Genomic DNA, 57,671 nt, shown 5'->3' with positions numbered 1-57,671 from the left:
CGATGGTACCATTTCGGCGCTTCTCGGGGCATCACCGGGTGCGTCCACGTCGGTATCGATCATGGTCGACTTGCTCGCCCGGTGTTTCCCGGAGCGGGCCAAGACTGCACAATACTTGAGCAAACTGCGTGAGATGATTCCTTCTTTCAGCCGCTCCATTGCCAAAGATGAGCAACTGTGCAGGGAAACCCGTGAGCGCTCCGCTGCGGTATTGAAGCTGGAACGAACACTCGAATCGGTTTAGGTGTGACCGTCTTGGTAAATTGGCTGAGCGAATTGGCTGACCAGGTCTTGCATACGCCTGCCCTTCATTGGGTGGGTGTGATTTGCGGGGTGGTCCAGGTGCTCCTTGCCAAGGCCAACAAGGTATTGCTCTATCCGTTCGGGGTTGCCAGCATATTGATTACGATCTTCGTATTGTACGAGGCTGGTCTTTACGCCGAAATCTTGCTAAATCTGTATTACCTCGTGATGAGTGTCTTTGGATGGGTGTATTGGGCAACGCGGAAAGGCGAAACACCGGTTAAGGCGGCCTATTCGACTGGGCGGGATTGGCGCATCGCAGCGTTGATTGTAGCGATCGGTTTTCCACTTTTGTATTATGCGCTAATCCACCTCACGGATTCCACGGTGCCGGCATGGGATGCTTGGGTAAGCGCTACGGCGTGGGCGGGAATGTGGTTGCTGGCCAAACGGAAAATCGAAAACTGGATATTGCTCAATATCAGCAATGCTTTTGCTATTCCCCTGTTGGCTTACAAGGATCTCTATTTATATGCGCTGCTAACGTTGTTTTTGTTTATCGTAGCTATTTTCGGTTACGTTGAATGGCGGCGTATCATTCGCCGCGAAGACTATAGCAAAGTATATCGGCAAACATGAAAGAGGAAAAGAACTTTCCGGAATCGACAATACCGGTTGCGGTATCCGAACGGCTGCGGGGCCTATCGGCCGACGCCGAAGCAGCGGGCGAGCTGACTGCAGGAATATCGGATGTTATTCAGGATTATCGATGGTTTAAGCTGTTTGTCCCCCGTTCTCTTGGTGGTTTGGAATTATCGCTGTCCGATGGTGTACGGTTGGAAGAGGAGTTGGCCCGGATTGACGGTAGCCTGGGGTGGACGGTAACGCTTTGTGGTGGCGCTAATCTGTTTGTGGGCTATATGGACCGGTCGATCGCCACGGCAATTTTCGCCGATCGTGCGGTTTGCCTGGGCGGTAGTGGACAGGCCTCGGGCAAGGCCATCATGGAAAACGGTGGCTACCGGGTTTCCGGTAAATGGCGCTACGCCACTGGTGCACCCCACCTTACGCACTTCACGGCCAATTGTGTTATCGAGGATACCGACCTGATTAAATCGTTTTTCTTTCCCAAGGCTGATGTGCGGATTGTCAAAGACTGGAACGCTTTCGGACTAAAGGCTACTGCCAGTCATTCGTTTGAAGTGGATAATCTGTGGGTGGACGAAGCGCATACGTTTTCAATTGTACCCCAAGCGGCTACCTGGGATCATCCGATTTATCAATATCCCTTTTTACCGTTTGCCGAAGCGACCTTGGCAGTGAATACATTGGGTATGGCGCGGCATTTTTTGGAATGTGCGGCAGCAATCGATACGCCGCAATTGCTGGCGCAGGTGGATGCTGCTGAAAAGGAAATATGGAAAACAAGGGTGTTGTTCTACGAAGCGCTTGATGCCAGTTGGGATGAATTGACCCGTACCGGCACGTTATCATCGGAGCGGTCTACCGCCGTAGGAGAACGGAGCCGGACGTTGGTTGATATGTCTCGTAAACAGGTAATCGCCACCTATCCGAGCGTCGGACTGATTGCTGCCGACGAGTCGTCCACAATAAACCGGGTTTGGCGGGATTTATTCACGGCGAGTCAACATCGTCTCCTTCGCTGGTAGGCGCGCAATCTACTGGCTCGTAGGTTTCGGAAAAGCGACTGGAATCCACGGTGACCTGCCTTCCGGTGAGGGTATCGACTGTAAGCTGTTTTTGCAGTAATTTCCCGTCCTGTTGTTTGAACACCACACGAAGGGTATCCTGCATCCCCTCTTGGCTAAACGTCCATACTAAATCAAATACATCATCCGTCAATTTACCGAGTACTGTTCCCCTTCTGGCATCTTTTTCATGTGGAATCACATTGTAGATACCGCTTACCGTTTCATTCCGGACCATCAATTGGATGAAAGACGTATCCTGCTGCTGCATCCCTTCGGTACGGAGGAAGCAATACTTTTGCTCTTGGCTTTCATTGCGATCATTATCAGCTTGTTCGTGGCGTTCGGTGCCGGACTGGCAAGCCATCAGGGAGGCTAGGCAAACAAGGCTTGAAAGTGTCTGTATGTTCATCATGTTGGTCTAAGATAACAACAATTTATAGGGTAGCAACAATTTCCGTAGCTAATTGTTCACATCGAAGTGCTTGCTGAACGTGGAATGTGCCTGCATTTTAGCTAAGTTTGTAGCCGAACAAACTGGGCTATGGATCGAAAGGAGTAAAATGGTTAGTTTCGCTAATGCCAAAATCAATATCGGACTTCAGGTGCTTCGTCGCAGGGAAGACGGGTACCACGATCTGGAGACGGTTTTCTATCCGTTGAGGGTGTACGACGTGCTTGAAGTGGTAGCGGCCAGTGAAACCCGGTTCATCCCATCTGGGCTGCCCATCCCTGGGGAGGGTAACGATAATCTGTGTTTAAAGGCGTATGAACTGCTCCGGCAAGCCCATAACTTGCCGCCCGTACATATCTACTTGCATAAATCGATTCCGATCGGTGCAGGGCTTGGTGGAGGTTCTGCCGATGCCGCTTTTTTATTAAAGCTGATCAATCAACAGTTTGCACTGGGACTCAGTGAACCGGAATTGATTGCCTACGCCCGTCGACTGGGCGCCGACTGCGCATTTTTTATCCGTAACCGGCCGGTGTTTGCCACGGGGATTGGCGATGTATTCCAAGACGTCGCATTGGACCTGTCGTCCTACCATTTGGTGTTGGTAAAACCTGATATCCACGTTGCTACGGCGGAAGCCTATGCTACCGTGATGCCAAATCCCGTAGGGGGGCAACTCCAAGCGGCTATTGCACGACCGGTATCCGCATGGCGGGATGCGGTCGTCAACGATTTCGAGGTTGGTATTTTTGAGAAATACCCCGAAATAGCGCGTGTTAAGGCGCTTTTGTATGAGCAGGGAGCGTTGTTTGCCGCGATGAGCGGTAGTGGATCATCCGTTTACGGGGTGTTTAATGAGCAGGTGGAACTTGCTGGGTTAGACCCGGGGTATAAGGTATTCTACATCGATAATGAGCAGAATTTGAGATGGTAACTTTTCAAGCCGAAATATGGAGGGCTGAGACGCAGGGAACGGCCATGTTGGGATGGTCCTACGTTGAAGTGCCGCAGGTAATTGCTTTTCGGTTAAAGCCAAACTATAAGCAGGTTTATCGGGTGCGTGGGGAAATCGACGGACACGCATTCTCCGGACTGGCACTTATGCCCAAAGGCGAGGGCGACTACATTTTGGCGATCAATGGTACCATGCGCAAGATACTCAAGAAGGGCGTCGGCGATGTGTTGTCCTTTATTTTGGAAGAAGACAAGGACTTTACGATTGAAATGCCGGAAGACCTGGAAGGCTGTTTGCTGGATGACGAAGCTGATCTGATGGACCGTTTCATGGCGCTGGCAAAATCGCATCGCAATTATTTTATCAAATACATCAACGAGGCGAAAACCGAACAGACACGTACCAAACGGATCATCATGACGGTGGAGGCCATGACGCTTGGGCTCGATTTTGGCGCAATGATACGACTTGATAAAGCGAGGAGGCAACGGGGTGAATAAACTGCTGAAAGCCGCTCTGATGATCATGGTGTCATTCGGCGTAGTAATGGCCTGTGCGCAGGAAAGCAACAAAAAAAGCAATTCGATGGAAACGTTTGACATCGGGGATGAAGTGCCCCACTTTACGTTGAAAGACCAAGATGGTCGTGATATTGATATCGCGGAATATATCGGTAAAAAGAAATTGGTGATTTATTTTTATCCGAAGGATGAAAGCCCGGGCTGCACCAAAGAAGCCTGTGCGTTCCGCGATAGTTTTGCCGACTACACCGATGCGGGCGCAATGGTCATTGGTGTCAATTCAGGTACTGTGGAAAGCCATAAGGCATTTGCTGAAAAGCACAGATTGCCTTTTACCTTGCTCAGCGATCCCGGTAACCGGGTATTGAAGCAATTCGGTGTTAAAAATGTACTTTTCCTTACTGGACGGGAGACGTTTGTCGTGGGTTTGGACGGAAAGCTTGTGTTTAAATACCGGGCGCTGATGAATGCCACGGAACACAACGACAAGGTATTGGCGTTCTTAAAAAAAGACGATGCCGAATAACCTTTGTCAGGATTCGGCATCGTCCTTGGATCGTGAGTCAATTAATGATCGTCGCCGTCGTGATCGCCATCAACTACGTGGACTTCAACCTTAAGGTCAAGGTCGTTTGCTCCACTGAATTGGAGGTAGTTGGGGTTGTTCCAATCGTCGGCTGTGATGTTGGCTTTTACCCCTTTATTTAAGTGACGCAGGATGACGTTAAACACAAACGAGTCTGATGGCTTCAGCACATGCAAGTAGCCCGTTACACCTACTTGCTTGTTGTCAGGGTCGGCATATTGATAGTCAAATACACCCGCCGGCGCGCCAAGAAAGAACAGCTGGTGGATGTCGGATTCGTCCAGGAATTCCTGTTCGGCGCCTTCACGGCCTGCGAAATCCGTGGTGCTCAGTGTCAGGCGATACGTTTTTCCCGCATCTAGGTGTAGGTGTGTGCCTACCGGGGGCAACCCGCTCTCGTCAAACGTAACGTTAATGATTTCCGGATTTTCCAGGTCGTGGGCGCCATCATCATGCCATTCAACTTCTGTAAATGTCAATGTTGCCGACTTGATTTCTTCTTGGGGGATTTCGGGTTCCGGGTCATCTTTGCTGCAAGACGTGGCAAATGCCAAAAATCCCAGTGATAGAAGCGCGATAGATAGGGTTCTGAGGGAGTGTTTCATTACGGATGCGATTAAATTATGGTTAAAATGAGTAAGACAATCGGATACTGACCTCCCGGCCCAGGCCATGACTATAATAGCGGAACCGGTTCATGTATTCCTTGTAAAGCGTGTTGAACAAATTGTTGATGGATACGCCTGCTTCCAACGGGTGATTACCTAAAGCAAGTTGACTACCTGCATACAGTGCGAAGACATGATAGGCAGGAGGTGGTGGCGCATAGTCCGTGCCGGATTCATATCGATTTTGCTCCAGCACCCATTGGTGTGCAAATGTTAAATACGTGTTGCTGACCACCTCGCTGTTTATCGGCAGTTGCCAACGCAAGCGATGGTCAAACCGGTCGGATGGAATATAGGGCAGATAGCCATTGTTGGTTACATCACGGGCACGGACGACTGATGCATTCAGCTGATAATCCAGTCTTTTGAATACGCGGTAGTGCAGCGAGAGATCTGCGCCGAAAAAAGTAGCATCGGCCTGCTTATATCGGAATACGGGAAACGTGCCCCGGATAGTCTGTAAGAATTCGCCGGGCGAGGGCTGTGCGTAGATATAGTCATTGATGAATTGTGCATAGAGGTCGAGGTCGACAGTCACTGCACCGTTTGCATAGGATGGACTGACGACCCATTTGTATCCCTGTTCGCTGCTCAGCTTCGCGTCTCCGATCTCGTAGAGCGCGGCGCCATGGTGCAGTCCGTTGCTATACAGTTCATTGGCATTTGGAGCACGCCATGCAAGGCCGATGTTGCTGCGCAGTTGCCATTCCGTTGCTGGGTGCCAAACACCACCGAAGGAACCGCTTATGTTGTGAAAATCACGTTGACCACCATATAAGTTCTGGTATTTATCAAAACCGGCGGCATCAAAGGTCTTGAAATCATAGCGGATGCCCAATTCCCACTCGTGTGTTTCCTTGATGAGCCGTTGGATGGCGAAAAGCCCACCGACGAAACTGTCATAATTGGGGATAAGCGGCGTATTCAGCGTGCCGGGGACATTGTTGTTGACTTGCAGCGTAAGGTTTGTGCCCACTTGGGTGCGCCAGTTTTTGTAAAGCGGTGTTTGGTAATTTGCATCCAGCGTTTGGGTGGTAAGCACCATGTCCAGCATCGGCAAAGCATCCCTGCCCCCGCGGCGGATGTCATATTCCTGGCGGTGGTTGCGCTGCACACCGTATTGGATGTCCGAACTGCCGCCGTCCGTATAATCCCGGTGCCACTTTAATTTGCCAAGATCATGGGTGACACGCTGGCGGGGAACATCGATGTGATAGGTAAAGGGATAGGTCTCGAAAGGCCTACCTGCCTCCACGCGGGCTTGGATATCATCGAGGGTGCCAACATGCGCCCCCGTGAAAATACCGACTGACGTATAGAAACGACTGTAATAGGCATCGAAGACAGATTGGGGCAGGCTATAGCGCAGCGCAGCGGAGCCGTTATACTCGGCCAGTCCGGTGTTACCCAGGTAATAGTCGGCCGTACGTACGTTACCGCTCCGCTTGGCAGTGCCCTGTATCCGCCAAGATAGCCCGGGTAGCGCATTGACTCCTGATTGCAGCATGCCCGACAGCACTGCGCCCCGGCCATTGGTCTGATAGCTGGTGTTTAGCTCGCCGGACAAATGGGGGTCGATGGGTAGGGGTGAGGGTGAGGTAATGATAACACCACCGATGGCATCCGCACCATAGCGGACTCCCTCCGCACCTTTGATCAGTTTGAAATCCTTAGCAACAAATGGGTCGATCTCCGGTGCATGCTCGCTGCCCCACTGCTGTCCCTCCTGGCGGATGCCGTTATTGAGAATGAGAATGCGATTGCTGTGCATGCCATTGATGACCGGTTTCGCAATCGTTGTGCCGGTTTGCAGCATGCTGACCCCCGGTAGGGTATTGAAAATGTCGGCCAACGTTTTTCCCTGCACCTGTGAGACCTGCTCACGGGAGACCGTCCGTACCGGGTTGGCCGTAACCACGGCCTGCTGATGACCAACGACATCCACGTCGTGCAGAAGGATGTGTCCGTGATGAAGTTGCAGGGTGATCATGTTGTCATCCGTAGGGGTAACATCCGTGATGAGGCTATCAAAACCTACACTGGTAGCGGTAATCGCATATTGGATACCGCTGCAGAGCTGTGAAAAGCGGAAATAACCATGTCCATCGGAAAGAAGCTGCTGTGTGCCCGGAGTGATTTTCAACGTTACACCCGATAAGGGAAGCTGCGTATCGCTGTCTACTACCCGGCCCCGGATCGTCTGTGTGCATTTTTCCGTCTGGGAATATCCCAAAGTAATCGCTAAGAAAAGTGGTATTGTTGCTAGTATTTTTTTTATTCGTATCAAAGCCGCATTATTGATGCTCCAAAAATACAACATTGTTGCTTTAATAAACAAATTAAATGCAACAATGTTTATTTAATTGTTACGTGAATGGTAAATTACCAATGATAAACGGACACTGAGCTAGGAGCGGGGGTGGTATTGCGTAATAACCGATTGGAGGTAATCGCGGTCTACATGGGTATAAATCTCGGTGGTGGTGATGCTTTCATGGCCCAACATTTCCTGTACGGCGCGTAAGTCGGCTCCGCCTTCCACAAGATGGGTGGCAAACGAGTGGCGAAAGGTGTGCGGACTAATTTTCTTTTTAAGTCCGATTTTATTTGCCAGATCCCGAATGATAATAAATACCATAACACGAGTGAGGGACGCGCCCCGACGGTTGAGGAATACAAAATCTTCGTATCCGGATTTGATTTTCTGATGCACGCGCACTTCATTTAGATAGATACAGAGGTGTTTGATTGCCTGGGTACCGATCGGTACCAGCCGCTCTTTGCTTCCTTTGCCCTCTACTTTGATGAATTCCACATCCAAGAAGAGATTGGATACCTTGAGGCCAACCAACTCGCTCACCCGCAGCCCGCAGCCATACAGTACTTCCAACATTGTTTTGTTACGCATGCCTTCCGGCATTGAAAGATCGATAGCATCAATAAGACGATCTATTTCCTTGATATTGAGTACATCGGGCATCTTCCTTCCCAAGCGTGGGGCCTCGATAAGCGCGGTAGGATTTTCAAGTAAGCCATGCTCAAGGCTCATAAACAGGTAAAATGTTTTGATACCCGAAAGAATACGTGCCTGGCTGTATGCCGATAGGCCAAATCCGTTTATCCATGCTAGGAATTCCTGCAAATCCTTGGAAGTGATTTCGGCGGGTGAAAGGCTTCTTGGATCCGCAAACTGCTGCAATTTGGTGAGGTCGTTGAGGTAGGCATCCACGGTATTGATCGACATGGCCCGCTCCAATTGGAGGTAGTTTTTGAAATCGTTGATCGCGGTCTTCCAGTCCATTCCATTGGCTCGATACAAAAAAATCGAGCAGCCATACGTACAAAAGTAACAATATTCACTAATTTTCCGCTGCAAAAGTTTTCGCTCAGCGGAAGCGGAGAGACCGCTAAAGTTGTTTTTTTAAGCGTAATTTTGTTTGTAATTCGAAACAACTTTAGCTAAGTTTACGGCATATGGAAAAGCTGGAACTCGCATTGGATCGCATTGTCGAAGCAACATTACTGAAGATACCCAGCATTTTACTCGCTATCTTCCTGCTCGTTGCGGGCACTTGGCTGATTCGGCTGATCCTGCGGATTATTCGCAAACGGTTTGAGCGACGTAACGTCGACCTTTCACTGCGTGATTTTGTATCCAGCATCGTCAAATTCACCCTATACACCATGCTGATCATCACTGTAGCTTCGATGGTTGGTATCCAAACGACATCGTTTATAGCGGTATTGGGCGCGGCGAGTCTTTCCATTGGGTTGGCGCTGCAGGGCAGTTTGTCCAATTTCGCCGGTGGGGTATTGATTCTGTTGTTTCGCCCGTTCCGCGTAGGCGACTATGTGAGCAGTGCGTCCGGTGCGTCGGGCACCGTCGAAAAGATCGACATTCTTTATACGACCATGCGCACTGCGGAGGGGATTGCTGTATTTGCACCTAATGGTCCGTTGGCCAACTCGGTGATTACCAATTATTCAAGCATCACGAAAAGGAGGATCGAATACCAGATCGGCATTTCGTATGAGTCGAACATTACACAGGCGCGAGAAGTTGCCTTACAGTTGCTGACGAGTGATGAACGGATACTCGATTCACCCAAACCGGAAGTCTTGGTGGCAGATTTGGCTGCCAGCTCGGTCAACCTGGTCATTAGGGCATGGGCGCCGAAAGAAAAATACTGGGAAGTGTACCACGATAATTTTGAACGCATTAAATTAGCTTTCGATGCCAATGACATTGCAATTCCGTTTCCTCAACAGGAGATGCGGATTATCAGTCTACCTGGTAATGAGAAATGATATTTGGTCGATTACCTCAGTTCCATCATCCGCGCCACGTACTTGCCGATGATATCGAATTCGAGGTTAACGGTATCTCCCGGATTGACCCATTTGAGGTTGGTGTTTTCATATGTGTAGGGGATGATGGCAACGGAAAAGCGGCTGCGCTGTGCATCCACTACCGTGAGACTGATCCCGTTGATTGTGATAGATCCTTTTTCCACCGTGATATTGCCCAACGCGTCATCGTATTGGAAGGTATACAACCAACTGCCTCGCTGATCGGCTACTGAGACGCACTGTGCTACCTGGTCTACGTGCCCCTGTACGATGTGGCCATCCAGTCGGTCGCCCACTTTCGTGCAGCGTTCGAGATTGATGCGGCTCCCCACCTGTAGATTTCCGAGATTACTTTTTTGAAGGGTTTCGGCGATGGCTGTTACCGTATGTTCGCCGGGCGATAATGCCACCACCGTGAGACAAACACCATTGTGTGAGACACTTTGGTCGATTTTCAATTCGTCTGATAGGGAAGAAGTGACCGTGATATGAAAGTTGTCTTCTTCTTGGCGAAGATGGGTTACGTCGCCGATCGTTTCGATGATGCCGGTAAACATACTTGCAAAATTAGCCAATATTTTTACGTTTTACGAATCCAACGATGATGAGTATACCGAAAACCAAACTTCCTGCACATCCTAGATAAGCGAAATAGTCACCCGCTGTGACGTAAAAGGTAATTTCTTCGTTGAGGTTGATATCCTGCTTGATGGCAGTGGGTACCCACCATTCGGTCTTCTGCACAACATCACCACGCTGATTGATAAAGGCCGAGATGCCTGTATTTGCCGAGCGGGCTACCCAACGACGCGTTTCAATGGCCCGCAACTTGGCATAGGCCAAATGTTGGTCTTTGCCTGCCGTATTGCCCCACCAACCATCGTTGGTGACTATTGCGATAAATTGCGCACCCTCTTCAATGTACCGGGCTACGTAGTCGCCCCAGATCGATTCATAGCAGATTACGGGAGCCGCCCCGATACCACTTTGGGCGTAAAACACCGACGGCTTATCCTGGCGTCCGTAGCTGCCTGTCGTACCACCGAACCCGGCAAATAATGGCTTCATGAAAGCCAGCGCGCCGGCAAAGGGAAACTGCTCGGCTCCGGCTACTAACTTGGACTTGTGATAGAACTGAAGCTTGGCTGAGTTTTCGATAAGGACAGCGGAATTAAACGCGTCGTAATAGCCCCCATTGTACGCACGTGTCGTGGGTGTCTGTGGTGTGTTGTAAATCCGATAGCCTTCGATCCCGGAAATCACATTTCCATTTTTATACTGTTGAAGAAACTGTTGAATGCGTAAAAATACCGGATGTTCATAAAACTGATCTTCGTCAAATCCTCCTTGGCGGGCAATAGCTGTCTCCGGCCAGATAAAAAATTCGGTATTGGTCTGGGCAGCGGATTCCGACAGCTGAATAAGATTGTCGATTTGCGATTCGGGTGTCAGGAATGTGAATTTGCCATATGGGTCGACATTCGGCTGAACGACAACCACGTTCGCAGGATTTTCGTGCTCTGTGTAGGCTGAATAGCGGTAAAGCGACCAGCCGGAAGGGACGGTAATCAGCAGGATAAGGCCCGCCAGTAATTTATAGCGATGGAAAGGCCGGAAACCGTCCTTTGCAGAAAGGATAGTCAGGAATAGCAAGCTATTGCTCAACCAAATCCATACGGTACCACCGTACACACCGGTATACTCATACCACTGCACGAGCTGGTGCGTTCCTGCAAATCCATTGCCGAGTGTCATCCAAGGGAATGCCAGGTCCCAGGTTTGGTGTAAGTACTCATAAGCTAGCCAAAAACATACCAGTCCGGCGAGCGACCATCCAACCGGATAGCGTTTGCGTAACTGGTAATACAACCGGAAGGCAAGTGCCATTAATACCGCCGCTAGACCGAATGGAATCAGCGACACGAATGCGGCTGCATATACTGGCATTACGGCATTCATCGCATTAAACACCCAGTAGATGGAAGCTGTATTCCACAGAAGTCCGGTAAATCCACCCAAGAGGAATACTTTTGCACCTTTTCTCCGGTAATCGCCCCGCATTACGGCCTCCAATGCGAGTAAAAGTGGTACAAAAGCCACCCAAAGCAATGGCGACGAATAGGGAATTGGTGGCCAGGCCAACCATAAAAGGAAGGCGCTAAATAGGGCTAATAAATAACTTTTCTTCACGGTCACAGTTGGGATAAGAGTTCGCTTTTCTTGTTTTCGTATTCTTCCTGCGTGATGAGCTGCTGCTCAAACAGCAATTTAAGCTTTTTGAGTTTGCCGGAGAGGGGATCATCGGGCTCGGCCACTGATGCTATTTTCAGGTGGGGTCCTTCCATTCCTCCGGTTTCCGATACCTGCCGCTTTTCAAGCGCTTCATTACCCCATTGGTAGAGTTTGCGCGCCTGGCTCTTTGGAATGTGTTTCATTTCTAGCGAGTCCCCTTCCTTCGATGTCAAGAACCATTTAGCCCCTAAAATTCCTTCCTTAAACGAAATGTCCAACACATCGCTCCAGGAGAACATACTAAAATCGGTGGCAAACCCCAGTTTAGTTGATCGGCAGAAGAAAACACGCTTGTCGGTCATTGCGATACTGTCGGGAAACAATGTCATTGCGGGCATCTTCTGTACAGCCACGTAAAGTACCTGTTCTCCCGTAGCCAGCATGTCCTGTAGCTTCAACAATAATTTCTCTACCACCTTGGGGTCCTGTCCGTCGTTGATGTATCGATCAATGTTCATCATGTCGCCCAATGGCTGCATTTTTTGCTCGCTAAGTTAGCAAAGATTTATTGACGGTGTGATCTTAACCGTCACAATTTTCGGGTAATCTTGAAATCCAAGGAGACCGGAGAGGTAACCCGTAAAAGCCTGTAGTCAAAAAAGACCCTGCACACAAATCACAAACTCCCCTTTTAGGGTATGTGTTTCAAAATGAGTCTTCAGCTCAGCCAATGTGCCGCGGACGGTTTCTTCAAAGACTTTGCTGATCTCGCGCGATACCGCAGCCTGTCTGTCTGCTCCGAATGTATCCATAAATTCCTGCAATGTTTTCAGCAGGCGGTGCGGCGACTCATAGCATATGAGCGTACGGGGTTCATCGGCGAGTGCTTTCAGCCGGGTCTGCCGACCTTTTTTTACGGGCAGAAATCCCTCGAAACAAAAACGGTCGCAAGGTAGGCCAGAAGCAACCAGCGCAGGTACGAAGGCCGTGGCGCCCGGTAGACACTGCACATCAAGTCCGTTTTTAATGGCCTCGCGGGCCAGAAGAAAACCCGGATCGGATATCGCCGGTGTGCCGGCATCGGAAATCAAGGCAACGGTTTGGCCTTCCTTAAGAAAGCGTATGATTTCTGCCACGGCTTTATGTTCGTTGTGTTGGTGATGGGCATACGCTTTCTTGTCGATACCAAAATGCTTAAGCAAGGGAGCGCTTGTGCGCGTATCTTCCGCAAGGATAATATCCGCCTCTTTCAGGATGCGGATAGCTCGCAGCGTGATGTCTTCCAAATTACCGATAGGGGTAGGGACGAGGTATAGCATTTTTTTTATCTTTGTCGGCACAAAATAAGCGAAACCGTCATGATTTTCAAAAATAACATCATAAGAATGATTACATCATGACAGCATCATCGTTGATAGCGAACAGATTAAACAGAAGAAAATATGTTGCAAGTTAATTATATCCGTGAAAACCGGGATCGGGTAGTCGAACGGTTGGCAGTGCGGAATTTCGATGCGGTGGAATTGGTTGATGAATTGATTGCGCTCGACGAACGGCGTAGACAACTCCAGATCGAGTCGGAAACACTTGCAGCGGAAGCCAATGCTGCTGCGCGGCAAATCGGCGAATTGATGCGCGCCGGTAAAAAGGCTGAAGCAGAAGCTGTTAAATTGCGATCGGGCGGATATAAGGAGCAACAGAAGCAATTGGCGGACGATTTGGTTGCCATCGAAAAGGAATTGCATGATAAGTTAGTGCGCGTGCCCAACCTTCCCCATGTTTCGGTACCCAAAGGTTTTGGGGCCGATGACAATGAAGTGGTATTGGAATACGGACATCGGCCGGCATTGCCGGCGGAAGCGCTGCCGCATTGGGAACTCGCTGCAAAGTATGACATCATCGATTTTGAACTGGGTACCAAGGTCGCTGGTTCAGGTTTTCCCGTTTATAAAGGGAAAGGCGCTCGCTTACAGCGCGCCATGATCAATTTTTTTCTAGACCAAGCAGAAAAGGCAGGATACAAGGAAGTCCAGCCGCCCATATTGATCAATGAGGCGTCGGGGTTTGGTACGGGGCAACTGCCCGACAAGGAAGGACAGATGTACCATGTGGGCATTGACGACCTTTACCTCATCCCCACGGCAGAAGTTCCCGTAACCAACCTGTATCGCGATACCATCGTCAAGGAAACGGATTTCCCAATCAAGCTTACCGCTTATACCCCTTGCTTTCGCAGGGAGGCCGGATCTTACGGTGCCCATGTGCGCGGATTGAACCGCTTACATCAGTTTGACAAAGTAGAGGTCGTGCAAATCGTACATCCCGATAAGTCCTACGATGTGCTCGAAACCATGAGCACCTATGTGCAGTCGTTGCTCCAGGCGTTAAATTTGCCTTACCGGGTGTTGCGTCTCTGCGGCGGTGATATGGGGTTCACATCTGCACTTACGTATGATATGGAGGTGTGGAGCGCGGCCCAAGTGCGGTGGTTGGAAGTTTCCTCCGTATCCAATTTCGAAACGTATCAAACCAACCGGCTGAAGGTCCGTTATAAAAATGAGGGAGGCAAGACGCAATTAGCACATACGCTCAATGGCAGTGCATTGGCCTTGCCGCGTATATTGGCAGCTATCCTGGAAAACAACCAATCCGACAGGGGAATCAAAGTTCCTGAAGTATTGGTGCCCTATACGGGGTTCGAATGGGTGGATTAGGTCAATTCAAATCCGAAGCGCTTGCCCGCCTCTTCGACCTCGTCGATGAAAGCGGCTAGGTTTTCCAGCTTTTCTTTATTCTTCGTGGTAACTGTGATGTTAATCGTTATTCCTTGTGTCAAAGCAGGAGGATGGGTGTGTTGGGCGTCAATGGCACTGGTACTGTCGGTAATTTTTTCGTAAGCGATAGCAGTAAAATCCAATCCCGAAGCTTCCTTCAGGCGCTGCAAGAAATCCAGGTCGAACTTCTTGCGTAATCCGATTTGGCTGATCGCTTGCCTCGATAAATTCATTTTTCGAGCGACCACGGAACTATTTATCCCTTTTTCCTTCATGGTTGCCTTGATGATCTCCCCCAACGTCTTTGTTTTCATAATTACTTTACACGCGAAACGCTGATTATAGGACGTTGTGGGACCGGGAAATGTTGCATATTAAATTTATTTTAACATAATTTGCTTTTTGTAAATTTAAATTTTACATTTGACTATCTGTTATTGTCAAATCCATTTGATATGCAGATCAGAACTAGCAATTATTCGTGCACGCACACATTTGAATAGCTTAATTTGAGCACATTTATTTGACGAAAGCAAACACATTTTTAACAAACACACATTAGTCACACTTACTAATTAGACAAACTATTCCATGATCATGATTTCGGATAACCAACCGAACTCATAAGATTTTTACGAAGCGATTGATTTGGATGTCTATAAGCATTCACATGGAGGTATGTTGCGTATTGGGCTCATCTCTTGAAGATGTACATGGCCGGTACAGTGGATAGGTGCGCGTCAAGAAAATAAAGAAATCCGGTGTAACCGGTAGATAGTCAATTAATTAACTAACAAAATTCAAAACACATGAAACAAAAATTACTTGGTTTTTTCATGCTGGGGATGCTACTGATCGGATCAGTATATGCCCAAGACAGGAGAATCAGCGGTAAAGTTACGGCGGGCGATGGAAGTCCTATCGCCGGGGTGTCAGTGATTGTTGTAGGGACCGGCGTTGCCACCCAAACAGACGAAAACGGCAACTACACGTTTGTTGTACCTGACAATGTGCGTCAATTGGAATTCCGCTCTGTAGGTTATGAATTGCAAACTGTTGACATCAACGGTAGGACATTAATCTCCGCAACGTTGTTGGAGGCTACTTCCGTTTTGGACGAGGTAGTCGTGTCGGCTGGCGGTATCGCGGTGCAAAAAAAGACGGTAGGTTATGCTTCTACAGAATTGAGGTCGGAAAATATCGTTGCTGCGCGGCCTACCAATATTGCAAGTGGCTTGCAGGGGAAGGTCCCTGGCTTGCGCATCAATGCGGTAGGTGGAGGTGTTAATCCGAATTATCGATTGGTTCTTCGTGGAATGCGTTCGCTCACTGGCAATAATGAGGCATTGATCGTGTTAGATAACGTGATCGTACCCAATGAGGTTTTATCTAACCTGAATCCGCAAGATATCGAAAATATCAACGTGCTGAACGGTGCCAGTGCTGCTGCATTATACGGTTCTGATGCCTCTAACGGGGCACTGATTGTTACGACGAAAAAAGGAAAGAAAGATCAAACGAGTGTAACGGTCTCGCACACAACGATGATGGAGCGGGTTGCCTTTTATCCTGAGCTTCAATACGAGTTTGGCAGTGGAGCCGACAATGACGTTCAGATTTATACGCCCTATGAAAACCAGCAATACGGACCCCGGTTCGACGGGGTGTTACGCGAGATAGGACAAGTACTCCCGAATCCGGAAATAACAGAGCTGCAGAAAGTACCTTATTCGGCAACGGAGGAGAAAAAGAAGTTTTGGGAGAATGGGATTACCAATCAAACGGATTTCTCGTTATCGACTGGATCCGACAAAACAACGATGTACCTTTCAGGCCAATATGCTGATGTAACGGGAACTACGCCTGGCGATTTATTTAACAGAGCGACTGCAAGGGTGAACCTTACTCGCGAGATGGCAAAAAAACTTTCCGCGAACTTAAACGTAAGTTATACCCAGAATAATTACGACGTTACCACGTCTACGGCCGCACTGTACGACCAATTGCTACAAACGCCAGCGCAGATTCCGGTAACTCGCTATAAGGATTGGAAAAATGATCCTTGGGCTAATCCCAATGCGTACTACAATGCGTACTACAACAATCCTTATTTTACCGCGGAAAATAACCGTCGAGATGCCAAGAATCAGTATGTCGTCGGGAACTTAGAACTGAAGTATGAGCCACTTGATTGGCTGGATTTTACCTACCGCGCTGGGCTATCGACGAGAAATCTATTTCAGAAAGATTTCCAGAATATCTTCAGATACTCCCCTTATACCAAGGCACAATCCTCTTCAACAACCTATAAGCATAGCGATATTGCTGGTTCCGTAACCGATTACAACTTGGGGACAATACGGATTAATAGCGATTTTTTGGTTGGGCTGAATAGGCAACTTCACCCTGACTTAGGTCTGCGGGCAACCGTGGCTACGAGTCTCAGGCATGATGAACGCCATTATGATGAAGGTAGTGTGTTGGGACTGGTAGTTCCAGGGGTGTTTAACTTGGGTAATAGTACGAATACACCAGAGACCGAAGGAAAGCGGTATGGAGCGCGGCAGGTTGCCGTTTGGGGTGATGTGAATTTTGACTACAAAAATTACCTATTTCTGCAGGTAACTGGACGAAATGACTGGGTGTCAACTTTATCTCCGGAGAACCGCTCATTTTTCTACCCTTCGGTAAATCTATCCTTTATTCCGTCTGAAGCCATTACGGCATTGCAAGGAAGTCCGGTATTGGATTTTTTGAAACTACGCGCTGCTTGGTCCCGGGTCGGGCTAGTCAATTTAGGTTCACGGGCTAATTTTGGAGCATATGCGTTGGACCCTATTTTCGAACAGGGGGGTGGTTATCCTTATAGTGGGAACGGCGGTCATACCCTAGGTGATCAAACGATATCAGCAAGTCTAAAGCCTGAAATCACCACAGGATATGAAGTCGGGTTCGAAGCTAATTGGTTGAAAAATAGGATTCAAACGACACTTACTTGGTACAATTCGCGTACACAGGATCAAACGGTTTCTTCCGGAGTTTCGCGCGCAACAGGTTTCCTCACCTATTTGGTTAATGCTGCTAAGACGAGCAGCAAGGGAATTGAAACCAGCTTACGTTTAGTGCCATACCGAGACGATAATTGGAACGTATCTATCGGAGGAAACTATACATTCGCAGAGAACAAGGTGTTGGAAGTTTCCGGAGATACTGATGAATTGGCTTTGGGTACATATGGGGGAACCCGGGGATCGTATGCCGTTAAAGGTGAATCATTCCCTGTGATTAAAGGAACGACCCATCAACGGGATCCACAGGGGCGTATAATTGTAGATCGCTATACCGGCTATCCTAGTCCAACGCAGAATACATTCATATTGGGTAATGCCTCGCCAAAGCACATTCTGGGTGTCGATCTTTCAGTCCGTTGGAAGAATTTATGGCTCAGTGGCGTAGCGGAATACCGCGGCGGATATGATTATTATTTTGCGGGTACGACAATCGATTTTTCAGGATCTTCAATTGCTACCACGTGGTATGATCGCGATAGGTTTGTAATTCCAAATTCGTCGTATTTGGATCCGGTTACGGAAGAGTACGTGGCAAATACGAATATCACAGTACGCGATGGCGGACCTGCATACTGGTCGCTAGCTTCTACTCGGACCGGAATTGATGAAAACTACGTGGTATCGGGTGCATTCTGGAAATTGAGAGAACTATCCTTAGGTTATGATTTGCCGCAAAAAATGCTTCTGTCTTCAGGATTCATACAAGCGGCGCGGATTAGCTTGCAAGGACGTAATCTGTTTATACTTACCCCTAAAACGAATATCTATACAGATCCTGAATATAGTGATGGCGACGGTTTGAACAATGGAAATGCAATTGGTTTGGCAAACTTAGGACAGACGCCACCATCGAGGTATTTCGGTTTAACCCTTTCGGTAACCTTCTAAGCGATTTTATCATGAAAAAAATATATAGTTCTTTTTTGATAGGTGCGATTTTGATATCCGTAACTTCCTGCAATAAGTTTTTAGATATCAATGATAACCCTAACGATCCACTAGGATCGACACCTCAATTGATTTTACCTCAGGCGATAACAACTACGGCCAATAATATGAGAAGGTTTGTCGATCACGGAGGGCAATTAATGGGTTACTATGCGAATGGTGGCGGTGTTAGCGGGTGGGGTTCAATAATCACATACAACTTTACTACGGGTGATTTTAGGTTGATGTGGGACGATACGTATAATAATTTGATGGACTATGAGTATGTGATCAACCAATCTGCGGACGTAGTGGAAGACACCTATTTCAACGCCATTGCTAAGATTATGAAGGCGTATAATTTTCAGCTTTTGGTAGATGCATACAACGATGTGCCATATAGTCAAGCATTTCAAGGGAATACACAATTATCTGTTCCCTATGACAATGGAATAGATGTGTACAAGAGTATTACTGACCTTGTTGATCAGGCGATCAGTGCCATCTTGGAAGCTGATCATGATGTTGTCGCAGAAGTGGCCACGCAGCAAGACCCGCTTTTTAATGGCGATATGGATAAATGGCTTCAGTTTGCACAAACGTTGAAACTGAAGTTGATGCTTCGTGCGAATGGTAAAGTACAGTTTTCAAATGAGGATTTTGATGAAGGAATTGGATTCCTGACCGATGATGCAATCGTAAATCCTGGATACGCCAAAGTTGAAGGCAAGCAGAATCGGATGTGGGATGGATGGGTATATAGCGCAGCGAATTCCGCTCGAGGCTTCGGTAGTCAATTTGCGCCAACACCTTATGTTTTAGGTTTTTATGATGGTAAAAAGCTTGATGATCCGGTAAGAGGAGATTTGGTATATCGTACCTGGCCGAGCGTAGCGACAAATCAATTGGGTTATCAGGGTTCGGATGCAGGAAGAGGGACAAATCCAACGGTTTGGATGCAGGGGACATCTGCAACCAGTTACACGGAAATCGGGATTTTTAAAGGCCCCGATGCGGGGCAAGTGTTAATGCTGGCAGCCGAAGCGTACCTGATGTTAGCCGAGGCCAATGTAAAAGGTTTGGTGTCAGGTGACGCTAAAGCGAATTTCGAAAATGGTATAGAAGCGTCTTACAGGTATTTGTATAAGGATATAGCAGGGGCGTTGGCTGAGGGGGCGGATCCCGCAACCGATGTAGCTGATTATATAGCGGCCAACGCTGGGTCTTATTTGGTAAACTTCGCTTTGGCAGACACGGATGAAAAGAAAGCGGAAGCAATCATTACGCAAAAATACATAGCCCAGAATATGATTTTGAGTCACGAGTCGTGGAATGATTTTCGTCGAACAGGATACCCAGCAACACTAAGTGCGCCAGCCGGAAATGCAGTTACATCCTTTGTGTCATTAACTTCAGAAGCGTCCACTCCAAACAGGTTGCCGAATCGTATCTTATATCCGCAGTCGGAATTTAACTATAATGGTGGTAATGCAAAAACCATCGATCCGAACACTGATAAGATTTTTTGGGCGAAATAGTAATAACTAAAATGAAAAAGATGAAAAGAATTTATAAAGTATCCCTCTTGCTTTTCTTCATGCCTGCTCTCAGCTCTTGTTTGAAAGACGAAGGGTTAATCGGTCCAAACGCACCTGGTTACATATCAAATATTGTAGAGTTTTATAACGAAACCGCACCGGTCTCGGGGACGACAGACCCATATATAGTTTACATCCCTAAGACGCTGGAACGTGTGGAAGAGGAAGTGTTTACGGCTACGGTTAGTTATTCGGGCGCAGAGACAGCACCTCAGGACATTACCATACAATTATCCCCCGCTGCCGACGCGGCTGCAACCGGTGGATATGACCAGCTGCCAAGTAGTGTTTATGAAATGCCGGGTTCTGTCGTGATCAAAAAGGGAGAGAAAAGGGCACAGTTTTCCATTAAGGTCAAGCCGTTGGAATTCGATCCTGATTCAGATAATGCACTGGCTATTTCCATTGCCTCCGCTTCATTTGGAACTGTGAGCGGGAACTTTGGAACGGTTATCTTCAGCTTACCTGTCAAAAATCCTTACGATGGCGTATATCGATATCAGACATCCGCTAATACGGCATTAATTCCGAATCAAGATGTAGAAGTCGAACTGTCTACGATTAACTCCCGTAGATCCAGACTCTCGCCTGGATTATTAGGCTACTATGGAAATCAAGTAGATTATGTCGTTGACCCAGAGACAAACTTAGTGACAGTCGAAATGACGACGTTGTTGCCGATAGCTACGTTCCCTGAAAGTAAGTATGATCCCGAAACGAAGACATTTACATTGAGATGGACTTCTAATGGTGGTGCACGGCTTTTTGAGGAAACGCTTACGTATATCGGCCCTCGCGAAGAATAGATGTTGATTTACCTGCGGTTTTCCAGAATTGTTCCGCTGTCTTTCCAAGTGTTTGTGAAATTAAAACAATTCTATCGCTAAAAAAAGGGGCTCCCAGCCCCTTTTTTTAATTAACCAGCTCCATCCTCGCCAAATACTGGTCGTTTCCATCCTCATATAGGATTTGTACAACCCATCCTTCGGATCGTGCAATATCGATCAGCATCGCCTGATCGATAAACAGCCAGTGGAACGGAACACTACGTGAGCCTTTGTATGCATATTGGTATCGTATCTCTCCGTAATATCCGGCAGGCCGATCTACCGAGCCATCGGTGTATAGGTAAGCAATATCGGACGAGTCAAACAAGAGCTGGCCACCCCGATTCAACAGCGACCGGCAATGCTGAAGCAACTTTCTAAGACCGTCTAAAGTACCGGCGAGCCCAATACCATTCATCATAAACAAGAGCGTATCATAGCGATTTCCCTGGTACTGGAGGAAATCGGCTTGAATGACCTGCTGGATGCCACGTGCGCGCATTACTGCGCATGCTTGTGGTGATCGTTCCAACGCCGTTACATTCATGCCCCGGTTTTGCAGGTAGAGGGTATGGCTGCCCGCTCCTGCGCCGATATCGAGTACATGGCCATCGCATAGTGCCATGGCAATGCGTTCCAGTTCTGGGAAATCTTCTGGTAACCGGAAGAATTCTTCCACAGGCATTTCTTCGACCTCTCCATAGCCGGTATGCAGGAGCAGTTTTTCATCATGGTTCCCGTCTAAATAATCGCGGAGGGCCTTGCCCAAGACATCACGGCGCATAGGATGGAATATGGAGTATTTGTTTGGCAAGTGCAATGGTTTCCGCGTCACCGGTGTGTTTACCATGCTCATCCGATAGTTTGATGACGGGTGTCCATTGGGCTTCTTCCGGAAATGCTTCGGTCATCTTGATCACGATGTTCATCGGTGTTAAACCGACGTCGTTGGTGAAGTTGGTGCCGATTCCGAAGGAAAATCCGATCCGGCCAACGCAGTGCTCGGTGATGCGCGTTACTTTCTCCTCATTCAGCCCGTCGGAGAAAATAATGGTTTTCGACAAAGGATCGATTCCGTGCCGCTTGTAATGCTCGATGGCCCTATCGGCAAATGCCAATGGATCTCCACTGTCGTGGCGCACACCATCGAAAAGCTTCGTCAGTTTCTTGTCGAATTGCGTGAAAAATACGTCGGTGGTGTAGGTGTCGGAGAGCGCAATTCCCAAGTCTCCTCGGTATACATCAGACCAATGCTCCAGCCCCAATAGGTTCGCCATTTTGTAGCCGTATTTGGCGGCATGAAACATAAACCATTCGTGGGCATGGGTGCCGATGGGTTTCGTCTGGTTCAGCATGGCCATGTGCACGTTGCTTGTGCCGATAAACGTACCCTCGCCGGCGGTCCGAAGGGCCTGTACCACCAACCGGTGCACGACATAGGAGTGCCGACGTCGGGTGCCGAATTCTGCAATTGTAACCCCAAGGTTGCGGTAGCGCTCGATTTTACCCCGTGCAGTAGCCGCAACCTGCTCGTCGGATTGTCGCTGTTGATCGGTCATCCTGTAGTAAAGCTCGCAGATCAAGGACATGATGGGTACTTCCCACAGGATGGTCCGGTACCAGTACCCTTCGATGGCAATACGTAGCTCGCCGCCACGTTGTTCGATGTACACTTCGCTGGGATCATAGCGATATCCCTGAAGAAAGTCGAAATAGGTAGGGTCTATGTAAGGACAGGTGGTTGCAAAATAGCGCTTTTCTTGCGGGGTCAGGTGTAGCCTCGACAAATCTGCTATCGCGCTACGCAATTCCTCGGCAAACCCTTCGGGAAATACATGTTTACCCCTATTGATGAATTGATATTTCGCCCTGGCTTTGGGAAAAAGTTTCACCACGGCATACTGCATGGTGAATTTATAAAAGTCGTTGTCGAGCAGGGAATTGATCATCATTTCACTACGGCCAACCAGGCCTCAGCCATCAATTGTGCACCGGCAAGCGTGGTATGCACACCGTCTCCCGTCCAATAGGAGGGGGCTACGGTTTTCGATGCTTCGTCAAAAACACGTTGATAGGGAACGAAGGCAGCGTTGTAAGCATGGGCGATCTCCTGTGCAGCGTGGCGGTATTCGTCAAACGCAGGCCACCAGGCATCCGTCACCGCTTTGACGTTGTTTACGGCAAAGGGCTCGCCGATGACGAGTTTTACATCTGGAAGTGCTTTCAGCGTACGATCGAGCAGCTTTCGGTAATCATCGCGGTATACTTGGATGGTACCGTCGTAATTGCCTGATAGGGTATGCCAATAATCGTTTACACCGATAAGGATGCTGAGAATATTGGGTTTGATGGCCACGCAATCTTCTTCCCAGCGGGCATCGAGCTGGTGCACTTTGTTGCCGCTGATTCCTTTGTTGTATATTTTCAGTTGCTTCGGTGCATGAGCACGCAACAGCTCCGCTGCTGCGAGGAGCGCATATCCGTTTCCAAGGGCCCCATTGTTATTTGGCGCATCGTTGTTCTTATCCCGGCCGGCATCAGTTATCGAATCGCCCTGGAATAGGATTACGTCGTTTTCCTGAATCCGTATTTTCGGGGCTGAATGGGATGGTTGAATGGCGGCCTTTACGATTTCGGGAAGACTTACCGCCATTGCTGCTCCCATTAATGACGTTCCTAGAAATGCTCTTCTGCTTTTATCCATGGTTAATAAGGGTTTTGATAGTCCAAAGGTAGGGATTTATATGGAAGAATAAATGAAGCGTTTGATAATAACTCATTGACTCTCGTTGTCTGACCGATCACATTGTTGACTTTTTCGTGGAGATTTTTTAATTTCGACGCGATTTTCAAAACAAGTTTTTTTAATGCCGGGAGTGTTGAATAGTATGTTCAGTATGCGGCACTTGATTGGCATTTTTTTTAAACTATTATCCTGTTAAATTTTAGTTTTTTAGATCATGTTAAAAAAATCATTTTCTCTCCAGTTGCACCTATCGTTTGTTTGTTTCCTGGTAGCAATCATCCCTAATCCCGCCAACGGCCAACAGGCTAGGGCTTCCAGCTTCAAAGCCCAGTTGATGAATATTGAGGCGGCAAGCAATGAGGTGTTCCGTTATCAAACGACATTACACAACGGATTGTCTGTGGCGCAAACGTATGAGCTCAATGCCAAACTTCCGGACGGATGGCTTATTTCGTTCAAAGTGAATGGAAGTCAGGTTAGATCGGTACAGGTCGAGGGCGGACAAGAACAGCCCATACAGATTGAAATCAATGCCTCCCAATCGGCCGAGCCAAAAAAGTATACGCTGCCCATCAGCGCACAATCTTCGGGCGATACCCTTAACCTGTCATTGGAAGCGGTAGTGAGGGGGTCGTATGCCCTTCAATTTACGACCCCTAGCGGCAGGCTGAGTGAAGAAGTGGTCTCCGGGAGCAGTGAAACCATCCAGCTTACGGTCAAAAATACGGGCACACTTCCGCTCAACGAACTGGCTATCAGCTCTCAGCTGCCCGCTAAGTGGGAAGCTACTTTTGAACCGTCAACCGTAGAGCAGCTCGAGGCGGGGAAATCTGCGGACATTACCGCGACATTGAAAGTTCCCGAAAAAACGATTGCTGGCGATTACGTAGCTAACTTTACAGCCAAAAATGCGAACGATCAGCAGGAAATTTCATTCCGCGTGCTGGTCAAAACATCCGTTTTATCCGGGTGGATCGGTATCGTTGTCATCCTGGCTGCGGTCGGTTTGGTGTACTTTTTAATTCGCAAATACGGTCGCCGGTAGTCGCTATCAAAAAACAAGAAAGGATGAAGGAATCAGTTATTGTTTTAAGAGAGCTGACGAAGCGATATGCCAAGCAGACAGCAGTTGATGGGCTGAATCTGACCGTCTATCGCGGCGAAATCTTTGGTTTGCTTGGACCTAATGGAGCTGGTAAGACCACAACGATACTCATGTTACTGGGGCTTACCGAGCCGACTTCCGGTTATGCCGAGGTCTGTGGGATGAATGCGACCCGAAATCCGATAGACGTGAAGCGGAAGGTGGGCTACCTGCCAGACAATGTAGGGTTTTACGACTATATGAGCGGATTGGATAACCTCGTGCTGATCGGCAGGCTGAATGGTCTGGGGGACACCGATGCACAGGAAAGGGCCAATAAACTGCTTGATGATGTGGGTCTGGCTGAAAATAAAGACAAGAAAGCAGGGGCTTACTCACGCGGGATGAAGCAGCGCTTGGGGTTGGCCGAAGTGTTGATCAAACAACCGGAAGTAATTATCCTTGATGAACCGACCCTGGGAATCGATCCAAGCGGTGTCCGTGAGTTTTTGACACTCATCCAGTCCCTTAGTAAACAGCAGGGCATCACGGTGCTGTTGTCGTCCCATCATTTGCATCATGTACAGCAGGTGTGCGATCGGGTAGGATTGTTCGTGGACGGGAAGCTGCTAGCTAATGGCACTATTGATTCACTTGCCAGGTCGCTGTTTGACGAGGGTGGCCACATCACAACGGTCGTTGTTCGGGAAGCTGCGGCCGAAAAAGAAAGCTGGCTCACGGCATTATTGCAGCAAGTGCCGGGGGTTACTGCAGTGGCTATCGAGGGAAATGAATTTATCGTCAAAGCAACAGAAAATAATACCGCGTTGGTGGTCAGCGAGCTGGTTAACGCCGGACAGGCGATTGAGGAGGTGCGCAAGAAATCCTATGGGCTGGACGATATTTACCAACGGTATTTTGAACACCACGAAGAACCAATTTAATATCAGGGAATCATGAATCGTTTAAAAGGAAATTACCATACGGCCATGCCCATACTTGTTGGAAAAGAGTTGGGCGCGCATATGCAGAGCTGGCGTTTTCTCATTTTGGTATTGCTCATTATACTCACGTTTGTGACGTCGATGTACGTGTCGTTTACAAACTTGCGGAGCGCAGTGGGCAATATGCAGGACCCGGATAAAAGTTTTGTCTACCTCAAATTGTTGACCACGACAGACAATTCGATTCCGCCATTTCATGTGTTTCTGAATTTTCTGGCCCCGCTGCTCGGTATTAGCCTGGGCTTTGATGCCATTAATTCAGAGCAGAATAATGGCACGCTGACCCGATTAATAGCGCAGCCCATTTACCGAGATAACCTACTGCTAAGCAAGTTTGCCAGCTCACTTATATTGATCGCATCGCTTTTTTTAGCATTGGTGTTGCTCATGGTGGGTGGTGGACTGCTGGCTACCGGTGTAGGCATCGAGGTACAGGAGGTGTTGCGTATTTTTGGGTTCTGGCTCATTAGCGTGGTGTTTGTAGGCTTTTGGCTGAGCTTAGCCATCTTGCTGTCGGTAAAGTTTAAGCAGGCAGCGACGTCTGCTTTGGTTGCCATTGGCATTTGGCTGTTTTTTACTGTGTTTTTCCCCATCGTGGTCAATTTGCTTGTGCGTTCTTTTCTGCCATCGCCACGCATGATGAGCGAGGCTGAAATCCTATATTACAATGAATTGATCAGTACAGTGATGCGTTTATCACCGGGTCAGTTGTTCTCGGATGCTTCAACGACACTGCTCATGCCTTCTGTTCGGAGTCTCGGACCGCTGACAATGGAGCAGATGATAGGTGCCATACCGGCCCCCTTGCCTTTCAAGGAAAGTGTAATGATTGTGTGGCCGCAGGTGAGCGGGCTTATCGCGGCAACCTGCCTCTGTTTCGCGTGGACATATGCGTCATTTATGCGGAGAGAGATAAGAAGCTGAATAATAGGGCGCCAGCAGTTCTGGTGTTCATAATTACAGCCCCGAACCGGTTAGGATCGGGGCTGTCTTTATCTTATCCCCTGCTTCGTCCGGAGGAGTTATTCCTTTCAGACGTCTTGCTTCGCGTGGCACTGCTTCGGCTTTTTTCGGAACTTCTGCTAGAGGACACGCTTGGGCGCGATTGCCGCGAGGAGCTTTTAACCGAACTGTTCCGGCTGGGGCTGCTGGTTTGCCTTTGGGAACTGACTCGGTCGTTGCTGCTGCGTGAAGGAGCCGTGCGTTGTACTCCTGTCGATGACCGCTTGTTTTCACTTGCCGACGGCCTGACAGCCTCACGTGAGCTGGTTGCTGTGCGGTTTTGACGGGTAGTCGTTTCCGGACGACGGGTGGCATTGGCATTGCGGTCGGTGCTTCCGGTATTACGTACGCTATTTGTTTTGGGTGCCGTTGCACGGCTCCGTTCATTTTGCCTTTCCGGCGTGGCCACGTTACCGCGGGTAGGGCGTACCGCATCGTTATTCCGGTCATTAGCCGCGCGTGAACGTCCGGCTTCAGCGTTTCTTGACGTCACTCCCCGCGTAGCTGACGTATTGTTATTGCGGCTGGTAGCCGCTGTCCGGGTAGCTTCTGCCCGGCTATTGCCACGCGTGCCGGAGGTGCGCACCGATGTCGCATCCGATACCCGTGAAGGACGCGCTGATGTACGGGTGTTGCGGTCCACGTCCGGACGATAAATACTTACTGAACGGTTGTTTACCGCGGCCCTTCCCGGACGTGAGGAACTATTGATTTCCCGTACGGAGACCCTGCTGCCCGTTGCCCGTTCGATATCGCTGCGACGCGGACCACTCACATATGTACGGTTGTTGTACACATAGGTGTTATTGATGATCGTTGTACGGTTGTAGATATTCACCCGGTTGCGATGAGGTGCATAGTAGCTATACAGCCGCGGACTGCAGATGTAGCGTTGCGGCACAAATACCCAATGATGGTGGGGAATACCGACATGGACGTTAATGCTCATGCGTGGGCCCAATGGCGCCCAGCCATAGTATCCGCCACCACTTCGCCAGCTCACCCATGCCGGACCCCATTCGTATCCAGGTATCCAGGCCCAGCCGTAATAGTCCGTGTAGGTCCAGCGGCCGTAGTGGAATGGTGCCCACCCCCACGGGTAGTCAGATACCCACGTATTTCCATAGTTGGTCATCACCCAATTGCCATTCGTGGCATAAGGTTGAAAACCGCGGTCGGCGTCAGGAAGCCAAATATATCCATATTCCGGATCGTCTATCCATTCTCCGTAGGGCGCTAGTTCGTCGTAAAACAATTGGAACGAAACGCTCATGCCCGGCTGGGCTTTCACGGTGTTGGTTGCAGCAATGGCTATTAAGGCGATTGCAGTGAGTAGCGATAGTCCGGTCTTCTTTAACGTTTTCATGACATGCTGATTTAAATGTGCAACACTTTTTGTTCGTTTCTGGTGGTATGACTGTACAGCGAGGCCAATGGTTTAATACGAGTAGCTGTTATCCGCCGAAATGTTACGATAGGCTGTAGCGAACATTTTTCCGAAATGAGTGTTTATCCGGGAGAGGGAATGAATTCGCAAGCGGAGCGAAGCGGTGTTCCGATGAGCGGAATCGATATCGGGACAACAAATCGATGAATAAACGACGCATATTAAAATTAAACTGCTATTTTTGCAGCCTTAACTGCTAAAATCTCCCGATGATAAAGAAGATACAGCGTACACTTATCGAATTAGCCAATATCCATCGGTTTGTCATGCGTTTCTTCAGGGAGCTGTTTCGGCCGCCCTATGAGTTTAAGGAAATCATCCGACAATGTTTTGAGGTAGGTTGGAAGTCGCTGCCTTTGATTTCGCTTACTGGATTTATCACTGGTATTGTATTTACCAATCAATCCCGCCCGTCACTGGCCGAATTTGGCGCTACCTCGTGGTTACCCGCCCTGATATCCATTGCGATAATCCGTGCTTTGGCACCGTTAGTCACGGCGCTGATCGCATCCGGTAAGGTGGGCTCCCAGATCGGTGCCGAACTGGGATCCATGAAGGTGACCGAGCAGATCGACGCAATGGAAGTCTCTGGTACCAACCCCTTTAAATTTCTGGTGGTGAGTAGGGTGTTGGCTACGACCATCAGTATCCCCATCCTTTCGCTTTATACCGCTGCCGTCGGTTTATTGGGAGCATTCCTGAGTGTTAATCAGGCCGAGAACACCAGTTTCCGGGTGTACTTCGACCAGGTTTTTGAGGCAGTTACCTACCTCGATGTTTTTTCGTTGGTATTGAAGGCAGTCGTGTTTGGTTTTACGATCGGTATCGTAGGTTGTTATCAGGGATACCATTCCTCCAAGGGGACGGAAGGGGTAGGGCGGGCAGCCAATTGGGCGGTAGTGATGTCCATGTTTCTCATTTTTATTGAGGAAATATTAATTGTACAGATCATTCAAGCAATGCGTGCATAATGTTGAAGGCAGGCGGACATATCGACCATGATGCGCGGGTAATCACCGTGCGTGACGTGAGCAAGTCGTTTGGCGATTTGCAGGTGTTGCGTGGCGTAGACCTTGAGCTGTTTAAAGGGGAAAACCTGGTGGTTCTGGGGCGATCCGGTACCGGCAAATCGGTATTGATCAAGCTGATATCGGGGCTATTGAAGCCAGATACGGGTACCATTGAGGTGCTCGGTGAGCATGTCGATGAATTGGACGAAAAGGCATTGCAGCAGCTCCGGCTAAAAATCGGATTTTCCTTCCAGAACAGCGCATTGTACGATAGTATGACAGTACGGGAAAATCTCGAATTCCCTTTGGTTCGGAATAAACGGCATCTTTCGCGCGCTGAAATCAACCACGAAGTGGAGGATGTGCTGGACGCGGTAGGGCTTTTGCATACTCTCAATCAAATGCCGTCGCAACTATCTGGTGGGCAACGCAAGCGCATAGGCATTGCGCGAACGCTTATTCTCCGCCCCGATATCATGATGTATGATGAACCTACTGCGGGGCTGGATCCCATAACGTGTATTGAAATCAATGGCTTGATCAACGAGGTGCAGGAAAAGTACAAGACGTCATCCATTATCATCACGCATGATCTCGCGTGTGCAAAAAGCGTTGGCGACCGCATCGTGATGTTGCTGGATGGTAAATTTGAGCGGGAGGGGAGCTTCGAGGAGATTTTTGATACGGATGATGGACGGGTGAAACCGTTTTATGACTATAATTTTATCAAATAGATTATGAGTGCTACAGAAAATAGACGTTCACTGATTGTGGGATTGTTTGTGCTGATAGGGATTATCATATTGGTGGCAGGTATTTTGGTGCTTGGCGGGCAGCAGAACCGATTTTCGAAGACGGTGACCGTCAGCGCAGTGTTCAATGATGTCAGCGGTCTTAAGGCAGGGAACAATGTTTGGTTTTCAGGCGTTAAAATCGGTACCATCAAAAGTATCCGGTTCAAAAATCTACAGGAAGTCGAAATCGCAATGGTGATTGAAGAAAAATCCCGCGATTATATCCGTAAAGATGCTGTAGCTAAAATCGGCTCCGAAAGCTTTATCGGTAATAAACTCATCGTGATTGAAGGCGGCAGCAGCGATGTGCCCCCGATCGAAGATGGCGACGTGTTGCAGGCTGCAGCCGATGAAGGATTAGACGCGATGATGGCGACCTTGCAGACCAATAACAAGAACTTGGTGGAAATTACTGAGAATTTCGGTTTGGTAAGCGCCCGTATCGCCCGCGGCGAGGGGACATTTGGCGCGCTGTTGAATGATTCGTTGATGGCCGTGCATATCAAACAGATGATCGGTAACCTAAACCAGACGGCCGCCAACACGGCGAATGCGTCGGCAGCGCTTAATCAATTGACTACCAAATTGAATGCTGAGGGAACCTTGATCAATGATCTGTTGACGGATACCGTGGTGTATGGAAACCTGCAAGAAGCAGTAGCCCAGTTACAAGGAATAACCCAAACCGCTTCGGCTTTGGTAACGAATCTGAATCAAACTGCCGGAAAACTGGATGACAAAGACAATGCAGTCGGTGTGTTACTCAATGATCCGGAAGCCGCCGAAACAATCAAGCAGACTTTGATTAACCTGGAACAAAGCACGGAAAAACTGGACCAGAATATGGAGGCCTTACAGCATAATTTCTTATTCAGGGGCTTTTTCCGGAAGCAAGCTAAAAAGGCTGCGAAGGAAGCTACTGGGCAATAATAGACGTTTAATGGGATTGCAATTCTGGGAGCTGGTCGATTTCCACTTCGCCCGAATCCGAAATTTCCGAAAATCGAACAGCTACGGTTTCGTTTACCAGTAAGGGATCGTACGGCGTGCGCACCTTGACGTAGTTGCGGCTGAAACCGTGCATGTAACCGTCCTTGATATCCCCCTCAAACAATACTTCCCCATCTTTGCCCAATTGTGCTTCGTAAAATGCCCTTCTTTTCTTTTCGGAAAGAATATGCAACATCTTGCTACGTTCGCCGCGCTGGGCTCCGGGCACAGACCCTTCCATCTGCGCGGCGATGGTGTTCTCGCGCTCGGAATAGGTGAATACGTGCAGATAGGAGATGTCGAGCTCGTTGAGGAACTGATAGGTTTCCAGGAAATCGTCCTGCGTTTCGCCCGGGAATCCCACAATGACGTCGACCCCGATGCAGCATTCGGGCATCAATTCCTTGATTTTAGCCACCCGGTTGGCGTACAATTCCCTGCGGTATCGCCTGCGCATCAATCCCAATACCTTATTGGATCCTGATTGTAGGGGGATGTGGAAATGAGGAACGAATCGGGCTGAACGCGCTACCGATTCGATGATTTCGTCTGTGAGTAGATTGGGTTCGATCGACGATATACGGAAGCGCTCGATTGCGGTTACCGTGTCAAGAGCCTTGACCAGGTCGATGAACCGGTCCTTATGTTCGCCATCACGTATACCAAAATCCCCGATATTCACACCGGTAAGTACGATTTCCTTTACTCCCGAAGCCGCGATTTCTTCGGCTTGTGCCACGATGTCAGCGATCGTGCCACTCCGGCTGGCACCCCTCGCTAGTGGAATGGTACAGAAGGTGCAGGAATAATCGCAGCCGTCCTGTACTTTAAGAAAGGTACGGGTGCGGTCCCCGATTGAAAATGCTGGAACAAACGCATTGGTCTCAGCAATGGGCTCATTGTATACAATCGCTTTAGCTTGCTTGGTCAAATCATTGATATGCTCGATGATATTGAATTTCTCAGCGGCCCCAAGCACCAGGTCTACGCCCGGAATCTCTGTGATTTCCCGGGGCTTTAATTGGGCGTAGCAGCCTACCACGACGATATAGGCATGCGGGGAGTGGCTAAGCGCTTCGCGCACGACCTTCCGGCATTTCCGATCGGCATTTTCGGTGACCGAACAGGTATTGATGACGTAGATGTCTGCCGTGGTATGGAACGGAGTGGGTTCGTATCCAGCCCCCTGGAAAATACGGCCTATAGCGGAAGTCTCCGAAAAATTCAGCTTACATCCCAAGGTATAGAACGCGACTTTTTTGCTCATTTTCAAAGTGCAAAGGTACGCAAAAACGTTAAACAACTAAAGGCTTGCCAGATTCTCTGTTAATATCCGAATCTTGGTCTCTGCATCTGCCTTTTTGTTCTGCTCGTTGGCCACGATTTCCGCCTTCGCGTTTTGTACAAACCGTTCGTTTGATAACTTGGCATTCACTGATTTCAGAAAGCCGTTGAGGTATTCGATTTCCTTTGTAATCCGTTCTTTTTCGGCTTCCACGTCGACGTTTTCCGCGACAGCGACATAGAATTCGTCCTTGCCTACTAAGAAGCTTGTCGTACCAGTTGGCTTTTCGCTGGTAAGCCGGATGTCTGATACATTGGCCATCTTTTCGATACTATCCGCATAGCGGATAAAATCCGTTCCCGATGAGGCATTGATGGCGAGCGGTAACGTTATTTTTGGCGACAACTGCTTAGCATTGCGAAGGTTCCGGATTTCGGATACCACTTGCTGCAATAAGGCAAAATCGACCAATACCCGATCATCGTAAGCACCTCCATTCGGATAATCGGCAACAATACAACAGTCGCCGTCTGCGCGTCCACCGAAAAGTTCATCATGCCATAGCTCTTCACTGATAAATGGCATGAAAGGATGGATAAGCTTCAGAATGGACTCGAAGAAACCCTTGGTGGCTTCAAATGCCTCACGGGCGATAGGCTGCTGGTATGCTGGTTTCACGAGTTCGAGATACCATGAACAGAAGTCGTCCCACACCAATTTATACGTCGCCATCAAAGCGTCTGATATGCGGTAGTTGGCAAAATGCTCGTCGATTTCGGCCATAGCTTGGTTGAACCGATGGTTAAACCAGTTGGCGGCTTCCCGCTGTGCGGGGGTAGCAGGTATTGATGCTACATCCCAGCCCTTCACCAGGCGGAACGCATTCCATATTTTATTTGCAAAATTGCGGCCCTGTTCGCAGTAGGCGACATCGAACATTAGGTCATTGCCCGCCGGCGACGAAAGCAACATGCCCACACGCACGCCGTCTGTGCCGTATTGCTCCATCAGCTCGATAGGATCGGGTGAATTGCCCAATGATTTGGACATCTTACGTCCCTGTTTATCACGTACTATGCCCGTTAGGTATACGTTTTTGAATGGTGCCTTGCCTCTGAATTCGTGACCGAATATAATCATGCGGGCTACCCAGAAAAATAGGATTTCTGGAGCGGTAACGAGATCATTGGTCGGGTAGTAGTAGCTGATATCGGCGTTTTCCGGGTGGCGCGTGCCATCGAATACCGACATTGGCCACAAACCCGACGAAAACCACGTATCCAGTACGTCGTCCTCCTGCCGGATCCCTTCGGTGGTTTTTCTCTCCGCTTCAAATAAGGACTTGGCCTCATCCTCCGTTTTGGCGACTACCCATTCGTTCTGCGCGTTGTACCACGCTGGTATGCGTTGGCCCCACCACAACTGCCGACTGATGGTCCAGTCTTTGATGTTTTCCATCCAGTGGCGGTAGGTATTGACGAATTTATCCGGAATGAGTTTGACCTCGCCATTCAACACGTAGTCGAGCGCTGGTTGCGCTAGGTCCTGCATGCGGCAAAACCATTGCATGGAGAGCTTGGGCTCAATGGCAGCGTCTGTCCGTTCAGAAAAGCCAACCTGCGAAGAATAAGGTTCGGTTTTTTCGAGCAGCCCCGCTTCTTCCAGCAATTTGGCTACGGCCTTTCGGGCTTTGAAACGGTCTTCGCCGACAAGGATTTGGGCATTAGCGTTGAGTGTGCCGTCGTCGTTGAGGATATCGATAACTTCCAGGTTGTGCTTCTGCCCGAGTTCATAGTCGTTTAGATCGTGGGCAGGGGTTACCTTGAGGCAGCCGGTACCGAACTCCACATCTACATATTCATCCTCAATGATGGGGATTTCTCGGTTGATGAGGGGGACGAGGGCTGTTTTACCCCTAAAATGGGCATATCTCGGGTCATTTGGGTTGATGCATATCGCCGTATCGGCCATGATGGTTTCCGGACGTGTGGTTGCGATAGTCAGGTAGGCGGGGGTATCGCTATCACCGCCTTTCACGGCGTACCGTACATAGTACAGCGTTTGGTTTACCTCCCGGCGGTTAACTTCTTCGTCTGAAAGTGCGGTGCGTCCCTGCGGGTCCCAATTGACCATCCGTACCCCCCGGTAGATATAGCCCTTGCGGTACAGCCGGATGAACGTGTCGATTACCGCATCCGAGAGCTCCGGCTCCATGGTAAACCGGGTGCGCTCCCAGTCGCAGGATGCACCAAGCTTTTCCAATTGATTGAGGATGATGCCGCCATATTTCTCTTTCCATTCCCAAGCATACTCAAGGAATTGTTCACGGGTAAGGTCTTTTTTGCTGATACCCTGTTCTTTGAGCATTGCCACTACCTTGGCTTCGGTCGCAATCGAAGCGTGGTCTGTACCCGGCACCCAACAGGCATTTTTTCCCTGCATGCGCGCACGGCGGATGAGTACATCTTGTATCGTGTTGTTGAGCATATGCCCCATATGAAGCACGCCCGTCACATTGGGTGGTGGCATCACGATAGTATAAGGTTCGCGGTCATCGGGTACGGAACGGAAAAAGCCTTCTTTGAGCCAGTATGCGTACCACTTATCTTCGGCCTCCTTGGGGTTGTATGTTTTTGGTATACTCATGGAATTGTCTGCCATTTAAAGGGATGCAAACTTAGCCAAAGTTACGTTTTAAAGCAAATCCAATCGGTGCGTTAAACGGCTCGTATTTACCTTGTAGTTAATACAACTTTACCACTGCTGTACTAGATATTCGGGTTTTACTCGGAGTTTGTTCGGAGTATAGTCGAGGTTTACTCGTTTATTTCCGAATAAACTACGAATTAACTACGACTAATATACGTATATATCCATAGATAATGGTAAATATGGGTTACAGCGCGGTTAATCCGGAAGTATTACTAACTTAGCCGAGCGTCAGATCAGGTTCATGGTATATGTATTGTTCAGTGTCTTCTGTAGTGTCTCGGTATCCGTCATCCTAAAACTGGCCCGGCGATATGCCGTAGATGTTCCACAGATCATTGTGTGGAACTATCCAGTGGCAGTACTTTGTACGTGGCTTTTTCTCCAGCCGGATTGGTCTTTTGCTGCGATTTCCACTGCGCCCGTGGCATTGTATGGGACATTGGCTTTATTGCTTCCCGGTATTTTTTTTGCATTGGGAGCTTCCATCCGTTACGCGGGTATCGTACGCACGGAAGTAGCCCAGCGCCTTTCGTTGTTTATCGCATTATTGGCTGCATTTTGGCTATTTGGCGAAACGGCCCACACTGGAAAACTTATCGGTATCGTCGTGGGTATAGTCGGCATCCTTTGCAGCATCGGCTGGCATAAGGGAAAAAACCAACATGGTTTGAACCACGGGATGTGGTTGTTTCCTATGCTGGTGTTTTTTGGCTACGGTATCATCGATATTTTGTTTAAGCTGGTTGCTCAGCATACCGAGGTGCCTTACACAGCCTCCATGCTTTTTGTGTTTTGCGGCGCTACGGTTGCGGCGTTTGCCTACTTGGGGTATCAGGTGTTTATTTCCCGTAAGCGTTTTTCGATGCATGCGGTGTTCTGGGGTATCGTATTGGGCGGATTTAATTTTGCGAATATCCTGTTTTACATGAAAGCGCACCGTGCGCTGCCCGAAAACCCTTCCATGGTATTTACCGGTATGAATGTAGGCGTTATCGCCCTCGGTGCGTTGATCGGTATTTTTGTTTTTAATGAGAAGGTGTCATTTGTCAATAAAATTGGCGTTATTTTAGCCATTGTATCCGTATTGATTATTGCGTATTCGTGAGTCTGTTTGAAGATACCTATCGAACCATTGCTGCGCCTGCCGAAGGCCTATTCAAGGACAAGGGCAGTAAATTTATCGCCTATGCCTATCCGTTAACGGACGAGAAGGCCGTAAAGGAAAAGGTAGCTGTGCTGAAATCGATGCATCCCAAAGCCCGCCACCACTGCTGGGCATATCGGCTCACGCCGGATCGCACGATTTTCAGGATCAACGATGACGGTGAACCTTCGGGCACCGCCGGCCGGCCCATCCTCAATACGTTACTTTCTTACGACGTGACCAATGTGCTCGTGGTGGTGGTCCGTTATTTCGGTGGTACACTCCTAGGCGTGCCGGGACTTATCCATGCCTATAAAACGGCTACCCAAGAGGCACTGGCAGTAGCGGACATCGTAGAATTGACGGTTAACGACGTCTACCGCATCGCATTCGGTTATGAGCACCTCAATGCGATCATGCGCATCGTGAAGGAGGAAAACCTGACGGTATTGAAGCAGGATTTTGACAATCACTGCACGATGGACGTGGAAATCCGGCAACTACAGGTGGCACGGACGCTTGGGAGGCTGGAGAAGGTCGAAGGGATTACCATCGCTTTTGTTAGGAGGGCTTGACCGATTTTCTGAGAAAATAGCAGGATGGCTATGGATTAACATAGAAAACTAAATCGTTTTATGGGAATAACGGATTAAAATTTATCTTAGCAGCCGAATTTTAAGATACAAAAGCAAACCGATTCATGATCTTATTGAAGTATTTTTCGAAATCATTTGCGTTCATCGCTCATGCTACACTACTGTGGTGTTTGACAGCGAACGCGCAAACGCAAGTTTTTACCATGCCTGCCAAAGGCTGGCAATCCGTGGGGGATGTGGCAGTCCCCTTATCTCGGCAACAGGTATTGACGACTACCGCGGGTGATGGCATGTTAGCCCACATATCCGAGCGGAAGGGGCGCCCCGAAGACTTGGTTACTACGTCGACTTATGGCGACATCGAACTTGAATTAAGCTACCTATTGACTGCGGGTGCCGGGGCAACCTTGTTTTTGCACGATGCTTACCCAGTTACGTTAGCAGACAGCAGAGGAACGACCATCCCTATGGCACGGACCAATGGCGCAGCAGCAGGCTACCCGCCAAGGCAACAGGTAGGGCGGGTACCGGGAGTGTGGCAGCGGCTTCGTATCCAGTTCAGGGCACCGCAGTTCGATGGCACAGGCCATAAAACAGTGCCGGCGCGGTTACTGCGAGTGGAGCTTAATGGCGTAACGGTCCATGACGATGTGCAGTTGGATGCACCCAAAGGGGTAAGCGAAAAGGCGCAAGCTCCCGTACGTATTAAAATAGACCATGGGTCTGTTGCATTGAAGGACATAAAGATCAGCAAATTGCCCGATGCTCCCATTTCACAGCAATGGAATAACGCCGACCCGATCTTGGTCAACGCGCAGGTAAACACAACGCTTCGCAGCTTTATGGATATCCCGGATGGACCACGAGTGGTGCATGCGATTTCCGTTGGACATCCCGAACAGGTTCATTATACCTATGATCTGGATAATGGCAGTTTATTCCAGGCGTGGCGTGGCGGTTTTCTCGATGCCACCCCGATGTGGAATAATCGCGGAAATGGCACGTCGAAGGTGTTGGGGAGCCCCATTTATTTCGGAGTGCCGAGCCCGGCGATCGGAAAATTGACCGCCACAGGTGATCTGTGGCCAACGGATACGACAGGTACGGGTTACAAACCCAATGGCTATGTTTTGGATGCACAGGACCTACCGACTTTCCGCTACCACATATATGGTCAACAGGTAACCGATGCTATCCGGCCATTAACGGGTGGCGAGGGGTTTACCAGAACAGTAACGGTTGTTGGCAACCCGGAAGGCTTGTACCTGCGGTTGGCCGTGGCTCCCACCATCAACGACCAGGGTAAAGGCGTGTTCCTGATTGGCGATAATGCATGGTACCTCAAGGTAGAAGATATCGGCAAAGGCAAACCTTTTATCCGGGATCAACAGGCCGGCAAGGAATTGCTGGTACCAATAACCAGTGCGATCCGTTATTCCATTATCTTCTAACTCCTTGACCATGACTACTAAGATTAAACATACACTATACTTAAAACTCATTACGGTAATGGCAATGGCGTTTGCGTCAGTGCTCGGCCTGTCCGCTCAAGAGAGCCCCAAAGAGGAGGACTATTTCCGAATCCGAAAAGTACGCACGCCAGAAGGTATCATCTTGGAAGTTGGGGGGCTAACGATGCTCCCCAATGGTAACCTCGGTGTCAGCACGCGGCGCGGGGATGTCTACATCATCGAAAATCCGACCAGCAGCAATCCTTATTTCCGAAGGTTCGCCTCGGGACTACACGAAATCCTCGGCCTTGCTTACAAAGACGGGGCCTTGTATTGCGCGCAGCGTGGTGAGCTAACCAAGCTCGTTGACACGGACAATGACGGTAAGGCGGATGTATATGAAACGGTATACGCATGGCCCCTATCTGGCCATTACCATGAGTACTCGTTTGGTCCCATCATTGCACCAGATGGGTCGTTCTTCGTAACGGGGAACGTTGCCTTTGGCGATGAGGAGTGGTGGCGCGGTGAGAGCCGGGTGCCCTGGCGCGGTTGGGCGGTGAATATTACCGAAGATGGTAAACTTACGCCTTGGGCTACGGGTATGCGTTCACCAGCAGGCCCCGCGCTTCTCAGCGGACAATTTTTCTATACCGAAAACCAAGGCGATTGGATGGGGTCTGGCGGATTGTGGCAGGTGAATAAGGGTGATTTTATGGGCCATCCTGCCGGATTACGGTGGACCGGTCTCCCGGGATCGCCCCTTAAGCTAACAACGGAACAATTCGTATCAAAAATGGATGAACGTCGTATCAAGAACGATCAAGGGCGGTTTATTAAGCCGGAAAATATCATTAACGAACAATATAAGACGGCATTCGATGCGAAGCAGGAATTTGCTGAGTTCCGGCTACCTGCCGTATGGCTGCCCCATGGGATTCTGGGCATTTCTTCTTCACAACCTACGATTATCCCTGATGGCGTGTTTGGTCCTTTCGCGGGACAGGTGTTGGTGGGTGACCAGGGGATGAGCATGTTGTCGCGGGTGATGCTGGAGGAGGTAAACGGTGAACTACAGGGGGCGGCGATTGGATTCCGTAGCGGATTCCGGTCGGGCGTGCTGCGCATGGCATGGGCACCAGACGGTTCGTTGTTCGTTGGCGAGACCAACCGCGGATGGGGCTCTGCTGGCGATGCCAACGAAGGGCTGGAAAGACTGGAATGGAATGGTAACCTACCATTTGAGATGCAAACAGTAAAGGCAATGCCTGACGGCTTTGAAATCACTTTTACGCTGCCGGTGGATACCGCTTCTGCTAATGATCTCGCATCATACCATGTGGAGAGTTATACGTATAAATACCATCCGGTTTATGGCAGTCCGCCGGTAGATATGTCTTCGCGCCGGATAAAAGGGGTGAAGGTTTCCGCTGATGGACTACGTGCGCGGATCATTGTGGATAGCTTGAAGCAACACTACATCCACACGATCACATTGGATGGAATCCGGGAAAAAGACAAGTTCTATTCGCTGATTCATCCAACGGCATATTATACGTTGCATAACATACCGCAAGGTATAAAACTGACGATGAATGAAGTAAGTACCAAAGATAGTTCCATCCCTGTAGCGGAACCGGCACCGGCTCCTGCCGCGCCAGCGTCGAAGCAAGCTGGCAAACCAGCCGTTGCTTCAAAAGCCCTGCCCGCCAAAACCGTCGTTGCCAAGGCGCCGACGTTTAAGGAGGTGGCCGGTCTACTGACAAAGTACACCTGCATTGCGTGCCATAACCCGGATAAAAAGCAGATCGGTCCTTCCTATACAGAAATTGCTAAACGAAAGTATTCAAACGAGAAAATCGTAGAATTGATCTACAATCCGAAGCCTGAAAACTGGCCGGGTTACGCTACCGAAATGCCACCAATGCCTCATGTGCCGAAGGCGGATGCGCTGAAGATTTCGGCTTATATCAATTCGTTGAGCAACTAATAAAATCCGGGTAGTTTACCCGATGTGCTTTGGTCCAGCCGCTATTTTATGGTGAGCTGGATTTTTTTTAGCCTTTTTTTGTTGCTAACAATAGCTGCGTTTGCATGTTCGGTATGGTTTAACTATGTTTGAATAGAGAAGATAACCCTTTATAGGAAAACAAAGCCTAAATAACTATGAGATTCATCAAGCATGTTTGGCCATTGTTTGTCGCCTTGGCCTTGATTTATGTGTTCCACAATTCATGGGGCGTTTTGCCACCGCTGGGTAAGGTGTTCAGCCCCTTTCAAGGTTTCTTGCAAAATAGCGAACGCGTTGCGGACCGGAGCGATGCAGCGGTCATCCTGGATGGTATGCACGATGACGTGACGGTCCGGTACGACGACAATGCCGTGCCGCATATCTTCGCCAAAAATGACGAAGACCTCTATTTTGCCCAAGGGTACGTGATTGCCCGTGACCGGCTGTGGCAGATGGAATTCTATACCCTTGTTGCTGCCGGTCGGCTCACCGAAGTGGTAGGGCAGGGTGCGTTGGAGTATGATCGTTTTAACAGGCGGCTGGGTATGGCACGATCGGCAATGGCGATTGCGCAAAACCTGAAAACTGATTCCGTGGCCAATCGGATGTTGACGGCGTATGCTGCGGGCGTCAATGCGTATATCAAGCAACTGGCATACAAAGATCTCCCAATAGCGTACAAGTTGTTGAATTATAAGCCAGAGCCATGGTCGCCCTATAAATCGATCTTGATGCTGATGAATATGCGTAATACATTGAATGGCGGCAGCAATGATTACCGCCTCACCAATGTGCTGACCAAATATGGCGCCGAGGTGATTGCCGACCTTTTTCCAAGCTACCCGGCGCTGGAGTCGCCTGTCGTTCCAACGGGTACCGACTGGGGTTTTCAACCGGTCGCCGCGCCGCCCGTTCCCGATCAGGTAGCGGCGTTGCCCGATAGCAACCGGCTCGCATTTCAGGTGCCGTCACCTCGTCCGGACGTGGGTAGCAACAATTGGGCGGTAGGTGGCAGTCGTACGGTTACCGGCTTACCCCTTTTGGCAAATGATCCCCACCTGCAATTGACACTGCCTTCCATTTGGTACCAGATGCAGCTTTCTTCACCCACGGTGAATGTCTACGGTGTGGCGCTACCCGGTACCCCAGCAATCATTATCGGATTCAATAAAGATGTTGCATGGGGGGTGACCAACGTGGGGTCCGATGTGATGGATTTCTACCGCATCCGCTTCCGAAACGATTCGTTTGATGAATATTGGCACGATGGCCAATGGAAGCCGACGACGATGCACTTGGAGACCTTCAAGCTGAAGGGAGGCGGAGCACTTCTGGATACCTTGTACTATACCCACCATGGACCGATTATCTACCAGGAGGCGAAGTCGACCAATTACATGCGCGGAATTCCGGCAGGCTACGCCATGCGGTGGATAACGAATGAAACCGATGGAGCGGATGTGCTGACGTTTTACTACCTCAACCGGGCTAAAGATTATAGCGATTACCGGAAGGCGTTAACTTATTTTACCGCTCCGGCACAGCATTTTATTTTCTCGAGCAACGGGGGCGATATTGCCATCACGGCTAACGGCAAGCTACCCCTGAAATGGAAGGGGCAGGGTAAATACTTACTCGACGGTACGCTAGCGGAACATGATTGGCAGGGCTGGATTCCCAAGGACCAGAATCCTACCGTCAGGAATCCACCCAGGGACTTTGTGAGTTCGGCCAATCAGTTTCCGGCGGATACGACTTATCCGTATTACCTCGATTGGAAATTTGCGCATTCGGGAAGGGCCATCCGCATCAATGAGCGCCTCCAAGCGATGGTTGCCGCCACCGCGGATAGCCTGCGTGATCTGCAAAATGACAATTTCAATGTGGATGCGCGTCGGGTATTGCCCCGTCTGTTGCTATCGTTGGCTATGGATGATTCCATCAAGCGATCGGCCGAGTTCGATGTGCTCGAACGGTGGAACTATATGAACAATGCAGACGCTGTGGGAGCAACTATTTTTGAAAGCTGGTTGGACAACCTGCTTGCCGGAATCTGGGCTGACGAATTTCCTCGGGACGAAAGGATGTTGTATCCCAGCCTGGACCGCACATTCGAGCTGATCAACCAGCAACCGGATGCCAAGTGGTTTGATAACGTGAACACATCCGATACGGTGGAAACCATTGACGATATCCTATGTGAAAGCTTTAAGCTTACGGTGGCAGAACTTCGTGAACGCTGGGGCGACCTGTCTGCCGATGACTGGGCTTGGAGTCGGGTAAAAAACACCCGTATTGGGTATCTGGTGCCCAATTTCACGGCTTTCGGCCGTACGGGAATTGTTAACGGTGGCGGAAGTAGTATAGTCAATGCCACCTCTGGAACACATGGCCCCTCGTGGCGGATGGTGGTGCAACTCGATACCGCTTGGCCGGTAGCTTATGGGCTGTACCCCGGCGGACAGTCGGGGAATCCAGGAAGTGATTACTACGATAACATGATAGATCGCTGGGCGAATGGCGAGTTGGATACATTGCTGTTTATGAAAGATGTGGATGAACAATCGCCAAGGTTGCGGCATCACATGGTATTGAAACCTAAAAACTGAGCTGATATGTTATATCTATTGATTGTATTGATTGGCGGGGTGTTGTCCTATTTTGCCCCTTGGTGGATTATCGCACCTGTTTGCTTCATCCTATGCTGGTGGTTAGCACGAAAGCCAGCACATGCGTTTTGGGTTTCGGCGTTTGCCGCCGTGACGCTGTGGCTGGGATATGCTGTTTACCTTCAGGTAGTAACGGGATCGGGCTTAGCCGATAACGTTGCAGCTATTTTTACGGGGAGCATGCCCGTATTGACGGACATGCCCGGAATCGTAATTGTCATGCTCGTCGCAACGCTGGTGATAGCACCTGTTGCTGGATTTTCCGGCCTTGCGGGTGTGCAAATGAAACGGCTTATACACCCGCCTCGCTGATAACCGCCAAGGTTTTGCGCAGCCCTGTTTCGGCTACCTGCTGTAGGTCTTGTTTCCAATATTCCGGATTATAGAGTTCCAATGATATGCATTTTTCGAAGCCGATGGCCTTGAGGTCCTGCAAAACCGTCGTTAACGGTAGGATTCCGTCCCCAGGATACACGCGATGGCTGTCCTCCAGCTTTTCGATGGTTGGGGTAGCGGGGGCATCGGAAAATTGGAAAATAGCGATACTTTTCCCGCTGATAAGCGACAACCCCTCGAATCCGCCTTCCGATATGTGCATATGGTATGTATCGGGTATAACTAATGCTCCCGGATGGTTGGCGTCGATGGCTACAGCCATCGCTTGGCCGAGCGTTTTTAGTGGGAAGTACTTGACAAAAACCAATGCCGCCTCTAGGTTATAGTCATTTTTTGCTAGTTCGATCAGGTCGCGGTAGCGATTGGCTACCCATTGCTGCTCATAATGGTCTCCCACAGTATTGGGTATAGTCTGGATATGTTGGGATCCGATATCCGCTGCCATCCGCATCCGACGACGGGTATCTTTGAGTGATTCATCGAATAGGGCTTGTGTAGGGGGGAGGGCATTCCATAGTCCGATAACACTGGGGACAAAAAGACCTAAATCTCGGATTTCCTTGCCCAGATCTTTCAGGTTACCGCCTTCGGCCTCAAACTTCTCCAGCTCGCTATCCCAAGGTTCAATCGCATCATAGCCCGCCTTGGCTGCTATGGTTATCTTATCGCGCAATGAGGCGGGCCTGATGGTGGCCGTGTCCAAGCATATCGGCCAGGGACTCTTCCCTTTTTGGTAGCGCTTTTGCGTTGCGGTATTCGTGTGTTGAACGTAGGGGCTTACTAGCAGCGCACTTGAGGCTGCACCTAATGAAATGAATTTTCTGCGGTCCATTCTGGATTATGTTATTTAGATGGAAAATTTTAAAAGGAATAAAGGTAGTAAATTATCCGGGGAGTTTGTTGTGGCGATGAGACAACCTAAACATTCCGGGGATTCCCGTGTTAATTCAATAAAGAACCCACGCATGAGTACATCCAGATCAATGACTCCGATTTCCAAAGTGTTGGAACGCCTCGACGAAAAAGGCTACGGGCGGGAGCTCATCATTACCGGTGAGCACGCCCATTTTGACGGAATACCGAATACCTATCGGTCTGCCCAGCTCACGATTATCAAGGTGTACCGGTTTGAAGGGGAATCCGATCCTGCTGATATGTCCGTTGTCTATGCTATGCGCGCTGACGATGGGCAGAAAGGCTTTTTGTTGAATGCCTACGGCACTTATTCAGATCAGGACAATCCCTATTATGATGATTTTATTCGCGACGTACCCATGGACGAGCAAGAAGATTTGTAAGCGTATACGGCTAATCGATAAAAAAATAATAAAAATTTTACAAAAAATTTAGGATTTTCGCAAAATCCTATTAGATTTGTAGTCATTCATGTGTGCAGCCATTTGCGTAGTGCCCTGCATCCCTTGCGGGGCCACGCATTTGGTACTTGGTTATCAGGCAATTCCTTTCTTATTCGCATCAAATTTCAGCATAATAAAAAGCAAAATCGTAAAACTCCATAATGACGATCCGCCATAGCTGATGAAAGGCAGGGGAATACCGATGATGGGTACGATGCCGATTGTCATGCCGATATTGATGGCAAAATGAAAAAATAAGATGCTGGCGACACCATATGCATAGATGCGGGCAAAGGCAGTCCGTTGACGCTCGGCGATATTGACAATACGCAGCAGGAGCGTGAGGTAGATGCCGATCACGACCATCGATCCTACAAATCCCCATTCCTCTCCAATGGTGCAAAAGATGAAATCCGTGCTTTGATCAGGTACGAAATTGTATTTCGTTTGTGTACCCTGAAGATAGCCTTTGCCCCAAAATTGCCCGGATCCGATTGCAATTTTAGATTGGTTGAGTTGATAGCCAATACCCCTCGGGTCGTCCATTTGCCCTAATATAAGGTTGATGCGATCACGTTGATGGGATTGAAGTATGTTATCGTAAACGAATTCTACGCAAAAGACATAAGTGGCGGAAATGACAAAAAGTATGACAAGGCTGGTTATTATTTTTCGCTTTCTCCGGAAATAATAAATGCCCAGGCCGGTGATGGCGGCAGCAACTGCAATGACAGCCCACTGATTGAACGCGAGTGTGAGCACGAATAGCAGGATAGCCAAGGCACCGAATAGCATCCAGGGACCCGATATGTAACCCTCTCGATAGAATACGAATACCAATGCAAAAAAAGCTAGTGCCGACCCGGTGTCCGGTTGCAGCAGTACCAATACGACTGGCAGCATAATAACGACAGCACCGACCAATAGTGTTTTGAGGTTTGGGGACTTGTTGCTATGGGCACTGAGAAACCGGGCCAGTAGCAGGCAAGTGGCCAATTTGGCAAATTCGGAAGGCTGCAGCCGGAAACTGCCGATGGGTATCCAGGCTTGATTGCCCCCTACATTGCGTCCGACGATGAGCACCGCAATGAGTAGTAAGATGGTAATCGCGTAAAATACGGGTGAAAAGGAGCTGTAAAACTTGGCGTCGACGATGAGTATCGTAGCGGCAATGATCATGGCCGAAAAAATGTAGATGGATTGCTTACCATAGTTGGTGTTCATGTTGAACAATCCGGGATGCTCAGGATCAAAGACGGCAGCATGGATATTGAACCATCCAATGACACAGAGTAGCAACCAGAGTAAAATGGTGAACCAGTCTACCTCTCCGCCAAATAGCTTATTGCGATGTGGATTAGTCATGCCTGTTTGCTAAGATGCGATGATGGACGAATAGGGGTTCCTCTTCGGGGTCCTTTCTTGGATCTGCACGACGGCTGGATGTAACCTTGTCGGCTTCCGTGGACTTCCCGGTTTCCAGTTTGGGCAAAAGGTCGGCATTGAAGATCCGGTCTTGGATGTATTTGGGCAAGGTGATGGTGTCTTTGATGTATTGCTCGATGAGCATACTTGCAATAGGCCCAGCCCAAACCCCACCATATCCAGCGTTTTCTACGACGACAGCTATCGCTATTTTCGGGTTATCACGAGGAGCAAAAGCAAAGAATACCGCGTGGTCGGCTCCATGTGGGTTTTGGGCGGTTCCTGTTTTTCCACACATTTCGATGTCGGCGATCCGCACGGAATAACCGGTGCCGCCCGGCACGTTTACCGCCCGGCTCAACCCCTCAACTACGGGTTCGTAATATTTGGCATCAACCCCCGCTGAAATCTTTTCCGTAAATTCAGGTTTGGCGATTTTCTTTTCGCCGATGGCTTTAATGAGATGTGGACGGTAGTAAAAGCCGCGGTTGGCCACAATGGCCATGATATTAGCCATCTGCAGGGGAGTGACACCCATTTCTCCCTGCCCGATGGAGAGTGATATGTTGAACCCCGACCCCCATCTGGCATTTCCATAGCGCTTGGTGTAGTAGTCTGCCGTGGGTAGCAGGCCGCTTTTCTCGCCGGGCAAATCAATACCAAGCGACTCCCCAATACCAAATTTCATCACGGCATTGCGCCATAGGGTGTATGCCTCCGCAGTGGGTAAGTTGCGATGGTCGATCATCCGCGCATAGGAATAGCCGAAGTACGTGTTGCAGGATCTTTGGATGGCCGTAACCAGTGGAATCGATCCATCCACGTGCGTGCAGCGCATGATCGCGCGGCCACCGCCATAGCGATACCCGCCCGGACAATTGAAAATTGTGTGTTCGTCGATCATTCCGGCTTGCTGGGCCGTGAGCGCATTGACCACCTTGAATATCGAACCCGGCGGGTACTGAGCCTGGATCGGGCGGATAAACATGGGCTTGAAGGGGTCATTCAATAATTTCATGTAATTATTCCCTCGTTCACGCCCGACCATCATGTTGGGATCGTAACTTGGGCTGCTTACAAACGTCAAGATCTCACCTGTGGCGGGTTCGATAGCCACCACGCTCCCAATTTTATTGCGCATCAATTTTTCAGCGAGGACTTGCAGCTCCTTGTCCAGGGAAGAGACCAACTCGTCGCCCGCAACGGCAAGGGTGTCGTACTTGCCCTCCGCGAAAACCCCCTGGGGCCTGTTGAATGCGTCGACCATCACGTTTTTGACCCCACGTTGGCCCCTTAGCAGTTCTTCGTATGCGCTTTCTACACCTGTCGCACCGATATAGTCGCCCGGTCGGTAAAATTTATTTGACCGCTCGATATCGCGGTCGTTGACTTCCTGGATATATCCTAGGAATTGTGCAGCAATGCTATCGGGATAATTGCGTACCGTCCTATTCTGTACATAGAAGCCCCTGAATTTATAAAGATGCTCCTGCAATTTGGCATAAGCGGACGCAGGTATCTGTTTCTCAAACTGGGAAGCTTTATAGGGTGAATAGTTACGTGCGGTAGTCATCCGCCGTTCAAACCCCTCGCGGTCGATTCCAACGAGTTCACACAATAGCGCCGTGTCGAGGTCTACGACCTCCCGTGGTGTTACCAATAGGTCATAAACGGGTTCGTTCTGAACCAGTACCTTTCCCTCCCGGTCGAGGATGACCCCGCGTGCGGGATAGATGACCATTTTCCGCAGGACATTGTTATTTGCCGAAAGCAGGTAGGTCTCATCAATCAATTGCAGGTAAAACAACCGCGAGGCGATAACGATCGCCACTGCAATGAAAATGCCCTGTATGATGTATTTTCGCTCAAAGAGACCGTTCATTTGTATGTAGATGCCTTATGGCCAGCTTTAACGCTGCTTTTTCCGGTAAAACAGGAGACTGAATAATAAAATGATAATGGTTGTAAATATACAACTTAATAAGATACGGGTGAGCGTGTAATGGAATTGATGGAAAGTGAAGGTTTCCAGTAAGAACAAAGCCGTATGATGGAACAGGGAGAGTATAAATACGTAGAGTAGATACCATCGAAATGATACCGTTCCGACAATGGGCGTCATGTAGTTTTCATATTGGTCGGTTTGTAAGGTGATGCGCACGAAAATAATACGTCCCCACGCCAGGGCCACACATGCCGCGGCATTAACCCCTAAGGTGTCATAGAAGGCGTCCACAGTGATGCCGGTAATAAAAGCGAGGACATAGAGTAGAAAATTGGATATTCCCACGGGAAGTAGCAAGAGAAACAATAGGTATGGGAAGGGCGTAGCTAAATTATAATATCCGATATTCTTGAATAGAAAGACCTGTAGCATTACCAGCACAATGAAACGGACGACATTATATGAAAAAACTTTAGCCATTGTCGTCGTTTTGAGATTCCAGTTCGGTTTTTTCGTCGACCAATAAGTCGTCCACAACGTATACCTGTTGAAGGTTATGGAACTGTGTGCTGAATTCAATCTTAATGTCGAGGAAACTATCGCCGCCCGAAAGGCCAGTTTCGACAACTTTACCCACCAATATCCCCGGCGGAAATAGTGAAAAACCGGATGTATAAACCAGTTCATCTTTCCTTACTTTCACATGATTGGGGATGTCTTTGAGCACACCCGTGCGGGAATCGTAGTTGTCGCCCCACATCAGTGAACCAAATGCGCGGCTGTCTTCCAGGGCTGCACTGATGCGGGTTTCACTGTGAAGGAGCGATTGGACGGTAGAAAAATGCTCGGATACATTGAGGACAATGCCCACGATGCCGTTGGAAGAGATGACACCCATGCCTTTTTCGATGCCATGTATCCGGCCCTTGTCAAGTGTGATGTAATTGTTTTTTTGATGAATGCTGTTATTGGTGACCTTGGCTACAACATAATGGTATTGTACACCCCGAGCGGTATCACTTACCGTGCCCTGCACAATACTGTCCGTTGCTGTGAAGCGCTGTAGCTGCTCCCTCAGCGCAGCGTTTTCTTCGGCCAGATGCGTATTCACGTCCCGAAGGTGCAGGTAACTCTTCCATGCATTGATTTTTTCATAGGTACCGCCGACGAGCTGGTTTGATGAATTGACGGCAGATGCGCGCTGAAACGAATTGTTTTGAATAACCAAATAACACGCTAACCCAAAAAATACAACGAATAAAAAGAATGCATTGTATTTATTGAGAATTAGCCAAAGGTTCTTCATACCTCGGAAGTTGGCTTGCTTACTGCATCAAAAACTTGAATGTGCCGACGTTTTTCAAGGCGATTCCGGTACCCCTTACAACAGCGCGAAGCGGATCTTCCGCCACGTGTACGGGCAATTTGGTCTTCGCTTGTATCCGTTTATCCAATCCCCGCAATAAGGCTCCACCGCCGGTGAGGTAAATCCCTGTCTGGTAAATATCGGCAGAAAGTTCCGGAGGCGTGATTTCCAGTGCCTTTAATATTGCTTCTTCTATCTTGGAAATGGATTTATCCAGGCAATGGGCAATTTCAGTATAGGAGACGGTGATCTGCTTGGGTACGCCTGTCATCAGGTCACGTCCCTGCACGGCGAAATCAGCAGGAGGATCCTGGAGTTCGGGCAGAGCAGATCCGACTTCGATCTTTATTTTTTCCGCTGTGCGATCGCCAATCATGATGTTGTGTTGGCGGCGGATATACTGCACGATGTCGGAATCGAAATTATCTCCGGCTACGCGAATGGACTGGTCACAAACGATGCCCGACAGCGCAATAACGGCGATTTCTGTGGTGCCGCCACCGATATCGATGACCATGTTGCCCATGGGTTCTTCGACATCAATGCCGATACCCACGGCGGCGGCCATCGGCTCATGCACCAAGTAAACTTCTTTGGCGCCCGCAATCTCTGCCGAGTCGCGTACCGCCCGTTTCTCCACCTCCGTAATGCCGGAGGGGATACAGATAACCATTTTCAGCGAGGGGAAAAACCAGCCTTTGCCGTTATTCACCATTTTGATCATACCCCGTATCATGTGCTCGGCCGCGTTGAAATCCGCAATTACGCCATCTTTCAACGGCCTTACCGTCCGGATGTTGTCATGCGTCTTACCTTCCATCTGCATGGCCTGGCGGCCTATCGCGATGACCTTGTTGGTGGTACGGTCAAATGCAACAATAGATGGTTCATCCACCACCACCTTGTCATTATGGATAATGAGTGTGTTGGCCGTACCCAAATCAATAGCAACTTCTTGTGTAAACCAGTTAAATAAGCCCATCCGGCAAATATGATAAGATTTTCAAATTAGGTGCAAACCTACCAAAAAAACTGATAACTTTAACCACATTATCCGATTTATATCTGATTAATGTAGATACCCTAAATTAGTTGTTTCAACGATGATAAAAGCCTATTTGATCTCAGCCTTTCTGGTGCTTTTCCATGCCTGTTTGCATGCCCAGGATTTTGTTTTTGGCTCACTTATGCCAGCCGATGTGAAGCTTGCAAAAAACGACCTGGATAGCAGTTCCAATGCGGCGGTACTGAATGAGTACGGTAAAGCCTTTATGGTATATAATGATACCAAAGGGTATACTGAGCTGATCGTGGATTACCACGTACGCATAAAGATTTTCAACAGCGACGGTTATGAACATGCCGATATCGTCCTGCCGGCTTATAAAGACGAAAGCGGGGAGCGCACCGATGTACTATCAGAAATCAAGGCGGTAACCATCAATATCAACCATGGGCGTGTGGTTTCCATACCATTGGATAAAGGCCAGTTATTCAAGGAGGAAGTGAGTAAGTATTTAACCAATACTAAATTTACTTTTCCTAGCCTACAGGATGGTAGTATCATCGAATACAGTTATCGCTTGGTATCCCCGCACATCTTCAATTTCAAGACGTGGCAGCTGCAAGATGACATTCCGAAAGTCAATAGCCTATTTGAAGCTTTGATCCCCGGAATGTACACCTACAACGTTATCCTTCGTGGCCCTTATCCGCTTGATATCCAGGATGCCAAATTGAAGAGCGGATGTTTCCGGATTGCCGGCCGTGATATCGACTGCTCGCACATGACTTATGGCATGAAAAACATTCCAGCATTCGTAGAAGAAGATTATATGACTTCTGCAATGAATTTTAAATCAGCTATTTATTTTGAACTTTCTGATATTTACAGGCTTGATGGGTCGAATATTAAGATCACGAAGGAGTGGCGAAATGTTGACCGGGAATTGGTGAGCCATCCGGACTTTGGCGGCCAAATGAAACGCGACAATGTCTTTAAGTCGATCTTGCCTACCATCTTGGCAGACGCTTCGGATGACCTGGGTAAAGCCAAGGCATTATACCGTTATCTACAGCGGAATATCAAATGGAACCGCTACCTCGGAAAGTATAGCGAAAACAATATCAAAAATGCGCTCGAACGGCGGTCCGGTAATATCGGCGATATCAATCTGGCCCTTATCGCAGGACTGCGTGCCGCTGGATTGGATGCCGAGGCGGTCATGCTGTCGACGCGGGATAATGGCGTGGTCAATGACATACACCCCGTACTCAGCGATTTCAACTACGTGGTGGCTAAGGTAAACATTGGCGACAGCTATTACCTGTTGGACGCATCCGATCCGTTTTTGCCGTTTGGTCTGCTTCCCTTGCATTGCATCAATGGCAAGGCCCGTGTGGTCAATCTGAAAGAACCGTCTTACTGGATTGAACCAAAGTCATCCCAGAAGTCGACTACCCAGTATACACTAACGGCAGAATTGCATCCTGATGGGCGGTTGACAGGTCAACTGGTTACCCATAGCCACGGCTATACCGCGTTGCACAAACGGCGGGAATTGGCCAACTATAATACTACTGAAGAATATATCGAACACATCGACGAAATACAGACCGGCTTCACTATCTTGGGGGGTGAAATCAAGGGTGTGGCCGAGGTGGAAGAACCCTTGGTAGAACATTATGATGTGGAGGTGAAATTGTACGACGGGCTGAATGCACCGGAGCTATTTTTCAATCCCTTTTTTATCAACCGGGTAACCAAAAACCCGTTCAACCTGGATGAGCGCACTTATCCCGTGGATATGGGCGCCGCCAGCGAGGAGCGTGTTTTAATGACCATCAAATTGCCATCCGGCTACGAACTGAAAGCGAAGCCGGATGACTATAATATGGTATTGGAAAACAAGGGGGGCAGGTATCTCACGCAAACGCAATTGGCGGGCGAAACACTTACGTTTTCGCAGCTACTCGCCTTGAATCATGCTACTTACGCGCCCGAAAGCTATTTTGCCTTAAAAGAATTTTTCAGCCGGATCATACAGCAGGAAAAGATAGACGTGGTTTTGCAGAAAACAGGCGGGTAATGAAAACGATATTCATAGGAATAGCCCTATTGGCAATGGCATCGCAGGTGCAAGCACAATCCGAATACGCGGTATCGGATATTCCCGTCGCAATGAAAAGCCGTGCAGATGCCGTGGTACGCGGGGAGGCGATCACGGTGGATATGGTCACGCCAACCAAGGTGCGCTATCACGTAAAGCAAGCGATTACCGTTTTCAACAGGGGAGGCGAGGATAAGGCCAGGTTGGTCATCTATTATGACAAGCAAACGGTAATCAAACAGATGTCGGGACGAGTATTCGATGCCGATGGATTCCAGATTGGCAAATTTACCCAACGGGATTTCAAGGACGAGAGTGCGGTAAGCAATTTTTCGTTGTACGAAGACACCCGGGTGAAGTATTTCCTGCCGGCCGTCACCGCGTACCCTTATACGGTAACGTATGAGTACGAGCTGGAACTCAAGCAAAACCTGATCATTCCCGCCTGGCGACCGGATGCTTATTGGGATGTAGCCGTGCAACACAGTCAATATACATTCGTCTGCAAAGAATCGGATGAGTTGAGGGTCAGCGCCACTAACTACACGGAAGAACCGGTATCGGGGAGCCTCGATGGCCGGAAAACCATGACCTGGACGGTTGCCAACCTGCCTGCGCAACGGTATGAGCCTTACAGTCCAGACCCGCATACCTATAAAACAACGGTTAGAATCGCCCCTGTGGATTTCAGTTACTACAAACAGGAGGGACATTATTCCAATTGGGAGGAGCTCGGTAAATGGAAATACCAAGCGCTCCTGGCCGGTGGATTGAAACTTCCGGAGACAACCGTTCAAACGGTGCGGCAATTGGTGCAGGGAGTGGCTTCCGACAAGGAAAAAGCGAAGGTGCTGTATGAATACCTGCAGCGTAAGACCCGGTATGTAAGCGTACAGATCGGTATCGGTGGCTTCAAGCCCATGGCAGCAAGTGAGGTGGACCGATTGGGCTATGGCGACTGCAAGGGATTGGTCAATTATATGCAGGCTTTACTGGCGGTTGCCAATGTTCCATCTTACTATTGCATTGTGGAGGCGGGCAACGCCAAACGCGATATCCGACCTGATTTTGCCAGTATGGAGCAGGGCAATCACATTATCCTTTGCCTGCCATTTGAAAATGATACGACCTGGCTGGAATGCACAAGCCAACGTCTTCCGTTTGGTTACCTGGGTTCTTTTACGGATGACCGCACTGTATGGGCTTGTACGCCAACTGGTGGGCGGTTACTGCGTACGCCCGGTTATGGGGCAGATGTCAGCACGCAACACAGGCGGGTGGATTTGGTATTGGATGAAGATGGGACACTTTCTGGGCACATGGAGACGGTTTTCACTGCCGGGCAATACGACAATCATTTGGAAATCGCGGAAAGCAATGGGGGCGAGCAGGTGAAGTTACTGAAGGGGGCTTACGATGTCGATCACATCGACTTCAGCGGCATTGGCTATCAAAAGCCCATCGGCGAGATACCTGCGCTGGTTGAGGCATTTGAGCTGAGATTACCGAAGTATGCTCCCGAAAGCGGCGGACAGGTCTTTCTCACCGCCAATATATTTAATCGGCAACCTACAGTGCCAACGGTCAAAGACCGCCGGCTTCCGCTATACATCAATAGGGGATACACGGATGAGGATCGGATTACCTATACCTTACCCGATGGATTTATGGCGGTCACGGATGCCTGGAACGAGGAAATCGAAAGTCCATTTGGACAATACCAGACTTCCGTAGTGCAGGCGGGTAATCAACTTCGATACTACCGCAAATTGGTTCTCAACGAAGGCATGTTTCCGGCAGCGCGGTACAGCGAATTCTGTGCGTTCATCAATCGTGTCCATACGCTCGATAACCGTAAAGCCGTACTGGCTAAACAATAGGCCTCATTGATTCACCAGCACACCGATGTAAAAATTAAAGGTGTCGATTTCAAAGTTGTCGCGTGTTAGCCCCGGGATGTTGATGGGGGTGAGTCTTCGCGTGGGCTGGATGAATTGGTATTGCCCGCCCTTAGTGCGGATGCGTACGGGCATATCGAACCCCTGTTCGTCGGCAATCCAACGGCAAGAGGCCTTGCCATCTTTTGTGAAATAGAACTCGAGCGTGGGGATATTCGCGTGGCGCACATATTGGGCAAAGACACTCGAAAGGTCTTTTCCAGACTGTTCGCTGATGTAGTCCACGATGTCCTTATAGTCTACCGTGCTGTGATAAAACCGCTTATTAAGTCCCCGCAAAATTTGTCGCCATTTTTCGTCGTCATTGATGATGGTGCGCACCATATTGTGCAGTACACCGCCCTTATTGTACATATCGCCCGATCCTTCATTATTTACGTGGTAGCTGCCGATGATGGGGGCAAGGTTTTGGATACCCCGGCGGTTGCCATGCACATATTCCTGGCCAGCTTGCTTACCGAAATGGTAATCGATGTAAAGGGATTCGGAGTAGTTTGTGAAACTCTCATGTATCCACATGTCGGCGAGATCGTTTGACGTGATGTTGTTGCCAAACCACTCGTGCCCAGCCTCATGGATAATGATGAAATCCCACTTGTTTCCCCATCCGGTCCCGGAGCCGTCTCTGCCCAGGTAGCCGTTTTGGTATTTGTTGCCATAGGCGATTGCACTTTGGTGCTCCATGCCGAGGTGGGCGGTTTCTACAAGTTTAAAGCCATCCGCGTAAAAAGGGTAGGGACCAAACCAGTGTTCAAATGCTTGGAGCATGGGTTTCACATTGGCGTTGAAATGCGGTCTGGCCTTGGCTTCGTTTTCACGCAGTACCCAATAATCGAGATCGAGTATACCCTTTTCGCCTCGGAATGTGTCGGCAAAGTGGACATAGTCACCAATGTTGACGGCTACATTGTAATTGTTGATCGGATTGCTGACAAACCAATTGAAACGGGTGTAACCATCGCCAAGATCTTCGCTGCCTTTGAATCGCCCATTGGATACGTTGGTAAGACCGTTGGGAACGCTGATGCTGATCAGCATGCTGTCCACCTCGTCGGATTGATGGTCTTTGTTTGGCCACCATACGCTAGCTCCCAGTCCTTGGCAGGCGGTAGCAATCCAATGCTTGCCGTTGCTGTCTTTCTTGAAATCGAAGCCACCGTCCCAGGGAGCCCGCTTGGCCTGCACGGGATTGCCGGAATAATATACGGTGAACGAATCGATGCTGCCTTTTTGAATAAGGCGGGGAAAATCCACGAATACCGCATTGAATTCCCGTTTGAAGGGCAACTCTTCTCCGCGGTACACCACGCTGTCCACGCGCAGGTTGTCGAATAGGTCGAACTGCAAACGCTCGATGTTGTCCATCGCCGTAAATCGGAAAAGGTTAGCGCCACTGATATATCGCTTGTCAGGGTTTACCCGTACATTGAGGTGGTAGTAATTGATATCGTAGCAGGTACGTAAGGGCGTAAGTTGGCCACGCAGGGAATCACCACGGCTGAAAAGCTGATTTGCGGGTACAAATAGCTGTGCGATACTCGTTTTGGATGCCGCTGCAAGCAAGAGAAGGATAAAAAGTCTTTTCACAATCGTCTGTTATTTTGTGTTTCTGTATGATCACCGTCCTCCCGGCGGGCAGTGTTGCTTGAGGTAATTGGTATAGAGCGTTGACAGGTGTTCTCCTGTGCCCTCGCCCTCACTGATACTGTGGCTGCGATTGGGGTACGCCATAAGCGAAAATTGCTTATTGTGCTTAATCAGTTCGTTGATAAGCAGTTCGGCATTTTGGTAATGTACATTATCGTCGGCGGTACCATGGATATAGAGCAGATTGCCCCGGAGGTTTTTCGCGTGAGTTACCGGTGATCCCTGGATGAAGGGTTCGCGATCGTCTTGCGGGAGGCCCATGTAGCGTTCCTGGTAAATATTATCATACATCAATTGATCGCCCACGGCAGCGATTGCGATGCCGGTTTGGTATATTTCCGGGTATTGGAAGAGTAGATTGAGCGTAGATGATCCGCCACCACTCCATCCCCATACGGCAACACGGGTGGAATCGACGAATGGCCACTTCAGGATTTCTTGGGCGGCCATGGCTTGATCACGGATATTGAGGATGCCGATATTCTTATAGATGGCTTTGCGCCAAGCCCGTCCTTTAGGTGCGGGTGTACCCCGGTTTTCCACGGAAATATAAAGGTATCCGTCCTCGGCCATGCTTCCTTGGTAGAGTCTGTTACCGCCTATTCCAAAGTTGTCCGTAACCGTTTGTCCGGCAGGTTCGCCATATACATAAAACACCACCGGATATTTTTTTGAAGGGTCGAAATCTGCAGGTTTAACCATCCAGCCGTCCATTTCCACACCGTCGGTGGTGGTGATCTTAAAAAACTCAGCTTCCGGCGTGCCTGCCGGCAACTCGTTGGTTTGGCCGGCAACGAGTGTGTGATGGGCAGGCAGGTCTACTACCTGGCCGTTGGTGGTGGACGTGCGGCTGCTGAACCGGTGCAGCGCCATTTTGCCGTTCGGCGATAGGGTATAACTATGTGTTCCGGTTTGTCCGGCCGGCGTAACTCGTTCTGCTTCGCCGCCTGTTAACTTTACGCGATACAGGTATTTTTGGGTGGCGTTTTCCGGCGAGGCCGAAAAATAGAAATAATCACCGGCCTCGTCGATCAGGTCGATGCCGATGACGTCGTAGTCGCCAGAAGTGATAAGCTGCTCGTTTCCTTGGCGATCAATGCGATAGATATGGCGCCAGCCATCCTTTTCGCTCACCCAGATAAACTCCTTTCCATCGTTTATCCATTCCCATCCGGTGGGGTCATCGTCGTTCCACCTGGCCTTGCTATCTATCCACGCATTGTCCGTTTCGTGATAAATCCGTGTACATACACCATTCACGGCATTGGCCAGGTAGATGCTGCTTTCCTGCTGCCTGCGGTCGAGTTGCTGGATGACCAGTTCGTCATTGGCGGCCGCCCATTCCATACGGGGGAGGTAATGTTGTACGGGGTCTCCGGGAATAGTCATCTTTACGGTATGGCCGTTGCTTACGTTTACCACAGCGATAGCGGCACCGCTAGGTGCCTCGCCGACTTTGGGATACTCCACGGGGATGGTAAACGAATAGATGGAGTCTGTATTATTGATCATCAGGAAATTACGGATGGTCCGCGCATCGATGGTCCAATAGGCTATCCGTTTACCGTCGGGCGACCAACGGAAACCGTCCCGGCAACCAAATTCT

At 49.2% G+C, this 57,671-nt stretch carries 49 protein-coding genes (2 of these 49 cut by a window edge); 26 read left to right on the top strand and 23 right to left on the bottom strand.

The features are described from left to right. The 3 genes in view from IEV98_RS13845 to IEV98_RS13835 are tightly spaced (at most 2 nt apart) and all read left to right on the top strand, a layout consistent with a single transcriptional unit that may run on beyond the window. Positions 1-244, top strand: the final stretch of a protein-coding gene (locus IEV98_RS13845) for a malate:quinone oxidoreductase (RefSeq protein ID WP_188506585.1). 1,274 nt of this gene lie to the left of the window's left edge; 244 of the gene's 1,518 nt are visible here — the last part of the coding sequence; its start codon lies off the left edge, out of view; it ends in the stop codon at positions 242-244. 2 nt (positions 245-246) lie between these two features. After that, positions 247-882: a nicotinamide riboside transporter PnuC gene (gene pnuC / locus IEV98_RS13840; RefSeq protein ID WP_307726857.1), complete on the top strand. Its 636-nt coding sequence runs from the start codon at positions 247-249 to the stop codon at positions 880-882. Then, the gene (locus IEV98_RS13835) at positions 879-1,913 is read left to right on the top strand and encodes an acyl-CoA dehydrogenase family protein (RefSeq protein ID WP_188506584.1); all 1,035 of its coding nucleotides are present in this window, start codon (positions 879-881) and stop codon (positions 1,911-1,913) included. The genes pnuC and IEV98_RS13835 overlap by 4 nt, the downstream gene beginning before the upstream one ends. Here the strand turns inward: IEV98_RS13835 and IEV98_RS13830 are convergent. Next, complete coding sequence (locus IEV98_RS13830) at positions 1,879-2,367, bottom strand: hypothetical protein (RefSeq protein ID WP_188506583.1); 489 nt, start codon at positions 2,365-2,367, stop codon at positions 1,879-1,881. The two genes, IEV98_RS13835 and IEV98_RS13830, sit on opposite strands and share 35 nt — an antisense overlap. A 148-nt stretch (positions 2,368-2,515) precedes the next feature. Here IEV98_RS13830 and ispE point away from each other — a divergent pair, with 148 nt between their 5' ends. Genes ispE through IEV98_RS13815 form a run of 3 tightly spaced genes read left to right on the top strand, consistent with a single transcriptional unit; the run spans position 2,516 to position 4,408 of the window. Beyond that, positions 2,516-3,340: a 4-(cytidine 5'-diphospho)-2-C-methyl-D-erythritol kinase gene (gene ispE, locus IEV98_RS13825; protein ID WP_188506582.1), complete on the top strand. Its 825-nt coding sequence runs from the start codon at positions 2,516-2,518 to the stop codon at positions 3,338-3,340. Next, positions 3,334-3,861: a YdeI/OmpD-associated family protein gene (locus IEV98_RS13820; RefSeq protein WP_188506581.1), complete on the top strand. Its 528-nt coding sequence runs from the start codon at positions 3,334-3,336 to the stop codon at positions 3,859-3,861. The genes ispE and IEV98_RS13820 overlap by 7 nt, the downstream gene beginning before the upstream one ends. Next, on the top strand, positions 3,830-4,408 hold the full coding sequence (locus tag IEV98_RS13815) for a peroxiredoxin (RefSeq protein WP_229738759.1): 579 nt from the start codon (positions 3,830-3,832) through the stop codon (positions 4,406-4,408). Before IEV98_RS13820 ends, IEV98_RS13815 begins: the two co-directional genes overlap by 32 nt. A gap of 41 nt (positions 4,409-4,449) precedes the next feature. Here the strand turns inward: IEV98_RS13815 and IEV98_RS13810 are convergent, their stop codons facing one another. The 3 genes from IEV98_RS13810 to xerD form a co-directional block, all read right to left on the bottom strand. After that, the gene (locus IEV98_RS13810) at positions 4,450-5,073 is read right to left on the bottom strand and encodes a hypothetical protein (protein WP_188506580.1); all 624 of its coding nucleotides are present in this window, start codon (positions 5,071-5,073) and stop codon (positions 4,450-4,452) included. 22 nt (positions 5,074-5,095) lie between these two features. Further along, on the bottom strand, positions 5,096-7,369 hold the full coding sequence (locus tag IEV98_RS13805; RefSeq protein WP_188506579.1) for a TonB-dependent receptor: 2,274 nt from the start codon (positions 7,367-7,369) through the stop codon (positions 5,096-5,098). Positions 7,370-7,543: 174 nt separating this feature from the next. Further along, the gene (xerD, locus tag IEV98_RS13800) at positions 7,544-8,437 is read right to left on the bottom strand and encodes a site-specific tyrosine recombinase XerD (RefSeq protein WP_188506578.1); all 894 of its coding nucleotides are present in this window, start codon (positions 8,435-8,437) and stop codon (positions 7,544-7,546) included. A 173-nt stretch (positions 8,438-8,610) separates the two neighbouring features. Between xerD and IEV98_RS13795 the strand changes: the two genes are divergently transcribed. Continuing rightward, on the top strand, positions 8,611-9,444 hold the full coding sequence (locus IEV98_RS13795) for a mechanosensitive ion channel family protein (RefSeq protein WP_188506577.1): 834 nt from the start codon (positions 8,611-8,613) through the stop codon (positions 9,442-9,444). An 11-nt stretch (positions 9,445-9,455) separates the two neighbouring features. On the opposite strand, the gene IEV98_RS13790 is transcribed toward IEV98_RS13795, so the two are convergent. The 4 genes from IEV98_RS13790 to rsmI all read right to left on the bottom strand — a co-directional run bounded on the left by IEV98_RS13790 (position 9,456) and on the right by rsmI (position 13,037). Then, complete coding sequence (locus IEV98_RS13790) at positions 9,456-10,043, bottom strand: riboflavin synthase (protein WP_188506767.1); 588 nt, start codon at positions 10,041-10,043, stop codon at positions 9,456-9,458. Positions 10,044-10,053: 10 nt separating this feature from the next. Next, positions 10,054-11,676: an apolipoprotein N-acyltransferase gene (gene lnt, locus IEV98_RS13785; RefSeq protein WP_188506576.1), complete on the bottom strand. Its 1,623-nt coding sequence runs from the start codon at positions 11,674-11,676 to the stop codon at positions 10,054-10,056. A gap of 2 nt (positions 11,677-11,678) precedes the next feature. Further along, positions 11,679-12,239 (bottom strand): PH domain-containing protein, encoded by a 561-nt coding sequence (locus IEV98_RS13780; protein ID WP_229738758.1) that lies wholly within the window; start codon positions 12,237-12,239, stop codon positions 11,679-11,681. A 132-nt stretch (positions 12,240-12,371) separates the two neighbouring features. Then, the gene (gene rsmI, locus IEV98_RS13775; protein WP_188506575.1) at positions 12,372-13,037 is read right to left on the bottom strand and encodes a 16S rRNA (cytidine(1402)-2'-O)-methyltransferase; all 666 of its coding nucleotides are present in this window, start codon (positions 13,035-13,037) and stop codon (positions 12,372-12,374) included. A 123-nt stretch (positions 13,038-13,160) separates the two neighbouring features. Here rsmI and serS point away from each other — a divergent pair, with 123 nt between their 5' ends. Next, positions 13,161-14,432 (top strand): serine--tRNA ligase, encoded by a 1,272-nt coding sequence (gene serS, locus IEV98_RS13770; RefSeq protein ID WP_188506574.1) that lies wholly within the window; start codon positions 13,161-13,163, stop codon positions 14,430-14,432. On the opposite strand, the gene IEV98_RS13765 is transcribed toward serS, so the two are convergent. Further along, on the bottom strand, positions 14,429-14,806 hold the full coding sequence (locus IEV98_RS13765) for a glycosyltransferase family protein (RefSeq protein ID WP_188506573.1): 378 nt from the start codon (positions 14,804-14,806) through the stop codon (positions 14,429-14,431). The genes serS and IEV98_RS13765 overlap by 4 nt on opposite strands. Before the next feature lie 495 nt (positions 14,807-15,301). On the opposite strand from IEV98_RS13765, the gene IEV98_RS13760 reads away from it, so the two are divergent. From IEV98_RS13760 to IEV98_RS13750, 3 genes are read left to right on the top strand one after another with little or no spacing between them, the layout of a single operon-like run. After that, positions 15,302-18,451 carry a SusC/RagA family TonB-linked outer membrane protein gene (locus tag IEV98_RS13760; RefSeq protein ID WP_229738757.1) on the top strand — a complete coding sequence of 1,050 codons (3,150 nt, stop codon included), beginning with the start codon at positions 15,302-15,304 and terminating at the stop codon, positions 18,449-18,451. A gap of 11 nt (positions 18,452-18,462) precedes the next feature. Beyond that, complete coding sequence (locus tag IEV98_RS13755; protein WP_188506572.1) at positions 18,463-20,028, top strand: SusD/RagB family nutrient-binding outer membrane lipoprotein; 1,566 nt, start codon at positions 18,463-18,465, stop codon at positions 20,026-20,028. Between the two features lie 59 nt (positions 20,029-20,087). Next, complete coding sequence (locus tag IEV98_RS13750) at positions 20,088-20,894, top strand: DUF1735 domain-containing protein (RefSeq protein WP_188506571.1); 807 nt, start codon at positions 20,088-20,090, stop codon at positions 20,892-20,894. Between the two features lie 106 nt (positions 20,895-21,000). On the opposite strand, the gene IEV98_RS13745 is transcribed toward IEV98_RS13750, so the two are convergent. From IEV98_RS13745 to IEV98_RS13735, 3 genes are read right to left on the bottom strand one after another with little or no spacing between them, the layout of a single operon-like run. Beyond that, complete coding sequence (locus tag IEV98_RS13745) at positions 21,001-21,699, bottom strand: class I SAM-dependent methyltransferase (protein ID WP_188506570.1); 699 nt, start codon at positions 21,697-21,699, stop codon at positions 21,001-21,003. Beyond that, on the bottom strand, positions 21,689-22,867 hold the full coding sequence (gene pncB, locus IEV98_RS13740) for a nicotinate phosphoribosyltransferase (RefSeq protein WP_188506569.1): 1,179 nt from the start codon (positions 22,865-22,867) through the stop codon (positions 21,689-21,691). Before pncB ends, IEV98_RS13745 begins: the two co-directional genes overlap by 11 nt. After that, positions 22,864-23,619 carry an SGNH/GDSL hydrolase family protein gene (locus IEV98_RS13735; RefSeq protein WP_188506568.1) on the bottom strand — a complete coding sequence of 252 codons (756 nt, stop codon included), beginning with the start codon at positions 23,617-23,619 and terminating at the stop codon, positions 22,864-22,866. The genes pncB and IEV98_RS13735 overlap by 4 nt, the downstream gene beginning before the upstream one ends. Positions 23,620-23,875: 256 nt before the next feature. Here IEV98_RS13735 and IEV98_RS13730 point away from each other — a divergent pair, with 256 nt between their 5' ends. From IEV98_RS13730 to IEV98_RS13720, 3 genes are read left to right on the top strand one after another with little or no spacing between them, the layout of a single operon-like run. Next, positions 23,876-24,706 carry a COG1470 family protein gene (locus tag IEV98_RS13730; RefSeq protein WP_188506567.1) on the top strand — a complete coding sequence of 277 codons (831 nt, stop codon included), beginning with the start codon at positions 23,876-23,878 and terminating at the stop codon, positions 24,704-24,706. A 23-nt stretch (positions 24,707-24,729) separates the two neighbouring features. Next, positions 24,730-25,689: an ABC transporter ATP-binding protein gene (locus IEV98_RS13725; RefSeq protein WP_188506566.1), complete on the top strand. Its 960-nt coding sequence runs from the start codon at positions 24,730-24,732 to the stop codon at positions 25,687-25,689. Positions 25,690-25,701: 12 nt separating this feature from the next. Continuing rightward, positions 25,702-26,673: an ABC transporter permease gene (locus IEV98_RS13720; RefSeq protein ID WP_188506565.1), complete on the top strand. Its 972-nt coding sequence runs from the start codon at positions 25,702-25,704 to the stop codon at positions 26,671-26,673. Between the two features lie 73 nt (positions 26,674-26,746). On the opposite strand, the gene IEV98_RS13715 is transcribed toward IEV98_RS13720, so the two are convergent. Continuing rightward, positions 26,747-28,117, bottom strand: coding sequence for a DUF6600 domain-containing protein (locus tag IEV98_RS13715; protein ID WP_188506564.1), 1,371 nt, complete (start codon positions 28,115-28,117; stop codon positions 26,747-26,749). A 290-nt stretch (positions 28,118-28,407) separates the two neighbouring features. Here IEV98_RS13715 and IEV98_RS13710 point away from each other — a divergent pair, with 290 nt between their 5' ends. Genes IEV98_RS13710 through IEV98_RS13700 form a run of 3 tightly spaced genes read left to right on the top strand, consistent with a single transcriptional unit; the run spans position 28,408 to position 30,932 of the window. After that, entirely contained in the window at positions 28,408-29,169 is a 762-nt protein-coding gene (locus tag IEV98_RS13710) for an MlaE family ABC transporter permease (RefSeq protein ID WP_188506563.1), read from the top strand. Continuing rightward, complete coding sequence (locus IEV98_RS13705; protein ID WP_188506562.1) at positions 29,169-29,942, top strand: ABC transporter ATP-binding protein; 774 nt, start codon at positions 29,169-29,171, stop codon at positions 29,940-29,942. The genes IEV98_RS13710 and IEV98_RS13705 overlap by 1 nt, the downstream gene beginning before the upstream one ends. 3 nt (positions 29,943-29,945) lie before the next feature. Beyond that, positions 29,946-30,932: an MlaD family protein gene (locus tag IEV98_RS13700; protein WP_188506561.1), complete on the top strand. Its 987-nt coding sequence runs from the start codon at positions 29,946-29,948 to the stop codon at positions 30,930-30,932. A 7-nt stretch (positions 30,933-30,939) separates the two neighbouring features. Here IEV98_RS13700 and mtaB read toward each other — a convergent pair whose 3' ends face one another. Continuing rightward, on the bottom strand, positions 30,940-32,259 hold the full coding sequence (gene mtaB / locus IEV98_RS13695; RefSeq protein ID WP_188506560.1) for a tRNA (N(6)-L-threonylcarbamoyladenosine(37)-C(2))-methylthiotransferase MtaB: 1,320 nt from the start codon (positions 32,257-32,259) through the stop codon (positions 30,940-30,942). Positions 32,260-32,295: 36 nt separating this feature from the next. Further along, the gene (locus tag IEV98_RS13690; protein WP_188506559.1) at positions 32,296-34,923 is read right to left on the bottom strand and encodes a valine--tRNA ligase; all 2,628 of its coding nucleotides are present in this window, start codon (positions 34,921-34,923) and stop codon (positions 32,296-32,298) included. A gap of 307 nt (positions 34,924-35,230) precedes the next feature. Between IEV98_RS13690 and IEV98_RS13685 the strand changes: the two genes are divergently transcribed. The 6 genes from IEV98_RS13685 (at position 35,231) to IEV98_RS13660 (ending at position 43,172) form a co-directional block, all read left to right on the top strand. After that, positions 35,231-36,094, top strand: coding sequence for a DMT family transporter (locus IEV98_RS13685; RefSeq protein WP_188506558.1), 864 nt, complete (start codon positions 35,231-35,233; stop codon positions 36,092-36,094). After that, a complete protein-coding gene (locus IEV98_RS13680) occupies positions 36,091-36,708 on the top strand; it encodes an IMPACT family protein (protein WP_188506557.1) in 618 nt (205 codons plus the stop codon). Before IEV98_RS13685 ends, IEV98_RS13680 begins: the two co-directional genes overlap by 4 nt. Positions 36,709-36,833: 125 nt before the next feature. After that, positions 36,834-38,180: a 3-keto-disaccharide hydrolase gene (locus IEV98_RS13675; RefSeq protein WP_188506556.1), complete on the top strand. Its 1,347-nt coding sequence runs from the start codon at positions 36,834-36,836 to the stop codon at positions 38,178-38,180. Between the two features lie 10 nt (positions 38,181-38,190). Next, positions 38,191-40,170 carry a c-type cytochrome gene (locus tag IEV98_RS13670; protein ID WP_229738756.1) on the top strand — a complete coding sequence of 660 codons (1,980 nt, stop codon included), beginning with the start codon at positions 38,191-38,193 and terminating at the stop codon, positions 40,168-40,170. Between the two features lie 176 nt (positions 40,171-40,346). Beyond that, positions 40,347-42,800, top strand: a complete 2,454-nt coding sequence (locus tag IEV98_RS13665; protein WP_188506555.1) for a penicillin acylase family protein — start codon at positions 40,347-40,349, stop codon at positions 42,798-42,800. A gap of 6 nt (positions 42,801-42,806) precedes the next feature. After that, the gene (locus IEV98_RS13660) at positions 42,807-43,172 is read left to right on the top strand and encodes a hypothetical protein (RefSeq protein WP_188506554.1); all 366 of its coding nucleotides are present in this window, start codon (positions 42,807-42,809) and stop codon (positions 43,170-43,172) included. On the opposite strand, the gene IEV98_RS13655 is transcribed toward IEV98_RS13660, so the two are convergent. Next, complete coding sequence (locus IEV98_RS13655; RefSeq protein ID WP_188506553.1) at positions 43,153-44,088, bottom strand: sugar phosphate isomerase/epimerase family protein; 936 nt, start codon at positions 44,086-44,088, stop codon at positions 43,153-43,155. The two genes, IEV98_RS13660 and IEV98_RS13655, sit on opposite strands and share 20 nt — an antisense overlap. A gap of 133 nt (positions 44,089-44,221) precedes the next feature. On the opposite strand from IEV98_RS13655, the gene IEV98_RS13650 reads away from it, so the two are divergent. After that, positions 44,222-44,554, top strand: a complete 333-nt coding sequence (locus IEV98_RS13650) for a hypothetical protein (RefSeq protein ID WP_188506552.1) — start codon at positions 44,222-44,224, stop codon at positions 44,552-44,554. 153 nt (positions 44,555-44,707) lie between these two features. On the opposite strand, the gene rodA is transcribed toward IEV98_RS13650, so the two are convergent. From rodA to IEV98_RS13625, 5 genes are read right to left on the bottom strand one after another with little or no spacing between them, the layout of a single operon-like run. Then, positions 44,708-45,979: a rod shape-determining protein RodA gene (gene rodA / locus IEV98_RS13645; protein ID WP_188506551.1), complete on the bottom strand. Its 1,272-nt coding sequence runs from the start codon at positions 45,977-45,979 to the stop codon at positions 44,708-44,710. Beyond that, complete coding sequence (mrdA, locus tag IEV98_RS13640; RefSeq protein ID WP_188506550.1) at positions 45,972-47,921, bottom strand: penicillin-binding protein 2; 1,950 nt, start codon at positions 47,919-47,921, stop codon at positions 45,972-45,974. The genes rodA and mrdA overlap by 8 nt, the downstream gene beginning before the upstream one ends. Before the next feature lie 27 nt (positions 47,922-47,948). Further along, positions 47,949-48,464, bottom strand: coding sequence for a rod shape-determining protein MreD (locus IEV98_RS13635; protein WP_188506549.1), 516 nt, complete (start codon positions 48,462-48,464; stop codon positions 47,949-47,951). After that, the gene (gene mreC, locus IEV98_RS13630; RefSeq protein WP_188506548.1) at positions 48,457-49,290 is read right to left on the bottom strand and encodes a rod shape-determining protein MreC; all 834 of its coding nucleotides are present in this window, start codon (positions 49,288-49,290) and stop codon (positions 48,457-48,459) included. The genes IEV98_RS13635 and mreC overlap by 8 nt, the downstream gene beginning before the upstream one ends. 19 nt (positions 49,291-49,309) lie before the next feature. Then, positions 49,310-50,332, bottom strand: a complete 1,023-nt coding sequence (locus IEV98_RS13625; RefSeq protein WP_188506547.1) for a rod shape-determining protein — start codon at positions 50,330-50,332, stop codon at positions 49,310-49,312. 121 nt (positions 50,333-50,453) lie between these two features. Between IEV98_RS13625 and IEV98_RS13620 the strand changes: the two genes are divergently transcribed. Together IEV98_RS13620 and IEV98_RS13615 are read left to right on the top strand one after the other, a co-directional pair. Next, positions 50,454-52,439, top strand: coding sequence for a transglutaminase family protein (locus IEV98_RS13620; RefSeq protein WP_188506546.1), 1,986 nt, complete (start codon positions 50,454-50,456; stop codon positions 52,437-52,439). Beyond that, entirely contained in the window at positions 52,439-54,340 is a 1,902-nt protein-coding gene (locus IEV98_RS13615) for a DUF3858 domain-containing protein (protein ID WP_188506545.1), read from the top strand. Before IEV98_RS13620 ends, IEV98_RS13615 begins: the two co-directional genes overlap by 1 nt. A gap of 3 nt (positions 54,341-54,343) precedes the next feature. On the opposite strand, the gene IEV98_RS13610 is transcribed toward IEV98_RS13615, so the two are convergent. Together IEV98_RS13610 and IEV98_RS13605 are read right to left on the bottom strand one after the other, a co-directional pair. Next, positions 54,344-56,005 carry a M1 family metallopeptidase gene (locus tag IEV98_RS13610; protein ID WP_188506544.1) on the bottom strand — a complete coding sequence of 554 codons (1,662 nt, stop codon included), beginning with the start codon at positions 56,003-56,005 and terminating at the stop codon, positions 54,344-54,346. A 30-nt stretch (positions 56,006-56,035) separates the two neighbouring features. After that, positions 56,036-57,671 carry the 3' portion of a S9 family peptidase gene (locus tag IEV98_RS13605; protein ID WP_371870669.1) on the bottom strand. Its footprint extends 560 nt past the window's final position, so 1,636 of the gene's 2,196 nt are visible here — the last part of the coding sequence; the start codon falls outside the window, past its right edge; it ends in the stop codon at positions 56,036-56,038.

Origin of the sequence: Parapedobacter pyrenivorans (assembly GCF_014636865.1) — a bacterium.
GTDB lineage: Bacteria > Bacteroidota > Bacteroidia > Sphingobacteriales > Sphingobacteriaceae > Parapedobacter > Parapedobacter pyrenivorans.
The sequence above is the reverse complement of the archived record's forward strand: the minus strand, read 5'-3'. Positions and strand labels throughout refer to the sequence as shown.

Coding starts and splice junctions, on each gene's coding strand:
- IEV98_RS13835 (WP_188506584.1), top strand. CDS start 879: ATGAAAGAGGAAAAGAACTTTCCGGAATCGACAATACCGGTTGCGGTA.
- IEV98_RS13830 (WP_188506583.1), bottom strand. CDS start 2,367: ATGATGAACATACAGACACTTTCAAGCCTTGTTTGCCTAGCCTCCCTG.
- ispE (WP_188506582.1), top strand. CDS start 2,516: ATGGTTAGTTTCGCTAATGCCAAAATCAATATCGGACTTCAGGTGCTT.
- IEV98_RS13820 (WP_188506581.1), top strand. CDS start 3,334: ATGGTAACTTTTCAAGCCGAAATATGGAGGGCTGAGACGCAGGGAACG.
- IEV98_RS13810 (WP_188506580.1), bottom strand. CDS start 5,073: ATGAAACACTCCCTCAGAACCCTATCTATCGCGCTTCTATCACTGGGA.
- xerD (WP_188506578.1), bottom strand. CDS start 8,437: ATGGACTGGAAGACCGCGATCAACGATTTCAAAAACTACCTCCAATTG.
- IEV98_RS13795 (WP_188506577.1), top strand. CDS start 8,611: ATGGAAAAGCTGGAACTCGCATTGGATCGCATTGTCGAAGCAACATTA.
- IEV98_RS13790 (WP_188506767.1), bottom strand. CDS start 10,043: ATGTTTACCGGCATCATCGAAACGATCGGCGACGTAACCCATCTTCGC.
- IEV98_RS13780 (WP_229738758.1), bottom strand. CDS start 12,239: ATGATGAACATTGATCGATACATCAACGACGGACAGGACCCCAAGGTG.
- rsmI (WP_188506575.1), bottom strand. CDS start 13,037: ATGCTATACCTCGTCCCTACCCCTATCGGTAATTTGGAAGACATCACG.
- serS (WP_188506574.1), top strand. CDS start 13,161: ATGTTGCAAGTTAATTATATCCGTGAAAACCGGGATCGGGTAGTCGAA.
- IEV98_RS13765 (WP_188506573.1), bottom strand. CDS start 14,806: ATGAAAACAAAGACGTTGGGGGAGATCATCAAGGCAACCATGAAGGAA.
- IEV98_RS13760 (WP_229738757.1), top strand. CDS start 15,302: ATGAAACAAAAATTACTTGGTTTTTTCATGCTGGGGATGCTACTGATC.
- IEV98_RS13755 (WP_188506572.1), top strand. CDS start 18,463: ATGAAAAAAATATATAGTTCTTTTTTGATAGGTGCGATTTTGATATCC.
- IEV98_RS13750 (WP_188506571.1), top strand. CDS start 20,088: ATGCCTGCTCTCAGCTCTTGTTTGAAAGACGAAGGGTTAATCGGTCCA.
- IEV98_RS13745 (WP_188506570.1), bottom strand. CDS start 21,699: ATGCGCCGTGATGTCTTGGGCAAGGCCCTCCGCGATTATTTAGACGGG.
- pncB (WP_188506569.1), bottom strand. CDS start 22,867: ATGATGATCAATTCCCTGCTCGACAACGACTTTTATAAATTCACCATG.
- IEV98_RS13735 (WP_188506568.1), bottom strand. CDS start 23,619: ATGGATAAAAGCAGAAGAGCATTTCTAGGAACGTCATTAATGGGAGCA.
- IEV98_RS13730 (WP_188506567.1), top strand. CDS start 23,876: ATGTTAAAAAAATCATTTTCTCTCCAGTTGCACCTATCGTTTGTTTGT.
- IEV98_RS13725 (WP_188506566.1), top strand. CDS start 24,730: ATGAAGGAATCAGTTATTGTTTTAAGAGAGCTGACGAAGCGATATGCC.
- IEV98_RS13720 (WP_188506565.1), top strand. CDS start 25,702: ATGAATCGTTTAAAAGGAAATTACCATACGGCCATGCCCATACTTGTT.
- IEV98_RS13715 (WP_188506564.1), bottom strand. CDS start 28,117: ATGAAAACGTTAAAGAAGACCGGACTATCGCTACTCACTGCAATCGCC.
- IEV98_RS13710 (WP_188506563.1), top strand. CDS start 28,408: ATGATAAAGAAGATACAGCGTACACTTATCGAATTAGCCAATATCCAT.
- IEV98_RS13705 (WP_188506562.1), top strand. CDS start 29,169: ATGTTGAAGGCAGGCGGACATATCGACCATGATGCGCGGGTAATCACC.
- IEV98_RS13700 (WP_188506561.1), top strand. CDS start 29,946: ATGAGTGCTACAGAAAATAGACGTTCACTGATTGTGGGATTGTTTGTG.
- mtaB (WP_188506560.1), bottom strand. CDS start 32,259: ATGAGCAAAAAAGTCGCGTTCTATACCTTGGGATGTAAGCTGAATTTT.
- IEV98_RS13690 (WP_188506559.1), bottom strand. CDS start 34,923: ATGAGTATACCAAAAACATACAACCCCAAGGAGGCCGAAGATAAGTGG.
- IEV98_RS13685 (WP_188506558.1), top strand. CDS start 35,231: ATGGTATATGTATTGTTCAGTGTCTTCTGTAGTGTCTCGGTATCCGTC.
- IEV98_RS13675 (WP_188506556.1), top strand. CDS start 36,834: ATGATCTTATTGAAGTATTTTTCGAAATCATTTGCGTTCATCGCTCAT.
- IEV98_RS13670 (WP_229738756.1), top strand. CDS start 38,191: ATGACTACTAAGATTAAACATACACTATACTTAAAACTCATTACGGTA.
- IEV98_RS13665 (WP_188506555.1), top strand. CDS start 40,347: ATGAGATTCATCAAGCATGTTTGGCCATTGTTTGTCGCCTTGGCCTTG.
- IEV98_RS13660 (WP_188506554.1), top strand. CDS start 42,807: ATGTTATATCTATTGATTGTATTGATTGGCGGGGTGTTGTCCTATTTT.
- IEV98_RS13655 (WP_188506553.1), bottom strand. CDS start 44,088: ATGGACCGCAGAAAATTCATTTCATTAGGTGCAGCCTCAAGTGCGCTG.
- IEV98_RS13650 (WP_188506552.1), top strand. CDS start 44,222: ATGAGTACATCCAGATCAATGACTCCGATTTCCAAAGTGTTGGAACGC.
- rodA (WP_188506551.1), bottom strand. CDS start 45,979: ATGACTAATCCACATCGCAATAAGCTATTTGGCGGAGAGGTAGACTGG.
- mrdA (WP_188506550.1), bottom strand. CDS start 47,921: ATGAACGGTCTCTTTGAGCGAAAATACATCATACAGGGCATTTTCATT.
- IEV98_RS13635 (WP_188506549.1), bottom strand. CDS start 48,464: ATGGCTAAAGTTTTTTCATATAATGTCGTCCGTTTCATTGTGCTGGTA.
- mreC (WP_188506548.1), bottom strand. CDS start 49,290: ATGAAGAACCTTTGGCTAATTCTCAATAAATACAATGCATTCTTTTTA.
- IEV98_RS13625 (WP_188506547.1), bottom strand. CDS start 50,332: ATGGGCTTATTTAACTGGTTTACACAAGAAGTTGCTATTGATTTGGGT.
- IEV98_RS13620 (WP_188506546.1), top strand. CDS start 50,454: ATGATAAAAGCCTATTTGATCTCAGCCTTTCTGGTGCTTTTCCATGCC.
- IEV98_RS13615 (WP_188506545.1), top strand. CDS start 52,439: ATGAAAACGATATTCATAGGAATAGCCCTATTGGCAATGGCATCGCAG.